The 57,480-nt window shown below is 73.0% G+C and carries 51 protein-coding genes (1 of these 51 only partly in view); 34 read left to right on the forward strand and 17 right to left on the reverse strand.

The window, feature by feature from the left end; all coding sequences use genetic code 11:
• Positions 1-76: 76 nt before the first annotated feature.
• Positions 77-754 carry a Crp/Fnr family transcriptional regulator gene (locus AB0I42_RS08045; RefSeq protein ID WP_212825719.1) on the reverse strand — a complete coding sequence of 226 codons (678 nt, stop codon included), beginning with the start codon at positions 752-754 and terminating at the stop codon, positions 77-79.
• Positions 755-940: 186 nt separating this feature from the next.
• Here AB0I42_RS08045 and AB0I42_RS08050 point away from each other — a divergent pair, with 186 nt between their 5' ends.
• From AB0I42_RS08050 to AB0I42_RS08075, 6 genes are all read left to right on the forward strand, one after another.
• On the forward strand, positions 941-1,606 hold the full coding sequence (locus tag AB0I42_RS08050; RefSeq protein WP_357535273.1) for an adenosylcobinamide amidohydrolase: 666 nt from the start codon (positions 941-943) through the stop codon (positions 1,604-1,606).
• A 60-nt stretch (positions 1,607-1,666) separates the two neighbouring features.
• Positions 1,667-2,872: a CapA family protein gene (locus tag AB0I42_RS08055; RefSeq protein ID WP_357535275.1), complete on the forward strand. Its 1,206-nt coding sequence runs from the start codon at positions 1,667-1,669 to the stop codon at positions 2,870-2,872.
• 126 nt (positions 2,873-2,998) lie between these two features.
• On the forward strand, positions 2,999-3,748 hold the full coding sequence (nth, locus tag AB0I42_RS08060; RefSeq protein ID WP_357535656.1) for an endonuclease III: 750 nt from the start codon (positions 2,999-3,001) through the stop codon (positions 3,746-3,748).
• Entirely contained in the window at positions 3,745-4,410 is a 666-nt protein-coding gene (locus AB0I42_RS08065; RefSeq protein WP_357535277.1) for a TlpA disulfide reductase family protein, read from the forward strand. The genes nth and AB0I42_RS08065 overlap by 4 nt, the downstream gene beginning before the upstream one ends.
• The gene (locus AB0I42_RS08070) at positions 4,407-5,102 is read left to right on the forward strand and encodes a CoA pyrophosphatase (protein WP_357535278.1); all 696 of its coding nucleotides are present in this window, start codon (positions 4,407-4,409) and stop codon (positions 5,100-5,102) included. The genes AB0I42_RS08065 and AB0I42_RS08070 overlap by 4 nt, the downstream gene beginning before the upstream one ends.
• Positions 5,103-5,171: 69 nt before the next feature.
• Entirely contained in the window at positions 5,172-6,350 is a 1,179-nt protein-coding gene (locus AB0I42_RS08075; protein ID WP_357535280.1) for a MarP family serine protease, read from the forward strand.
• Between the two features lie 23 nt (positions 6,351-6,373).
• Here AB0I42_RS08075 and mycP read toward each other — a convergent pair whose 3' ends face one another.
• Together mycP and eccCa are read right to left on the reverse strand one after the other, a co-directional pair.
• Positions 6,374-7,753 carry a type VII secretion-associated serine protease mycosin gene (gene mycP, locus AB0I42_RS08080; protein ID WP_357535282.1) on the reverse strand — a complete coding sequence of 460 codons (1,380 nt, stop codon included), beginning with the start codon at positions 7,751-7,753 and terminating at the stop codon, positions 6,374-6,376.
• A gap of 100 nt (positions 7,754-7,853) precedes the next feature.
• Entirely contained in the window at positions 7,854-11,801 is a 3,948-nt protein-coding gene (gene eccCa, locus AB0I42_RS08085) for a type VII secretion protein EccCa (RefSeq protein WP_357535284.1), read from the reverse strand.
• A 222-nt stretch (positions 11,802-12,023) separates the two neighbouring features.
• Here eccCa and eccD point away from each other — a divergent pair, with 222 nt between their 5' ends.
• Positions 12,024-13,484 (forward strand): type VII secretion integral membrane protein EccD, encoded by a 1,461-nt coding sequence (gene eccD / locus AB0I42_RS08090; RefSeq protein ID WP_357535286.1) that lies wholly within the window; start codon positions 12,024-12,026, stop codon positions 13,482-13,484.
• A gap of 101 nt (positions 13,485-13,585) precedes the next feature.
• Here the strand turns inward: eccD and AB0I42_RS08095 are convergent, their stop codons facing one another.
• Entirely contained in the window at positions 13,586-14,092 is a 507-nt protein-coding gene (locus AB0I42_RS08095) for an inorganic diphosphatase (protein WP_357535288.1), read from the reverse strand.
• Between the two features lie 858 nt (positions 14,093-14,950).
• Here AB0I42_RS08095 and dacB point away from each other — a divergent pair.
• From dacB to AB0I42_RS08115, 4 genes are all read left to right on the forward strand, one after another.
• Positions 14,951-16,438: a D-alanyl-D-alanine carboxypeptidase/D-alanyl-D-alanine-endopeptidase gene (gene dacB, locus AB0I42_RS08100; RefSeq protein ID WP_357535657.1), complete on the forward strand. Its 1,488-nt coding sequence runs from the start codon at positions 14,951-14,953 to the stop codon at positions 16,436-16,438.
• 69 nt (positions 16,439-16,507) lie between these two features.
• Positions 16,508-17,578, forward strand: a complete 1,071-nt coding sequence (locus AB0I42_RS08105; protein WP_357535290.1) for a zinc-dependent metalloprotease — start codon at positions 16,508-16,510, stop codon at positions 17,576-17,578.
• A 17-nt stretch (positions 17,579-17,595) separates the two neighbouring features.
• The gene (gene tilS, locus AB0I42_RS08110) at positions 17,596-18,630 is read left to right on the forward strand and encodes a tRNA lysidine(34) synthetase TilS (RefSeq protein ID WP_357535292.1); all 1,035 of its coding nucleotides are present in this window, start codon (positions 17,596-17,598) and stop codon (positions 18,628-18,630) included.
• A 10-nt stretch (positions 18,631-18,640) separates the two neighbouring features.
• Positions 18,641-20,269: a gamma-glutamyltransferase family protein gene (locus AB0I42_RS08115; protein ID WP_357535294.1), complete on the forward strand. Its 1,629-nt coding sequence runs from the start codon at positions 18,641-18,643 to the stop codon at positions 20,267-20,269.
• A gap of 64 nt (positions 20,270-20,333) precedes the next feature.
• Here AB0I42_RS08115 and AB0I42_RS08120 read toward each other — a convergent pair whose 3' ends face one another.
• The gene (locus AB0I42_RS08120; RefSeq protein ID WP_357535296.1) at positions 20,334-21,287 is read right to left on the reverse strand and encodes a helix-turn-helix domain-containing protein; all 954 of its coding nucleotides are present in this window, start codon (positions 21,285-21,287) and stop codon (positions 20,334-20,336) included.
• A gap of 154 nt (positions 21,288-21,441) precedes the next feature.
• Between AB0I42_RS08120 and AB0I42_RS08125 the strand changes: the two genes are divergently transcribed.
• From AB0I42_RS08125 to folE, 4 genes are all read left to right on the forward strand, one after another.
• Positions 21,442-21,576 (forward strand): hypothetical protein, encoded by a 135-nt coding sequence (locus AB0I42_RS08125; RefSeq protein ID WP_357535298.1) that lies wholly within the window; start codon positions 21,442-21,444, stop codon positions 21,574-21,576.
• A gap of 103 nt (positions 21,577-21,679) precedes the next feature.
• Complete coding sequence (gene hpt, locus AB0I42_RS08130; protein WP_212825745.1) at positions 21,680-22,255, forward strand: hypoxanthine phosphoribosyltransferase; 576 nt, start codon at positions 21,680-21,682, stop codon at positions 22,253-22,255.
• 444 nt (positions 22,256-22,699) lie between these two features.
• Positions 22,700-24,715, forward strand: coding sequence for an ATP-dependent zinc metalloprotease FtsH (ftsH, locus tag AB0I42_RS08135; protein WP_357535299.1), 2,016 nt, complete (start codon positions 22,700-22,702; stop codon positions 24,713-24,715).
• A gap of 104 nt (positions 24,716-24,819) precedes the next feature.
• Entirely contained in the window at positions 24,820-25,437 is a 618-nt protein-coding gene (gene folE, locus AB0I42_RS08140; RefSeq protein WP_357535659.1) for a GTP cyclohydrolase I FolE, read from the forward strand.
• A gap of 12 nt (positions 25,438-25,449) precedes the next feature.
• Here folE and AB0I42_RS08145 read toward each other — a convergent pair whose 3' ends face one another.
• Positions 25,450-26,106, reverse strand: a complete 657-nt coding sequence (locus tag AB0I42_RS08145; protein ID WP_357535300.1) for a hypothetical protein — start codon at positions 26,104-26,106, stop codon at positions 25,450-25,452.
• Entirely contained in the window at positions 26,103-28,682 is a 2,580-nt protein-coding gene (locus AB0I42_RS08150) for an FtsK/SpoIIIE domain-containing protein (protein ID WP_357535301.1), read from the reverse strand. The genes AB0I42_RS08145 and AB0I42_RS08150 overlap by 4 nt, the downstream gene beginning before the upstream one ends.
• Before the next feature lie 202 nt (positions 28,683-28,884).
• Here AB0I42_RS08150 and AB0I42_RS08155 point away from each other — a divergent pair, with 202 nt between their 5' ends.
• The gene (locus AB0I42_RS08155; protein WP_357535302.1) at positions 28,885-29,412 is read left to right on the forward strand and encodes a hypothetical protein; all 528 of its coding nucleotides are present in this window, start codon (positions 28,885-28,887) and stop codon (positions 29,410-29,412) included.
• Between the two features lie 2 nt (positions 29,413-29,414).
• Here AB0I42_RS08155 and AB0I42_RS08160 read toward each other — a convergent pair whose 3' ends face one another.
• From AB0I42_RS08160 to AB0I42_RS08190, 7 genes are read right to left on the reverse strand one after another with little or no spacing between them, the layout of a single operon-like run.
• Positions 29,415-30,020: a hypothetical protein gene (locus tag AB0I42_RS08160; RefSeq protein WP_357535304.1), complete on the reverse strand. Its 606-nt coding sequence runs from the start codon at positions 30,018-30,020 to the stop codon at positions 29,415-29,417.
• 13 nt (positions 30,021-30,033) lie between these two features.
• Entirely contained in the window at positions 30,034-31,161 is a 1,128-nt protein-coding gene (locus AB0I42_RS08165) for a M23 family metallopeptidase (RefSeq protein ID WP_357535306.1), read from the reverse strand.
• Complete coding sequence (locus tag AB0I42_RS08170) at positions 31,158-31,709, reverse strand: hypothetical protein (protein ID WP_357535308.1); 552 nt, start codon at positions 31,707-31,709, stop codon at positions 31,158-31,160. Before AB0I42_RS08170 ends, AB0I42_RS08165 begins: the two co-directional genes overlap by 4 nt.
• A gap of 4 nt (positions 31,710-31,713) precedes the next feature.
• Positions 31,714-33,633: an MFS transporter gene (locus tag AB0I42_RS08175; protein WP_357535310.1), complete on the reverse strand. Its 1,920-nt coding sequence runs from the start codon at positions 33,631-33,633 to the stop codon at positions 31,714-31,716.
• A gap of 1 nt (position 33,634) precedes the next feature.
• Positions 33,635-36,961, reverse strand: coding sequence for an ATP-binding protein (locus AB0I42_RS08180; protein WP_357535312.1), 3,327 nt, complete (start codon positions 36,959-36,961; stop codon positions 33,635-33,637).
• Positions 36,962-37,016: 55 nt separating this feature from the next.
• On the reverse strand, positions 37,017-37,379 hold the full coding sequence (locus AB0I42_RS08185; protein WP_212825763.1) for a hypothetical protein: 363 nt from the start codon (positions 37,377-37,379) through the stop codon (positions 37,017-37,019).
• Positions 37,380-37,394: 15 nt separating this feature from the next.
• Complete coding sequence (locus AB0I42_RS08190) at positions 37,395-37,709, reverse strand: hypothetical protein (RefSeq protein ID WP_357535314.1); 315 nt, start codon at positions 37,707-37,709, stop codon at positions 37,395-37,397.
• A 326-nt stretch (positions 37,710-38,035) separates the two neighbouring features.
• Between AB0I42_RS08190 and folP the strand changes: the two genes are divergently transcribed.
• The 6 genes from folP to AB0I42_RS08220 all read left to right on the forward strand — a co-directional run bounded on the left by folP (position 38,036) and on the right by AB0I42_RS08220 (position 42,448).
• Positions 38,036-38,998: a dihydropteroate synthase gene (folP, locus tag AB0I42_RS08195; RefSeq protein ID WP_357535316.1), complete on the forward strand. Its 963-nt coding sequence runs from the start codon at positions 38,036-38,038 to the stop codon at positions 38,996-38,998.
• Positions 38,995-39,363, forward strand: a complete 369-nt coding sequence (folB, locus tag AB0I42_RS08200; RefSeq protein ID WP_357535317.1) for a dihydroneopterin aldolase — start codon at positions 38,995-38,997, stop codon at positions 39,361-39,363. The genes folP and folB overlap by 4 nt, the downstream gene beginning before the upstream one ends.
• The gene (gene folK, locus AB0I42_RS08205) at positions 39,360-39,923 is read left to right on the forward strand and encodes a 2-amino-4-hydroxy-6-hydroxymethyldihydropteridine diphosphokinase (protein ID WP_357535319.1); all 564 of its coding nucleotides are present in this window, start codon (positions 39,360-39,362) and stop codon (positions 39,921-39,923) included. Before folB ends, folK begins: the two co-directional genes overlap by 4 nt.
• A gap of 47 nt (positions 39,924-39,970) precedes the next feature.
• Positions 39,971-40,441, forward strand: a complete 471-nt coding sequence (locus AB0I42_RS08210; protein ID WP_357535661.1) for a DUF3180 domain-containing protein — start codon at positions 39,971-39,973, stop codon at positions 40,439-40,441.
• A gap of 191 nt (positions 40,442-40,632) precedes the next feature.
• Positions 40,633-42,042 (forward strand): ABC transporter permease, encoded by a 1,410-nt coding sequence (locus tag AB0I42_RS08215; protein WP_357535321.1) that lies wholly within the window; start codon positions 40,633-40,635, stop codon positions 42,040-42,042.
• Positions 42,043-42,142: 100 nt separating this feature from the next.
• Positions 42,143-42,448 carry a hypothetical protein gene (locus AB0I42_RS08220; protein ID WP_357535323.1) on the forward strand — a complete coding sequence of 102 codons (306 nt, stop codon included), beginning with the start codon at positions 42,143-42,145 and terminating at the stop codon, positions 42,446-42,448.
• Between the two features lie 283 nt (positions 42,449-42,731).
• Here AB0I42_RS08220 and AB0I42_RS08225 read toward each other — a convergent pair whose 3' ends face one another.
• A complete protein-coding gene (locus tag AB0I42_RS08225; RefSeq protein ID WP_357535324.1) occupies positions 42,732-43,760 on the reverse strand; it encodes an ATP-binding cassette domain-containing protein in 1,029 nt (342 codons plus the stop codon).
• A gap of 2 nt (positions 43,761-43,762) precedes the next feature.
• Between AB0I42_RS08225 and AB0I42_RS08230 the strand changes: the two genes are divergently transcribed.
• The 4 genes from AB0I42_RS08230 (at position 43,763) to AB0I42_RS08245 (ending at position 47,785) form a co-directional block, all read left to right on the forward strand.
• Positions 43,763-44,485 carry an ABC transporter permease subunit gene (locus tag AB0I42_RS08230; protein WP_357535326.1) on the forward strand — a complete coding sequence of 241 codons (723 nt, stop codon included), beginning with the start codon at positions 43,763-43,765 and terminating at the stop codon, positions 44,483-44,485.
• Complete coding sequence (locus AB0I42_RS08235) at positions 44,482-45,204, forward strand: ABC transporter permease (RefSeq protein WP_357535328.1); 723 nt, start codon at positions 44,482-44,484, stop codon at positions 45,202-45,204. The genes AB0I42_RS08230 and AB0I42_RS08235 overlap by 4 nt, the downstream gene beginning before the upstream one ends.
• A 195-nt stretch (positions 45,205-45,399) precedes the next feature.
• Complete coding sequence (locus AB0I42_RS08240; protein WP_357535330.1) at positions 45,400-46,401, forward strand: glycine betaine ABC transporter substrate-binding protein; 1,002 nt, start codon at positions 45,400-45,402, stop codon at positions 46,399-46,401.
• Between the two features lie 151 nt (positions 46,402-46,552).
• Positions 46,553-47,785, forward strand: coding sequence for a hypothetical protein (locus AB0I42_RS08245; protein ID WP_357535331.1), 1,233 nt, complete (start codon positions 46,553-46,555; stop codon positions 47,783-47,785).
• Positions 47,786-47,788: 3 nt separating this feature from the next.
• Here the strand turns inward: AB0I42_RS08245 and AB0I42_RS08250 are convergent, their stop codons facing one another.
• Positions 47,789-48,946, reverse strand: coding sequence for an NADH-quinone oxidoreductase subunit D (locus AB0I42_RS08250; RefSeq protein ID WP_357535333.1), 1,158 nt, complete (start codon positions 48,944-48,946; stop codon positions 47,789-47,791).
• A 41-nt stretch (positions 48,947-48,987) separates the two neighbouring features.
• Complete coding sequence (locus AB0I42_RS08255; protein ID WP_357535662.1) at positions 48,988-49,947, reverse strand: SAM-dependent methyltransferase; 960 nt, start codon at positions 49,945-49,947, stop codon at positions 48,988-48,990.
• Between the two features lie 257 nt (positions 49,948-50,204).
• Here AB0I42_RS08255 and AB0I42_RS08260 point away from each other — a divergent pair, with 257 nt between their 5' ends.
• From AB0I42_RS08260 to lysS, 8 genes are all read left to right on the forward strand, one after another.
• Positions 50,205-51,200 (forward strand): DUF2520 domain-containing protein, encoded by a 996-nt coding sequence (locus AB0I42_RS08260; protein WP_357535335.1) that lies wholly within the window; start codon positions 50,205-50,207, stop codon positions 51,198-51,200.
• The gene (gene panC, locus AB0I42_RS08265; RefSeq protein WP_357535336.1) at positions 51,197-52,063 is read left to right on the forward strand and encodes a pantoate--beta-alanine ligase; all 867 of its coding nucleotides are present in this window, start codon (positions 51,197-51,199) and stop codon (positions 52,061-52,063) included. Before AB0I42_RS08260 ends, panC begins: the two co-directional genes overlap by 4 nt.
• A gap of 27 nt (positions 52,064-52,090) precedes the next feature.
• Positions 52,091-52,519, forward strand: coding sequence for an aspartate 1-decarboxylase (gene panD / locus AB0I42_RS08270; RefSeq protein ID WP_357535337.1), 429 nt, complete (start codon positions 52,091-52,093; stop codon positions 52,517-52,519).
• 91 nt (positions 52,520-52,610) lie between these two features.
• Positions 52,611-53,510, forward strand: coding sequence for a septum formation family protein (locus AB0I42_RS08275; RefSeq protein ID WP_357535339.1), 900 nt, complete (start codon positions 52,611-52,613; stop codon positions 53,508-53,510).
• Positions 53,511-53,586: 76 nt separating this feature from the next.
• On the forward strand, positions 53,587-55,254 hold the full coding sequence (locus AB0I42_RS08280; protein WP_357535341.1) for an L-aspartate oxidase: 1,668 nt from the start codon (positions 53,587-53,589) through the stop codon (positions 55,252-55,254).
• Complete coding sequence (nadC, locus tag AB0I42_RS08285; RefSeq protein WP_357535664.1) at positions 55,251-56,135, forward strand: carboxylating nicotinate-nucleotide diphosphorylase; 885 nt, start codon at positions 55,251-55,253, stop codon at positions 56,133-56,135. The genes AB0I42_RS08280 and nadC overlap by 4 nt, the downstream gene beginning before the upstream one ends.
• Positions 56,136-56,137: 2 nt before the next feature.
• Positions 56,138-56,896 (forward strand): type III pantothenate kinase, encoded by a 759-nt coding sequence (locus AB0I42_RS08290; protein WP_212825796.1) that lies wholly within the window; start codon positions 56,138-56,140, stop codon positions 56,894-56,896.
• Positions 56,897-56,991: 95 nt separating this feature from the next.
• Positions 56,992-57,480, forward strand: the start of a protein-coding gene (gene lysS / locus AB0I42_RS08295; protein WP_357535342.1) for a lysine--tRNA ligase. It continues 1,020 nt past the right edge of the window; the window shows 489 of its 1,509 coding nt (coding positions 1-489); the start codon lies at positions 56,992-56,994; its stop codon lies beyond the right edge, outside the window.

Here is a 57,480-nt window from a genome sequence, read left to right on the forward strand (position 1 = left end):
GGCCCCGGGCGCGGCCCCCCGCTGGCCCCGCGCGGGGGGGGCCCCCCCGGGCCCGCCCCCCGCCGACGCGGAGTTCTCAGACGCGGGCGCGACGGGCCAGGCGCTCCGGGTCGAGAATGATGATGCTCTTGCCGTCGAGGCGGAGCCAGCCGCGCGAGGCGAAGTCGGCCAGGGCCTTGTTGACCGTCTCGCGGGAGGCGCCGACGAGCTGGGCGATCTCCTCCTGGGTCAGGTCGTGGGTCACCCGCAGCACGCCGCCGTCCCGGGTGCCGAACCGGCCGGCCATCTGGAGCAGGTTCTTGGCGACCCGGCCGGGCACGTCGGTGAAGATCAGGTCGGCGAGGTTGTCGTTCGTCCGGCGCAGCCTGCGGGCGAGCACCCGCAGCAACTGCTCGGCGATCTCCGGCCGGTTGTTGAGCCACGGCCGCAGGGCCTGCTTGCGCAGCCGGACCAGCCTGGTGTCGGTGACGGCGGTGGCGGTCGCGGTGCGCGGGCCGGGATCGAAGAGCGACAGTTCGCCGACCATGTCGGACGGACCCATCACGGCGATCAGGTTCTGCCGGCCGTCGGCCGCCCGCCGACCCACCTTGATCTTGCCGCTGAGCACGATATACAGACTGTCGCCGGGCTCTCCCTCGTTGAACACGATCTCGCCCTTACGGGCCTCGATCGTCTCCATCTCCTTGGCGAGCGCCTCGGCCGCTTCCGGGTCGACGCCCTGGAAGATCCCGCTGCGGGCCAGTACCTCGTCCATCGCGCACCTCCGCCTGCGCGCACGTCGCGCGCAGTCAGTCTAGGCGGACGCCGCTCGGAAACCGGACGTGCGCCCCTTGAAATCTTGAGTCCGGAGCGTAACCCACCCGACCCCGGACGCCGCTACGATACATCCCCCTCGGCCAGGCACTATTGCCTCCGAGTCCGGCCGCCGTAGCATCGTCCGATGCCCTCCGCGCCCACCCTCGCCGCGAGATCCGAAGAAGGTTTGGACGTACCGCTGCTCGTCTGGCGGCTGTCCCGGCCCCGGCTCGCGATCAGTTCGGCGCCGCTCGGCGGCGGGATCGGCGTACGGGAGTGGGTGGTCAACGCGACCGTGCCGATCTCGTACCGGCGGGACGACCCCGATGTCCACCTGACCGGGCTCGCCGACCAGCTCGGCCTGCGCGGGCCCGGGGTCGGGCTGCTCACCGGCGTCGACGTCGCCCGGGTCGTCGACGCGACCGACACCGGCGTACGGGTCTGGGCGACCGTCGGCCTGGGCAGCCCGACCTGGGCCGCGGCCGCCGGCGAGGAGGCCCCGGCGCGGGTCGGAACCGTCAACATCGTCGCCTGGGTGCCGGCCAGGTTGAGTGAGGCGGCACTGGTGAACGCGGTCGCCACCGTCACCGAGGCGAAGTCGCAGGCGCTCTGGGAGATCGGCGTCGAGGCCACCGGCACCGCCACCGACGCGGTGACCGTGCTCTGCCCGTCCGACGGCCCGGCCGAACCCTACGGCGGTCCCCGGTCCCGCTGGGGTGCGCCGCTGGCCCGGGCGGCACACCACGCGGTACGCGCCGGCGGGCCTGATTCGCGGACCGAGGTGCCGTGGTCGGTGCGGCACGAACGCTGAACCACCTCATCCGTACGGCCGTCGTCGCACACCCCGTCCGCCGGGTAGGGTCTGCGCGTTATGTATAGCGCCCACCAGGAACCGCGCCGGCGTAGCCGGCTGGGACAGATCTTCTCGGAGAGCCCGATAGTCGCCTTCGGGGCTGTCCTGGTTGTCCTGGTCGGCATTGGTCTGAGTGGATTCGCGGCGTTCACCGCGACCCGCAGCGCGCCCGCGCCGTCGGTCTGGCAGGGGTCCGCCTCGGCCGGCGGTGACCCCTCCGGCGCACCCGCGCCCAGCGCCACCGAACCCGCCCCCAAAGTGATCAGCATGTCGGCGACCGGCGACATCGTCATGGGCAACGCGCCCAACCGGCTGCCGCCCAACGGTGGCCAGGGCTTCTTCGACCCGGTCAAGGAGGCGCTCGTCGCCGACCTGGTGATGGGCAATCTGGAAGAGCCGCTGACCGAGGACACCGGCACCACCAAGTGCGGTGCGGGCTCCTCCGGCTGTCACGCGTTCCGGGCCCCGCCGTCGTACGCCGCCCACCTGCGCGACGCCGGCTTCGACCTGCTCAACCTCGCCAACAACCACGGCTACGACTACGGCCAGGCCGGCTACGAGAACACGACCCGGGCCCTCGAAGAGCACGGGATGCAGCACACCGGCCGGGCCGGCCAGATCACGATCGCCGACGTCGACGGCGTGAAGGTCGCGGTCCTCGGCTTCACGCCGTACTCGTGGACCAACAACCTGGTCAACATCGAGAAGGCCACCGAGATCGTCGAGGAGGCGGCCGGCCAGGCCGACCTGGTCGTGGTGCAGGTGCACATGGGCGCCGAGGGGGCGGACCGGACCAGGGTCAAGCCGGGCACGGAGATGTTCCTCGGCGAGAACCGGGGCGACCCGATCAAGTTCTCCCACGCCGTCATCGACGCCGGCGCCGACCTCGTGGTGGGCCACGGGCCACACGTGATGCGGGCGCTGGAGTTCTACAAGGGGCGGCTGATCGCCTACAGCCTCGGCAACTTCGCCGGGGGTGGCGGCACCCTCAACGGCAGCGGGCGGCTCGGCTACGGCGCGGTGCTCAAGGTGTCGATGACCGCCGACGGCACCTGGTCCGACGGGCAGTTGATCTCGACCATCATGAACGGGTCCGGATTGCCGACCATGGACGACCGGAAGCGTGGCCTCGACCTGGTGCGCGGCCTGTGCGAGTCCGACTTCCCGACCACCGCGCCGACCCTCGACGGCGAAGGCCGGATCACCCCGCCGGCCGGTGGCTGACCTCGGGCGTCAGACGGGCGACGTACGCTGGCCAGCGTGAGCCTGACCAATGCCCGGCCGGTCCGTGGCGCCGAAGCCGCCCGGAAGGCCGAACCGACCCGCCGCACCCGGAAAGTCGAGACCGAACTGGCCCGTAAGCGGCGGGCCCGGCGGATGGCACGGGCCCTCACCGAGACACACCCCGACGCACACTGCGAACTCGACCACGGCGACGCGCTCCAGCTCGCGGTGGCCACGATCCTTTCCGCGCAGTGCACCGACAAGCGGGTCAACGAGGTCACCCCGAAGCTGTTCGCCCGCTACCCGACGGCCGCCGACTACGCCGCGGCGGACCGCGCCGAGCTGGAACAGCTGATCAAGCCGACCGGTTTCTTCCGCAACAAGACGACGTCGCTGATCAACCTGGGGCAGGCGCTCGTCGAGCGGTACGACGGCGAGGTGCCGGGCCGCCTCACCGACCTGGTCACCCTGCCCGGCATCGGCCGCAAGACCGCCAACGTCATCCTCGGCAACGCCTTCGACGTCCCCGGCATCACCGTCGACACCCACTTCCAGCGGCTGGTCCGGCGCTGGGAATGGACCGACGAGACCGACCCGGTCAAGATCGAACACGCGGTCGGCGCCCTGATCGAGAAGCGCGACTGGACCATGCTGTCGCATCGGGTGATCTTCCACGGCCGCCGGGTCTGCCACGCCCGCAAGCCGGCCTGTGGCGCCTGCACGCTCGCCAGCCTCTGCCCGGCGTACGGCACCGGCCCCACCGACCCGACCGCCGCCAAGCTCCTCAAGGGGCCCCGCGCCCGTGACCTCGCGGCCGCGGCCGGGGTCGACCCCGACCTGGTGCCGGCGCAGGCGGCGGCCGCCGACGCACCGTGAAGCGGCCGGCACGCGCGACGCCGGGTCGCCGATGGCTGGCCGGGCTGCTGGCACCGGTCGCCCTACTCGTGGCCGGCTGCACAGCCGGCGACCCCGACGTCTCCCCGGATCCGGCGCCCGCCCCGTTCGCGGCCTGCGCCGGGCTCGCCGCACCACCGGCCGCCGCCGGCCCCGGGGCGACCGGGCGGCCCGGCCCCGACGACTCACCCCGCACGCCGGACGTCCCGGCGGCCGACGTGCCACAGCTTCCGGAGATCGAGCTGCCCTGCTTCACCGGCGGCGAGCCGGTCGCGATGACCGGAATCCAGGGGCCCGCGGTGATCAACGTGTGGGCGTCCTGGTGCGGGCCGTGCCGCAAGGAACTGCCGGCCTTCCAGCGCCTCGCCGACCGTTCGGCCGGACAACTTCACGTCGTCGGCGTCGACGTACGCGACCGGCGGGCAGCCGCCGTCTCCATCGCCGAGACGTACGGCCTGACCTTTCCCAACCTGTTCGACCCGGACGAGGAACTGCTGCGCGGCCTGGCCCGCAACTTCGTGCCGATGACGCTCTTCCTCGACGACACGGGCACCGTGCGACACCTCGACATCTCCGGCGCGCTCGACGACGCCACCCTCACCGCCCTCGTCGAAGAGCACCTCGGTGTGGTGGTAGGCCCGTGACCAGGACACCGCCGGGCTGGACCGTCCCGCTGCTCGACCGGGTGCGGACCGCCCGCACCGAGGACTTCACCCGGTTGCCGACCCCGGCGACCGGCCGCCCCAGCGCGGTGCTCGTGCTGCTCGGCGAGGAGCCGGACCACGGGCCGGACGTCCTGCTGCTCCAGCGGGCGGCGTCGATGCGCAACCACGCCGGGCAGCCGGCGTTCCCCGGCGGTGCCGCCGACCCGGGCGACGGCGGGCCGGTCGGCACCGCGCTACGCGAGGCCGAGGAGGAGGTCGGGCTCGACCCGACCAGCGTCACCGTCCTGGCCGAACTGCCCCGGCTGTGGATTCCGGTCAGCAACTTCGTGGTCACCCCGGTCCTGGCCTGGTGGCACCGGCCCCATCGGGTGCACCCGCGGGAGCCGGCCGAGGTCGCCCACGTCGCCCGGCTGCCGGTGGCCGAACTGGTCGACCCCGCCAACCGGCTCACCGTACGGGTACCGAGCGGCTGGCAGGGGCCGGCGTTCCAGGTCCGCGGGATGCTCGTCTGGGGTTTCACCGCCGGAGTGCTCGCGGCGCTGCTCGAAATGGGTGGCTGGGAGCAGCCCTGGCCCCGGCACCGCGTCACGGAGCTGCCCCGGTCGGTGCTGCGGCCGGCCCCGCCCAAGACCGCCGAGCCCGACGACGAGTTGACCGGCCCGATCGGCTGAGCCACCCGGCCCCGGCGTGCCCCGTCGCACGTCGCGGCCCGGGTCGCCACACACCCGTACGCTGGACAGGTGTCCGCCGTTGATGTTGTCCTGATACTGCTCATGTTGTTGTTCGCGATCAGCGGCTACCGGCAGGGATTCGTCATCGGCGTGATGTCGTTCACCGGGTTCCTCGGCGGCGCACTGGTCGGACTACAGGTCGGCCCACTGCTCGCCCAGCGGTTCGAGGACGCCGCCATCCGGGTCGTGGTCGCACTCATCGCCATCTTCGGCCTGGCCATCCTCTTCCAGACCCTGGCCGGCTGGCTCGGCTCCCACATCCGGCACGCGATCACCAGCCGGGCCGGCCGGCGGATCGACGACGTCGGCGGGGCACTGGTGTCACTGGTCGCGGTGCTCGTCGTCGCCTGGCTGGTCGCGGTGCCGCTCGGCTCGTCGTCGCTGCCCTGGCTGGCCAGTTCGGTACGGCACAGCGCCCTGCTCGGTGCCGTCGACCGGGTGCTGCCGGCGCAGGCGCAGGCACTGTCGCAGGCACTGCGCGACACCGTCGACACCAACGGTTTCCCCGACGTCTTCGGCGGGCTGGCACCGACCCGGGCCCGCGAGGTGTCGCCGCCCGACCCGGCACTTGCCGGTTCGCAGGTGGTCGCGAACGCACAGCGGTCGGTGGTGAAGGTGCTCGGCAGCGCCCCCAGCTGCTCCCGGCGGATCGAAGGCTCCGGCTTCGTCTACGCCGAGGAGCGGGTGATGACCAACGCGCACGTCGTCGCCGGCACCCGTAGCGTCTCGGTCGAGCTGAACGACCGCCGCTACAACGGCCGGGTCGTGGTCTACGACCCGGAACGCGACCTGGCGGTGATCTACGTACCGGGCCTGTCCGCCCCGGTGATGCCGTTCGCGGACCGGCCGGCCCAGGTCGAGGCGGACGCGATCGTGCTCGGCTTTCCGCGCGGCGGCCCGTACGACGCCCAGTCGGCCCGGGTGCGCGACGTCGGCGACATCACCGGTCCGGACATCTACGACTCCGGCAACGTGACCCGCGAGATCTACACCATCCGGGCGCTGGTCCGCAGCGGCAACTCCGGCGGTCCGCTGATCGGGCCGGACGGCCAGGTGCTGGGCGTCATCTTCGCCGCGGTCGCCGACGACCCCAACACCGGATTCGCCGTCACGGCGGCCGAGTCCGGGCCGGTCGCGGCGGCCGGCGTCGAACGCTCCCGCTCGGTCGACACCGGAGCCTGCTCCTGACCGAAATCGACCGGCGGCGACGGTCAGAGCGGCGGCCCGGACACCGGGCCACCGGAAACCGGAGCAACCCGGCGTCGTGACCGCCGGTCCGGGAGCCACCCGAGGCGCCAGGCCAGCAGGGTCGCGACGCCCAGCAGCGCCACCACCGCGGCCGCGCCGCCGACGACTCCCGTCCGGTCGAGTTCGTCGGTGTCGCCGGTCGGGGTGGCCGCCCATCCGCCACCGGGTCCGGTGGCCCGCCCCCCGCCGAACCGGCCCGGCCCGCCGTAGCCGCTGCCGGTCGGCGGCCCGGTCTCGTAGCCGGGCGCCGGGCCGAAGCGGGCGGTTCCCGGCCGCTCGTTGTTGTCCAGCTGGTTGCGGCCGACCTCCGGCACCGTCTCGGTGAGTGCGGCGAGCGGGTCGACCAGACCGAACCCGAACCGGTCGTCGCGGCCCGGCGCGCCGAGGTCACGGGCCGTGCTGGTCAGCCGGTGCACGATGTCGCCCGCCGACATCGCCGGCCACTTGGCACGGACCAGCGCCGCTGTCGCGGCGACCAGCGGAGCCGCGAAACTCGTGCCCTGCACCTGCCAGAAACCGCCGGGCCGGGCGCCGAGCAGGCCGGTCGCCGGCGCGCTGAGCACCGTCTCCGGGCCGGTGATCGCGCCGGACCAGAGCCGGTCGGTGGCCCGGTCCAGGCCCGTCACCGCGATCACCCCGGGCTCCCGGGCCGGATACCAGACCTCGCCGGCCGTGGACGGCGCGACGTTGCCGGTGCACGCCACCACCACGACGTTGTGGGTGAACGCGTAGTCGATCGCGGCTTCGAGGGCCGGGCTGGCACTGCCACCGCCCAGCGACAGGTTGATCACCTGGGCGCCGTTGTCGACGGCCCACCGTACGCCCCGGGCCACGATGAGCGCGTCGTCGTAGCGGTTCTCCTCGTCGAGCACGCGTACCGGCAGGATCCTGGCCCGTGGGGCCAGGCCGGCGACGCCGTCGTTGTCGTCGTTACGGCCGGCGATCAGGGCCGCCACCGTGGTGCCGTGCCCGACCGGGTCGTGCTGCCCCGCGCCCGCGACCGGGGCGGCGTCGGCGTCACCGTCCCGCGCGACCAGGTCGATGCCGGGCAACACCTGACCCACCAGGTCCGGATGGGACCCGTCCACTCCGGAGTCGACGACCGCCACCGTGACGCCCTCACCGGTCGACAGCCGCCACACCTCGTCGGCGCGCAGCGCGTCGAGCTGCCACTGCTGCTCGCGCACCGGATCGATGCGGACCGGCAGCGCGACCGGCTGCCCCGCCCCCACCCCGGCCGGTGGCGCTGCCACCGGTACGGCGAGCAGGCTCAGGAGGCCGAGCAGCGCCGCCCCGGCGGTGCGCCGTACGGCATTGTGGTGGCAGCGCCTCAACCCGGTCACACCCTGGCTTTCACACCCGGGGTGCGACCACCCCGGCAGCGGATCGATGCACGGAGGCTACCCGGTCCGTGGCCGGTACGGGACGTGTGTGGCCAAGGAATCAGTCGGTTGCCAGATAGGCGAGCTGGATCAGACGTACCCCTTCCCGGCGGGTGACCAGGCGCCCCCGGCCGGGTGGCATCGGCGTGGCCCGGACATTTCCGATCAAGGAGCCCTCGTCCGGCTGCCCGGACAGCAGGAGTCCGGGTGACGACAACTCGCGCAACCGCTGCATGAGCGGCTCGTACGCGGCCCGCGCCGCCCCTCCGGTCCGCCGGGCCAGCACCAGGTGCAGGCCGATGTCACGGGCCTGCGGCAGGTATTCCTCCAGCGCGGCCAGCGGGTTGCTCGGCCCGGTCGCCACCAGGTCGTAGTCGTCCACCAGGACGAACAGTTCCGGTCCGGTCCACCATGACCGGTCGCGCAACTCCTCTTCGGTCACGTCCGGGCGGAGCATCCGGCGCCGCATGTAGCCCGCCGCCGAGCCGATGAGTTCGGCGGTGACCGCCGCCGCCGTCCCGTACCCGATCTGGTGCTCGGTACGGATGGCGCCGAGCAGGCTGCGCCGGTAGTCGACCAGGATCACCCGGGCCTGCTCGGGGGTGAACCGGCTGGTGATGGTCGTGGCCAGGGCGCGCAGGAACGACGACTTGCCGCTCTCGGCGTCGCCGAAGACCAGCAGGTGCGGCTCACCGGCGAAGTCGAGCGACACCGGCCGCAGGTCCGTCTCGGCGATCCCGATCGGCAGCCGCAACCCTTCGGTGCGGTCCAGGTCCAGTTCGGCGTACGGCAGTCGCGGCGGAAGCAGCCGGACCCGGGGAGCCGGCTCGCCCGGCCACGCGCCGGCCACCGCCCGGGGCAGCGCACCGGGGTCACCGCCGGACCCGGCCAGCTCCGGCCGGGCGGCCAGCAGGTGCAGGCCGTCCGTGGTGATCCCGCGCCCCGGCGACTCCTTCGGCACGTTCGCGGCCGCCCGGCGGGACACGAACGAGTCGGTGGGCTCGCCGAGCCGCAGCTCGACCCGGGAACCGAAGAGGTCCCGGATGGACGGCCGGAGGTCGATCCACCGGCCGGCGGCGGCGACCAGGTGCACCCCGTACGACAGGCCGCGGGTGGCGATGTCGGTCAGCGCCTCGTCCAGGTCCTCGAACTCGTTGCGGATGGTCAGCCACCCGTCGACCACCAGGAACACGTCGCCGTACGGGTCGGTCGAACCGCCCGTGGCCCGCACGCGGCGGTAGCCGGCCATGTCGACGCCCAACTCGGCCAGCAACCGTTCCCGTTGCGCGAGCAGGCCCACCACGTCACCGACCGTCCGGCGTACCGCGGTGGGGTCCAGCCGGCCCGCCACCCCGCCGACGTGCGGCAGGTCGCGCAGCGCGGCCAGCGTGCCGCCGCCGAAGTCGAGGCAGTAGACCTGCACCTGCGCCGGGGTGTGGGTGAGGGCCAGCCCGCTGACCAGGGTCCGCAGCAGCGTCGACCGGCCGCTGCGCGGGCCACCGACGACCGCCACGTGGCCGCCCGCCCCGTCCAGGGCCAGCCACAGCACGTCACGGCGCTGCTCGTACGGCTTGTCGATCAGGGCGACCGGCACCTGGAGCGCGCCGTGCAGGTCGGGGTTGGCGACCGTCAGCCCGCGCTCCGGGTCGACGCCGACCGGGCCGAGCAGCTCGTCCAGGGCCGGCGACAGCCCGAGCGGCGGCAGCCAGACCCGGTGTGCCGGCGGGCCCTGGCCGTCCAGTCGGGACACCAGGATGTCCAGCAGCGTCGCCCCGCCGGCATCCTCGGCCGCGGGCGGCGGGGCGGCGGCCGGTTCGGCGACGGGCACGAGATGCGTCGAGTAGCCGAGAACCCGTACCCCGGTGGACCCTTCGCCGGCCGGACCGGGCCGGCCGGGCGTACGGTGTACACCGGAGACGTACGCTGCCCGGAACCGCACCAGTGGTTCGGTGTTGCCGGACTTCAGGTAGCCGTGGCCGGGGGAGCGCGGCAGCTCGTACGCGTCCGGCACACCCAGCACCGCCCGCGACTCCAGCGCGGAGAACGTCCGCAGCCCGATCCGGTACGACAGATGGGTGTCCAGGCCGCGCAGCCGGCCCTCCTCGAGCCGTTGCGAGGCGAGCAGCAGGTGCACCCCGAGCGAGCGGCCGACCCGTCCGATCTGGACGAACAGGTCGATGAAGTCGGGCTTGGCGGACAGCAGTTCGGAGAACTCGTCGCAGACGATCAGCAGCGACGGCAGCGGGGCGAGCGCGGCGCCGGCGGCCCGGGCCTTCTCGTAGTCGCGCAGGCTGGCGTGGTTGCCGGCCCGGCGCAGCAGCTCCTGCCGCCGGATCAGCTCGCCGTTGATCGCGTCGACCATCCGGTCGACCAGCGGCAGCTCGTCGGCGAGGTTGGTGATCACCGCCGCGGTGTGCGGCAGCCGATCGAGCGAGGCGAATGTCGCGCCGCCCTTGAAGTCGACCAGGACGAAGTTGAGCAGTTCGGACGAGTGGGTGGTGGCCAGGGCCAGCACCAGCGTCCGCAACACCTCCGACTTGCCGGAACCGGTCGCGCCGATGAGCAGCCCGTGCGGCCCCATGCCGTCCTGCGCGGACTCCTTCAGGTCGAGTTCGACCGGCGAACCGTCGGCACCGATCCCGATCGGCACCCGCAACCGGTCCCGGTCGGCCCGGGGTGCCCAGCCCTGCCGTACGGCGAAGTGGTGCGGGTCGCCGATGCCGACCAGGTCGGTGAATCCGGGGTCGGCGGCGAGCGCCGCCTGGGTGCCTCCCGCCGAGGCGACCAGGCGCAGCGGCGCGAGCCGGCGGGCGACGGCCTCGGCCTCGACCGGATCCAGCCGGTCGGCGGTGCCGACCGTCGCCGGGCCGTCCATCGAGTCGGTGTCGAGCCGGCCGGCCCGGACCTGGAGCACCAGGGTGCTGCGGTCGAGCAGGCGGGGCGGCGGGCCGTCCAGGTCGAGGACGGTGACCGCGTGGACGCCGTCGCCGGCCAGGTGCGCCGCACCGGTCAGGTCGCCGCCGTCGAGTACGACGACCACGTGCGGCCCGCCGCCCGCCGGACCGTGCGGACCGAACCGCGGCCGGCTGGCGAGCACCTCGTCGAGCAGCCCCTCCAACTCCGTCGCCGCACTCGTGACCAGGCGGACCGGGCCGAGCGCGTCGGTCCGGGTCGGGTGCAGCGCGTGCGGCAGCCACTTCACCCACTCCCACGCCGCACGCCGTTCCGGCCCGGCACAGACCGCGACGATCAGGTCGTCGGGGGCGTGGAAGACGGCGAGCTGGACCAGCATCGCCCGGGCCAGCGCCCGAGCCTCGGTGCCGGCCGGCGCCTCGCCACCCGGCCGGGGCCGGCCGCGCAGGTGGATCCGGGCGAAACCGCGCAGCGAAAGAGCCACCGGCAGGTCGGGGACCACCGAGTACGCGTCGAGGAAACGGCGCAGCGCGCCCGCCGTCATCGGCTCCAGGTCCGGAAGCGGCCGGGTGACCGGCGGGACGAGCGGGGTGGCCAGCGTCTGCGGCCCGACCCCGATCCGGACCACGCCGAAGTCCGGGTCGGTGGGCCGCCGCTCCCACAACCGGTGACTGTCGATGGTGGACCACAGCCGGGCCGGGTCGGGGTGCCGGTAGAGCAGGCCGGCCCGCTGCCGGGCGGCGGTCGAGCGGACCCGGCGGCGCAGGCTCGCCAGGTGGCGCAGGTATTCGCGCCGGGCGGTCATCATCTCCGACTTCTTCGGCGAGCCCGTCGCACTGCCCCACGTGGTGGCGAGCATGGCCAGCGACGACACCCCGAACATGGCACCGACCAGGTAGGAGTAGGCCCCGCCGCCCCGGCCGAACATCATCGCCATGGCGACCGCCCCGCCGAGCATCGGCAGCACCATCAGCAACTGCTGCCACCGGCCGCCGGTCGCCGGCGGGATCTCCGGCGGCGGCTCCACGGGCAGTTCGCCGGCCGGGATCTCCGGCGCCGGACGCCGCGCCGGCCGGCGGAACGCGACGGTGCTCATCCCGGTCGCGGGCCGTCGGCCCGGCTCCCGGCACCGTCCACACCCGACCGATCCAAGGTGGACATGATCCCCCCGTCACACGGACACCAGGACCGGCCCATGGTAGGTAAAGTGCCGTCGTCCGCGCTGACCCCGCGGGCCGGGCCAGGCGCCGCCCGCGCATCCCCGGCGCCACGCTCCGCCGCGCCGCACTCCGTACGCCCGACGTCTGGAGGACCGCCGATGAGCACCGGGCTGGCCCGAGTCACCGTGAGCACCCCCCGACGCCGGGTCGACGTCGCCGTCCCCGATCGGCTGCCGCTCGCCGAACTCCTGCCCGAACTGCTGCGCCACGCCGGCGAGGGACTCGCCGACGACGGGGAGCGGCACGGCGGTTGGGTGCTGCGCCGCACCGACGGTGCGCCGCTCACCGCCGGTCAGGGCCTGCAACCCCAGGGGGTACGCGACGGCGAGGTGCTGCACCTCGTACCCGCCCGCGCCCAGTGGCCCGAACTCGAATACGACGACGTCGTGGAGGTCATCGCCGACGCGGCCCGGCGTGGCGGCGGCTGGTCGGCCCGGGCGACCCGGACGGCGACCGTCGCCGGTGCCGGCGTGCCGCTCGCGGTCGGGCTGCTCACCCTCGTCCTGGCCGGCCCCGGCTGGCCGGTCGGGGCGTACGCCGGGCTCGCCGCCGCCGTACTGCTCACGCTCGCCGGCACGGTCGCGTCACGCGCGTACGGCGACGCCGTCGGCGGCGCGGCGCTGGGCGGGTTCGCGATGCCGTACGGCTTCATCGGCGGCGCGCTGCTGGTCGCCTCCGGGGATCCGGTCGGCCTTCCCGGGCCGCTGCGCTGGCTCGGCGGCCCGGAGCTGCTCGCCGCGTCCGTCGCGCTCCTGGTGGTCGCGGTGCTGGGCCTGGCCGGGGTGGCCGCCGTCGAGCGGGTCTTCGCCGCCGGCGTACTCGTCGGGGCGCTGGGCACGGCCACCGCCACCGCCGGCCTCTTCCTGCCCGCCGCCGGCGCGGCGGCGATCCTCACCGTGCTGCTGGTGTGCGGCATCGGGGTGCTGCCGCTACTGGCCATCCGGCTGGGCCAGCTGCCGATGCCACCGGTCACGCTGCCGTCCGGCACCGACAGCGCCGACGGCGCCGACGGCTTCCCGGCCACGGACGCCGCCCCCGACCGGGCGGGCACCGGGCCCGACCGGACGGACGCTGCCCGCGAACGGCCCGACCGGCGGCTGGTCCACTCGGCCGTCGCCCGTACCGAGGAACTGCTCGCCGGAATGCTCGTCGGGCACGCGCTGCTCACCGTCGCGGCCGCGACGGTGCTGGTCACCGCCGGCTGGGCCGGGCGGTCGCTGGTGGCGGTCGCCGCGGCGGCGCTGCTGCTGCGGTCGCGGCTCTTCGCGACCCGGGCGCAGCGGACCGCCCTGGTCACCGCCGGGCTGGCCGGGTTCGGGGTGCTCGGGGCGGCGCTGGCGGCCGACGCGGATCCGGCCGTCGGGTTCGCGGTACTCGTCGGCGGGCTGCCACTGGCGCTGCTGACGGTGGTCGCCGGGGCCACGTACGCCCGGCGCCCGCCGTCGCCCTACCTGGGCCGGGCGGCCGACCTGCTCGACACGGCTACGGTGCTGTCGCTGGTGCCGGTCGCCTGCGCGGTGCTCGGCCTCTACACACGGGCCCGGGACCTGCTCGGCTGAGCGGCTGACGGGATCCGGACAGAACCCGCCCGGCGGGAAACAGGCCGGCGAGAAACGAACGCGTGGCCCGGCCGGACCACGCGTTCGACCAGCGCGAAAGCTCAGTGGATCTCTTCGCCCTTGGCCACGGCTTCCTCGTGCCGGCGGTACGACGCCCGGATCTCCGCCTCGGCCTCGATGCGGCCGACCCAGGTCGCGCCCTCCACCGACTTGCCGGGCTCCAGGTCCTTGTAGACCTCGAAGAAGTGCTGGATCTCCAGCCGGTCGAACTCGCCGAGGTGGTGGATGTCGCGCAGGTGCTCCTGTCGCGGGTCCTCGAACGGCACGCACAGGACCTTGTCGTCGCCGCCTTTTTCGTCCGTCATCCGGAACATGCCGATGGTGCGGCACCGGATGAGGCACCCTGGGAACGTCGGCTCGGGCACCAGCACAAGGGCGTCCAGCGGGTCGCCGTCCTCGCCCAGGGTTCCCTCGATGAACCCGTAGTCGGCGGGGTACTGCGTCGAGGTGAAGAGTGTGCGGTCCAGCCGGATCCGGCCGGTCGCGTGGTCAACTTCGTATTTGTTGCGGTGACCCTTCGGGATCTCAACCGTCACGTCGAAATCCATCTTCACGCTCCCTCGTTGCCCACGCTGGCTAACGGACCAGGCGGCGCCAACCGGACGGATGTTGCCCCATCCGTCTCGGTCCGGGCACCGTCAGGTGTTCGGACGCAAGTAGTGTCGCGTAGTCAAGTTACGGATCTGGAGGAGGGGCCGGTGGGGAGGCAAGATTCACACTCTGGCCCGGTGGACGGGCCGCCGAACCCCAACGAGGGTTTCGACGGGCAGACCACCGGTGGACGCCCCCGACCTGCGGCCCACCCGGCTCCCGGACGATACCCCGGCGGACCGCCACCGGCTCCGCACGGCGCCGGTACGTCGCGCGGGCGGGCCGGGGTGCCCCCGCCGACCGGCCGGGCCAGCGTGCCGGTCCACCCGACGCAGGGCTGGTCGATCCCGATGGACGGGGTGTCCGGCGCCGCGCCGCACTCCCCGCCCGGGTCGCCACCCGCCGATCATGGTCCGCGCCCGGAACCCCGTACCTGGTCGATCCCACTCGATCAGGTGACCCCGCCACCGCCCGACCGGCCGGAGCAGCCGCGTCCGACCGGCCGGGTCAACATGCCGACCTGGTCGATCCCACTCGACCAGGCGACGCCACCGCAGGCCCGGCCGCCGGCCACCCCACCGGTGCCGCCCACACATCGCCCCGCCCCGGCCCGCCCGGCCGGCGGCGCACCCGACAACTGGGCGATCCCGCTCGACCAGGTACCCGGCCCGCCGGGTGCCGGCCAGCGACCGCCGGGTCGCCCCGGCCAGCCGGAGCCGGCCGCCGGGCAGCAGCCACCACCCGCGCCGCGTCCGGCCGCCGGGCCACCGCCCGCCGAGCCGCCCGTCCCCGCCCGTCGCCGGCGGCGGGGTCCGCTGGTCGCCGTGCTCGCCTCGGTGCTGGTCCTGGTCGCAGCGGCGGCCGGACTGGCCGTCGTACGGCCCGGACCGGTCGCCGGCTGGCTCGGCGGCGCCGACGGCGGGACGCCGACCGCCGACCCACCGGATCCCTTGCCGTCGCCGGTGCTCGACGGGGTGACCGCGAACGCGCCGATGCCGACCAGGGCCGGCGTGCAGGCCGCCATAGACCCGCTGGTCAACCCGCAGCAACTGGGCGGCCGGGTCAACATCTCGGTGCTCGACATCGCCACCGGCGAGGTGCTCTACGAGCGCGGACCCGACGCGCTGACCGTTCCGGCATCGACCACCAAACTGGTCACCGGCCTGACCGTGCTCGCCGCGCGTGGCCCGGGCTACCGGATCCCGACCCGGGCCGTGGCCGGCGCCCAGCCCGGCGAGGTCGTGCTGATCGGCGGCGGCGACCCCACCCTGGCCATGAACGCCACCGGCAGCTACCCGGGCGCGGCCCGCCTCGACCAGTTGGCCGGGCAGGTCAAGGCGGCGCTCGGCGGGGCCGTCCCGACCCGGGTCACCGTCGACTCCTCGCTCTACTCCGGCCCGATCTACGAGCCGGGCTGGGATTCCGACATCCCGACCGGCGGCTGCGGCGGCCCGATCATGGCGTTGATGACCGACGCCGCCCGCGCCAACCCGAAGAACGCCACCGGCTGCACCCGGCGGCTGAACAACCCGGACATCGCCGCCGGGCAGGCCTTCGCCAAGGCGCTCGGGATGCCGGCCGCCGCCGTCCAGGGCGTCACCCGGGGCACCGCGCCGACCGGCCCCGGCACACCGTCGGCCGACGCCAGCGGCGGTTCGGTGGTCAGCACCGCGCCGACGGCGACCGCCACCGGACCCGGTCCCGAGGGCGCCATGACCGCGCCCGGCACCGAACTCGGTCAGGTCCAGTCACCGCCGATGTACCGCCTGGTCGAGTTCATGCTCAGCGACAGCGAGAACCTGATCGCCGAGGCGTTGGCCCGGCAGGTGGCGCTCGCCCGCCAGCAGCCCGCCTCGTTCGCCGGAGGTGCGGCCGCGGTCGACGCCGTACTCGTCGAACTCGGGCTGCCCGAGGCGGAGAGCGGACTCGCCGACGGCAGCGGCCTGTCGCGGACCAACCGCCTCACCCCGTCCCTCCTCACCGACCTGATCATGCTCGCCGCCGGTGGCACCCGCCCGGAACTGGTCGGCATCTTCGGCGGCCTGCCCGTCGCCGGCTGGTCCGGAACCCTGAGCCACCGGTTCCGCAGCCCGGCCGCCGGCGGCGCCGCCGGAGCCGGCGTCGTACGCGCCAAGACCGGCACCCTCTCCGGGGTGAACGCGATCTCCGGCGTGGTCACGACCGCCGAGGGCCGGCTGCTGGCGTTCGCGATCCTGGCCGACCAGGTGCCCACCGACTCCAGCGTGGCGCAACCGGCCCTCGACCGGATCGCCGGCGCCCTGGCCTCCTGCGGCTGCCGCTGACAGCGGCCCGCGCCGCCGGCCCGGCTCCGAGCCGGGCCGGGGGTGTTCCGGCGCGGGTACGGTGGTTGCATGGCGCAGTTCGTGGACTGGGATCTTGCCGCTGCCACCGCGGGAGCACTGGGCAAGTCGGGACCGAGAGTCTCCTACGAGGAGGCCACCGAGGTCGTCGCCGACCTGCGGCGGCTGACCGACGAGGCCGCCGGGCACGTGGCGGAGTACACCGGGCTTCGGTCGCTGGTGGCCCACCCGCCGGTGCGGATCGTCGACCGGCGCGACTGGGCGGCGGTCAACATCGCCGGCCTCAGCGAGGTGATCACCCCGCTGGTCAACCGGCTGTCCGGCGACAAGCAGCCCGGCGCGCTGACCGACGCGGTCGGTTCCCGGCTCACCGGAGTACAGGCCGGTACGGTGCTCGCCTACCTGTCCGGCCGGGTGCTCGGGCAGTATGAGGTCTTCTCCGCCGATCCGGGCCAGCTCCTGCTCGTCGCGCCGAACATCGTCGAGGTGGAGCGCAAGCTCCAGGCCGACCCCCGCGACTTCCGTCTCTGGGTCTGCCTGCACGAGGTGACCCACCGCACCCAGTTCACCGCGGTGCCGTGGATGCGCGGGCACTTCTTCGGCGAGGTGCAGGCGTTCGTCGACGCCTCCCAGGCCGGTGGCGACAACCTCCTCGACCGGGTCCGGCGCGGCGTGGCCACCCTGTCCGACACCGTACGCAACCCGGACAGCCGGGCCAGCGTGCTGGACATCGTGCAGACGCCGGGGCAGCGGGCCGTGCTCGACCGGCTCACCGCGCTGATGACGCTGCTCGAGGGGCACGCGGAGTTCGTGATGGACGGGGTCGGCCCCGAGGTCATCCCGAGCGTCGGCCAGATCCGGGCGAAGTTCAACCGGCGCCGCGAGGCCGGCAATCCGATCGAGAAGGCGATCCGCAAGCTCCTCGGCATCGACGTCAAGATGCGTCAGTACGCCGAGGGCCGCAAGTTCGTGCACGGCGTCGTAGACCGGGTCGGGATGGCCGGCTTCAACAAGATCTTCAGCTCCCCGCTCACCCTGCCCCGGCTGGACGAACTCGGCGACCCGGGCGCGTGGGTGGCCCGCGTACACGGCCCGGTCGGGCCGGTCTCCGCCGCCGGCTGACCCGCCGCCAACCGACCGTGGCCGTCCTCGCCGCGCCGGTCGCCGCGGTCCGGCTCGCGGTCCGACGGGCACTCGACCAGGTCGGGTCCGCCCCGATTCCGGACCCGCCGGCCGCGACCGACCCGGTGCCCGGCACCCGGCGGGCCCGGGTGCTGGTCGCCTGCTCCGGTGGGGCCGACTCGCTGGCCCTGGCCGCGGCGGCGGTGTTCGTCGGCCCGCGACAGGGCGTCGACGTGGGGCTGGTGACCGTCGACCACGGCCTGCAGGCCGGTTCGGCGCGGCGGGCCCGGGCCGTAGCGGACTGGGCCGATCGGGCCGGGTTCGCGCCGGTCGAGGTCGCCACGGTCGAGGTCGCCGGCCGCCCCGGCGGGCCCGAGGCGGCCGCCCGGGACGCCCGCTACGAGGCACTCGTATCCGCCGCCCACCGGCACCGGGCCGGCACCGTACTGCTCGGGCACACCCGCGACGACCAGGCCGAGACCGTGCTGCTCGCCCTTGCCCGCGGGGCCGGACCGCGCGGGCTGGCCGGCATGCCGGCGGTCCGCGTCCTCGACGGCATCGCGCTGTGCCGGCCGCTGCTCGACGTCACCCGGGCGCAGACCCGCGCCGCGTGCGCCGCGCTCGACCTGGCTCCGTGGGACGACCCGCACAACACCGATCCGTCGTACGCCCGGGCCCGGGTCCGGTCCGACCTGCTGCCGGCGCTGGTCGAGGCGCTCGGCCCCGGCGTGGTGGGCAACCTGGCCCGCACCGCGGCGCTGGTCGCGGCCGACACCGCCGCGCTCGACGCGCTCGCCGCCGACCACCTGACGGCGGCCCGCGACCCGTCCGGCGGGCTGCGGGTCGCCGTGCTCGCCGCGCTGCCGGCCGCGCTGCGCGGCCGGGTCCTGCACGCCTGGGCCCGCGAGCTGGGCGCTGCCCCGGCCGCCCTGTCCCACCGGCACGTCGAGGCGCTCGACGCCCTCGTCACCGCCTGGCACGGACAGGGGCCGACCTTCCTGCCCGGCGGCATCCGGGTGGCCCGCCATGGCGGGCACCTCGGCGCCGGGTGAGACTGGCCGGATGCCGCACCCCAGACAACCCGTGTACGCCCCGCACGGCATCGTCGCCACCAGCCAGCCGCTGGCCGCGGCGGCCGGTACGGCGGTCCTGCGCCGCGGCGGCAACGCCGTCGACGCCGCACTGGCCACCGCGATCGCGCTGACCGTGGTGCAGCCCGGCTCCAACGACATCGGCGGCGACCTGTTCGCCATCGTGTGGGACGGACGGCGGCTGCACGGCCTCAACGCCTCGGGCCGGTCGCCGGCGGCGCTGACCCGCGCGGCGGTGCTCGCCGCGACCGGCGGCCGTGGGGCCGAGCCGAGCGCGGGGCACGGTGGTGCCCAGTCCGCCGCCCCCGGGCTGCCGGCCCGGGGCTGGCTGCCGGTGACCGTACCCGGGGCCCCGGCCGGCTGGCGGGACCTGCACGACCGGTTCGGCTCGCTGCCGTTCGCCGACCTCTTCGACGACGCCGTCCGGTACGCCGAACACGGCTTCCCGGTGTCGCCCGGGGTCGCCGCCGGCTGGGCCCGGTCGGTGCGTACCCACGCGGAGCTGGCCGGGCCGGAGTTCGCCGAGTGGGGCCGGGTCTTCACGGTCGGCGGGCGGGCACCCCGGGCCGGCGAGCGGTGGCGCAACCCGGCGGCGGCCGGGACACTGCGCCGGATCGCGGCCAGCGGTGCCGCCGACTTCTACCGGGGCGAGATCGCGACCGCGCTGGCCCGGTACGCCGCCGCGACCGGTGGCCTGGTGACCGCCGACGACCTGGCCGGGCACCGGTCCACCTGGGTCGACCCGGTGTCGGTGGCCTACCGCGGGCACGAGGTGTGGGAGCTGCCGCCGAACGGGCAGGGGGTGGCGGCGCTGATGGCGCTGGCCATCCTGGACGGGGTCGACCTGGCCGGGATGCCGGCCGCCGAGCGGCTGCACTGGCAGATCGAGGCGACGAAGCTCGGCTTCGCCGACGCCCACGCGTACGTCGCCGACCCGGAGCGGGTCCCCGTCCCGACGGCCGGACTGCTCGACCCCGCGTACGTCGCCGCACGGCGGGCGCTGGTCGGCGAGCGGGCCGGCACGCCGGGACCCGGCGACCCGGCCCGGGGTGGCACCGTCTACCTGTGCGCCGCCGACCGGGACGGGCTGATGGTGAGCCTCATCCAGTCCAACTACCTCGGCTTCGGGTCGTACGTCGTGGTGCCCGGCCTGGGCTTCGGTCTGCAGAACCGGGGTGCCGGGTTCAGCCTCGACCCGGACCATCCCAACGTCGTCGCGCCCGGCAAGCGGCCGTACCACACGATCATTCCCGGCTTCCTGACCCGCGGCGGCGAGCCGGTGGGGCCGTTCGGGGTGATGGGCGGCCACATGCAGCCACAGGGACACGTACAGGTCATCTCGTCGACGCTGGACGGCGGGCTCGACCCGCAGGCCGCCCTGGACGCGCCGCGCTGGTACTGGCACGCCGGCCGGTCGCTGCTCGTCGAGCCCGGACTCGACGGCGACGTGGTCGCCGACCTGCGCGGCCGGGGCCACGAGATCACCGTCGAGCCCGAGCCGTCGACCTTCGGCTACGGCCAGGCGATCTGGCGGCTGCCGGACGGCGGGTACGTCGCCGGTTCCGAACCGCGCGCCGACGGGCTGGCCGTGGGGTACTGATCCCGCGGCCGGCTCGGACCCGCTCGTGTTCCGGGCGGCTTGGACCGCTCGCGTTCCGGGTCGCTCAGACCCGCTCGCGGAAGGTGGCCCGGTAGGCGTGCGGGGTGGCGCCGACCCGGCGCCCGAAGTGGTGCCGCATCGCTGCCGCGTCACCGAAACCGGCCCGGACCGCGATCGCCTCGACGCTCAGCGCGGTCTCCTCCAGCAGGCGCCGGGCGAGCAGCACCCGCTGGTTGGTCAGCCAGTCGTGCGGCGTGGTGCCGGTCTCGGCCCGGAACCGGCGGGCGAACGTGCGGGGTGCCATGTGGGCGCGTCCGGCCAACTCCTCGACGGTGGTGGTCTTGTCGAGGTTGCCCATCAGCCAGCCGAGCACCGGTTCGAGGGTGGGCGCGTCCGGCGTACGCGGGATCGGCGCCTCGATGAACTGCGCCTGCCCCCCGTCGCGGTGCGGCGGTACGACCATCCGCCGGGCGAGCTTGGTGGCCAGCGCCGAGCCGTGTTCCTGCCGGACCAGGTGCAGGCAGGCGTCGATCCCGGCAGCCGTGCCGGCGCTGGTCAGCAGGTTGCCGTCCTGGACGTAGAGGGAGTTGCAGCGGACCCGGGCCAGCGGGTAGCGGTCGGCGAGCAGGTCGGCGTAGCGCCAGTGGGTGGTGCACTCCCGCCCGTCGAGCAGCCCGGCCTCGCCGAGCACGAAGGCGCCGGAGCAGACGCTGAGGACGTACGCCCCACGGTCCGCGGCCCGACGGAGCGCGTCGAGGGCCGCCGGCGGGATGGGGCTTCCCTCGGCGTGCGCCGGTACGGCCACGAGGTCGGCGTCCTCGACCGGGGTCAGGTCGGCGTCCGGCACGATGCTGAATCCGGAGCGGCTGCGGACCGGCCGGCCGTCGACGGTGCACACGTCGAACCGGTAGCCGGGGAACCCGTCGGCGGTGCGGTCGGTGCCGAAGACCTCGCAGAGCACGCCCAGTTCGAAGGCGGCGACCGGATCGAGGGCGAGCACGGCGACGGTACGGAGCATGCCGCCGAGCCTACGCCGAAGGTGGCAGGAAATCGAGGTTCAATGGCATCTCTGCCACTGGGCGGGCCGTCGACGGCGGCGGAGACTTCTACGTGACGTCCGGTGCGCACCGGCGGCGAAGCTCTCCAAGCCGACTCGAAAGGCTGACGCCGCCATGGAATTCTTCGTTCTTCTCGCTTTTGTCGGGCTGCTCGCGCTCGCCTCGGTCATCGGTGTGACCAGTGACACTCGCGATTCCGCCGACTGGAAACCCACCGACGAGGGCCGGCGCTGGCAGGCCAGCGCCTGACCCGTGACGGTGCGTGATCCGCCGCCCGCCGTACGTGGGGCAGCCAGCCGAAAAGCGCCTGCCCCGCTGACAGGCCGCAACCCGCGTACGGCAGGCTTAGGTCATGTCTGACGGCTCCTGGTACGACGCCGACATCGACCACGTGATCATCTCGGAAGCCCAGATCCGCGAGAAGACGGCGGAACTGGCCAAGCAGGTCTCCGTCGACTACGCCTCGGTCGAGGACGGTCTGCTGCTCGTCTGCGTGCTCAAGGGCGCGGTCATGTTCATGGCCGACTTCGCCCGGGCGCTCGGCCGCCACGGTCCCTCCACCGAGATGGAGTTCATGGCCGTCTCCTCCTACGGCCAGGGCACCACCTCGTCCGGGGTCGTACGCATCCTCAAGGACCTCGACCGCGACATCGCCGGCCGGCACGTCGTGGTCGTCGAGGACATCGTCGACTCCGGCCTCACCCTGTCGTGGCTGCTGAAATACCTGGAGTCCCGGTCGGCGGCCAGCGTCGAGGTGGTCGCCCTCTTCCGCAAGCCCGACGCGGTCAAGGTCTCGGTGCCGGTGAAGTACGTCGGCTTCGACATCCCGACCGAGTTCGTCGTCGGGTACGGCCTCGACTTCGGCGAGCGCTACCGCGAACTGCCGTACGTCGGGGTCCTCAAGCCCGAGGTCTACGCCCGGGCCTGACCACGTCGGCGTGTACAGGCCACTCTCAGGAACCGTCGTTACCGTGGACGGCGCCGGGAGCAGGCCGGCCCGGTTCCGAACCCAGCCCGGGGCGGTCCGGGGCGGCTGTCGCGGGGCCGCGAGCCCACACGCACACCCGGGACGGTGTCGCTGTGCGTAGACCGCCCCGAAACACTCGCGCCTCGCGCTCACGGTGTACCTTCGAATGACCGTGGCGCAGCAGATCAGTGTCGCGGGCAATCCGGCCATCCTGGCCGGTCGGACGGATCCCGGACGGACGGATCCCGGCCGACCAGCCGGTCCGGTCGGATCAGGGCCGGCCACCCAGGTCGGGTCGAAACCGGCTCCCGAGCCGGTCGAGAGGTCGCCACCGGCGGCTCCTGGCTAACCAGACGGCCAAGACGTCGATCAGGAGGGTCCGGGCGTTTCGGCGCTCGAAACAGTATGGAACGTACGCGTTTCTTCCGCCGCCCGGTGGTCTGGATCATCCTGGTGATCATCGGTGCGATCGCACTCAGTTCTTTCTTCACTGGCGGTCCGAGCTACCACAAGGTCGACACCTCGGTGATGCTCGAGCAGCTCAACAAGGGTGGCATCGAGAAGGCCGTCCTACAGGACAAGGAGCAGACGCTCCGGCTCGACCTCGCCGACCAGGCGCGGTTCGGCGACACCGACACCGACAAGATCGAGGCCCAGTTCCCGTACCAGGTGGGCGACGAGGTCTGGAACAGCGTGCTCGAGGCGAAGGCGGCCAACCGGATCACCGGCCCCGCCGACACCGAGGTGTCGCAGGACAACGTCTTCCTCACCCTGCTGGTCAACCTGCTGCCGATCGCGGTGCTGGTCATCCTGCTCCTGCTGTTCATGTCGCAGATGCAGGGCGGCGGCTCCCGGGTGCTCAACTTCGGCAAGTCCAAGGCGAAGATGATCACCAAGGACACGCCGAAGACGACGTTCGCCGACGTCGCCGGCTCCGAGGAGGCCGTGGAGGAACTCCACGAGATCAAGGACTTCCTCCAGAACCCGGCGAAGTACCAGGCGCTCGGCGCCAAGATCCCGAAGGGCGTCCTGCTCTTCGGCCCGCCCGGTACGGGTAAGACCCTGCTCGCCCGCGCGGTCGCCGGCGAGGCCGGCGTGCCCTTCTACTCGATCTCCGGTTCCGACTTCGTCGAGATGTTCGTCGGCGTCGGCGCCAGCCGGGTCCGCGACCTCTTCGAGCAGGCGAAGGCCAACGCCCCCGCCATCGTGTTCGTCGACGAGATCGACGCCGTCGGCCGGCACCGGGGTGCCGGTATGGGCGGTGGCCACGACGAGCGCGAGCAGACCCTCAACCAGCTCCTCGTCGAGATGGACGGCTTCGACACCAAGGGCGGCGTCATCCTGATCGCCGCCACCAACCGGCCCGACATCCTCGACCCCGCCCTGCTGCGGCCGGGTCGCTTCGACCGGCAGATCCCGGTCGACACCCCCGACATGGAGGGCCGCAAGGCCATCCTGCGGGTACACGCCAAGGGCAAGCCGTTCACCCCCGACGTCGACCTCGACGCGGTCGCCCGGCGTACCCCCGGCTTCAGCGGCGCCGACCTGGCGAACGTGATCAACGAAGCGGCCCTGCTGACCGCCCGCCAGGACAAGCGGGCGATCTCCAACGATTCGCTGGAGGAGTCGATCGACCGGGTGGTCGCCGGCCCGCAGCGGCGCACCCGGGTCATGGGCGACAACGAGAAGAAGATCACCGCCTACCACGAGGGCGGCCACGCGCTGGTCGCCTGGGCGCTGCCGCACGCCGCACCGGTGCACAAGGTGACGATCCTGTCCCGGGGCCGGTCGCTGGGACACACCCTGGTGCTGCCCACCGAGGACAAGTACACCCAGACCAGGGCCGAGATGATCGACACCCTGGCGTACGCGCTCGGCGGCCGGGCCGCCGAGGAACTGGTCTTCCACGAGCCGACCACCGGTGCCGGCAACGACATCGAGAAGGCCACCGCGCTCGCCCGTGCCATGATCACCCAGTACGGCATGAGCTCCAAGCTCGGTGCCATCAAGTACGGCACCAGCGGCGACGAGCCCTTCCTCGGCCGCAACATGGGCCACGAGCGGGACTACTCCGACGCGGTCGCCGCCGAGATCGACGGCGAGATGCGGGCGCTGATCGAACTCGCCCACGACGAGGCCTGGGAGATCCTGGTCGAATACCGGGACGTGCTCGACAACATCGTGCTGGAGTTGATGGAGAAGGAAACCATCTCCCAGACCGACATGGCCCGCATCTGCGCCCGGGTGGTCAAGCGGCCGCCGATGGCGCCGTACAACAACTTCGGCAAGCGCCAGCCGTCGACCGAGCCGCCGGTCCTCACGCCCGGCGAGAAGAACACGCTGAAGAAGCAGGCCGAGGCGGACGGGGCACAGGCCACCACCGTCGGCGGGCCCGCCGCGAACTCGGACGGCACACACTGAGCGCCGGCACGGGCTCCCGCCCCGACCCGGTCGAGGCGTTCCCGTCGCCCAACGGCCAGTCGGTCTCCTCGACCGAACCCGACGGCGACGACGCCCTCGACTACCTGGCCGCCCGGCTGGTCAACGGCAAGCTCACCGGCGTACCCGTCGAGCAGGCCGTCGACCTCGACCGGATCCAGCGCGCCGTACGCGAGATCCTCGTCGCGGTCGGGGAGGACCCCGACCGCGACGGGCTGCGGAACACCCCGGCCCGGGTCGCCCGGGCGTACGCCGAACTGTTCGCCGGCCTGCGCGTCGACCCCGCCCAGGTGCTCACCACCACCTTCGAGGCCAACCACGAGGAACTCGTGCTGGTCCGCGACATCGACGTGATGAGCCTGTGCGAGCACCACCTGCTGCCGTTCCACGGCGTGGCGCACATCGGCTACGTGCCCGGCACCCACGGCCGGATCACCGGTCTGTCCAAGCTCGCCCGGCTGGTGGAGGTCTACGCCCGCCGCCCCCAGGTGCAGGAACGGCTCACCTCGCAGATCGCGGATCTGCTGATGGCCAAGCTCGACCCGCGCGGCGTGATCGTCGTACTCGAGTGCGAGCACATGTGCATGGCCATGCGTGGCATCCAGAAGGCCGGGGCCAAGACCATCACCTCGGCCGTACGCGGCCTGCACCAGCGCAGCGCCAAATCCCGCGCCGAGGCGATGTCGCTCATCATCAACTCGTAGCGGGCGGCGGCCCTATCCGTTGATCCGGTCGGCAACCGACCACAGGCACAGCACCAGCATCGGGGCACCACACACCAGAGCCCCGACCAGAGCGGTGCGTTCGACCCGGGCACCGGGTGCCGGCCGGAAGACGAAACCGACGACCAGCCAGCCGAGGGCGAACGCCGCCACCGGCAGCCCGGCCCCGCACAGCAGCACGGCGAGGTCCGGCGACCGCTCCCCGGACACCAGGTAGAGGGCCACCTCGATGACCAGGACCACGAGAGCGAACGGGCCGTACACGAGCAGGTTGCGCAGCCACGGAGCGCCCGCGCCGCGCGGCGGGTCGGGCAGCGTACCCGCCGCCGCGGCGTCCGCCACATCCACGATCGACCGGCTTCGCCGCAGTGCCGCCACGACCGCCCCCGGGCCGCCACCCATCCCCGCCGCCTCCGCCGCCACCTCGGCCGGCTCCGGCACCAGATCACGGTCCCGGACCCCCAGCTCACGCAGACGCGACTGTTGCGGCACGAGTCGGGCCCGTACCCCGGTCAGCTCGTCGCGGGCGGCCTGGACCGCCTGCGCCTGCTCGCTCGCGGCCTGGGCCGCGGCCCGGCGTACCGCGTCCAGCCGCTGCGCGGCCGCCAGATAGTCACGCCACGCGTCCGCGGTCGGCTCCGGCCCGGTCATGCGTCCCGCTCCGGACCGGTGAACGGCACGATCACCGCCGTACGGTCGGTGTGCCGGTCGTGGAGCAACGCCCGGTTGGGCCGAGGCTGCCAGTCGACCGGGCGACCGACCAGCGCCGACACCTCGGTGCCGGGCACGTTGAGGAAGAGCAGGCCGGCCACGTCGTCGCGGGCCGCGGTGCCGCCCAACTCCTCGGCGAACCGGCGCGTCCCACGCCACCACGACAGCAGATGGACCCCGCGGCCGGGACCGTGCCGCAGCAGCTCCCGAAGCCGCTCCGCCGGCAGCGAGTCCGTACCCACCGTGTCCATGCCGAAGACCACCAGATAGCCGGGACGATCCAGGCCCAGCGCCCCGGTCAGGCCCGCCACGTCGACACTCTCGACCTCCTGCCGCCCGGCCAACTCCGCCACCAACCCGTTCGCGGCCGAATCGCCGTCACCCACCAACGAGGCCACGACGAACCGCACCGTACCCGGCGCGTGCTGCACAGCCAGACTGCGGGCCGCCGCCGCCAGCACGTCCGCGCCGGCCGGGTCCGGGCCGAGCACCGCCAGATGCCGGCCCGGCGAGGCGTCGAGCGGAAAGGACGCGGTCGACAACTGGACATCGACCGTCCGGCCCACCAGCGCCGCCGGCCGCGCCGACCGGCCCGCCAGCGCCGCCAGGTAGGTCGGATCGTCGTCGAGACGCTGCTCCGCGTACCCGGCGAACACCGGCGGCGGTGTCGCCTCCGGCGGCCGGGCCTCCCACAACCGGTGCCGCAGCGCCGACAGCGCCGCCCGGTCGGCGTGCGGATCCGGAAACCGGACGATGCGCTCGTGCCCCCGGGTCGCGCCCCGCGGCCCACCCAACCCACCTGCGGTGTTGACGACCGCCGTACCCAGCGGCAGGCCGGCGGCCGCGTCGTTGGCGGGCTCCAGGACCTCACCGCCGCCGGGCAGGGCGACCCGTACCGGGAACTGTCCGAAGATCGCGTCACGCTTGGCGTACAGCGCCTCGACCCCCAGCACTGTCTGGCTCGCGAGCACCAGGTGGATGCCGTACGACCGGCCCTTGCGGGCCAGCGACTCCAGCAGGTCCACCGCCTCGCCCGCCAGCCGGTCGCCGCCGGCCAACAGCACCTGGAACTCGTCCACCACACACACCAGCCGCGGCAGCCGCTGACGCTCGCGCAACTCGGCGAAGCGGGTCACCCCGGCCCGCTTGTACGCCACCGAACGTCGGGTCATCTCCGCGTCGAGGTCGCGGAGCACCGCGAGCCCGTACTCCCGGTCGGACTCGACACCGACCGCCCGTGCCTGCGGCAACCACGTCTGATCCCGGTCGGTCGGCACGAACTCGGCGAAGGAGACGCCTTCCTTGAAGTCGAGCAGGTAGAGCGTCAACTCCGCCGGACCGTACCGGGCACAGAGTCCATAGAGGACGTTGACGAGGAACGCCGTCTTGCCGGAGCCCGACCGCCCGCCGACCATCCAGTGCGGCGTCAGGTCGTTGAACTGGAGCAACACCGGACGATCGCCGTCCTGGCCCACCGTCGTCGCCAGCCCCGCCGACGACTCCTCGGTCCACGACCCGTCGGCATCGTCGGGCAGCAGGTCACGCAGCGACAGCCGCGACCGGGCGTCGAACCGGTCGGCCAACTCCTGACACACCCGGTCGAACAGGTGGGCCGGCGGGTCCTCGTCGAGGAAGACCGGAGAATTCAGCCCGGTCGACGGCAGATGCGGTGCCGGACTGCCGAACGACCCACCCGGCGGATCACTGATCAGCGCGTACGGATTCCGCAACGTGACCATCGTGGTCCGCGGCAACGGCGCCTGAGTGGTCTCCGCGGTCAACGGCGGTGGCGGCCAGCCGGCCACGATCAGGTGCAACCCGGCCGCCGGACCGTGCTGCGCCAGGGCGGCGATCCGGGCCAGATCACCACCCTCGGTCAGCTCCGGCAGCGACGCGATCACCACCAGCAACGTACGATCCCGGCGGTTGTGCCGGGCCGCGGCGGGACGGGCCGGCCGTACCCACTGCTCGGCCTCGGCCAACACCGCCCGCAGCCCGGTGCGGTCGGAGACCGGCGGCGGCATCAGACCGGCATCGGCAAGCGGGGCGAACGGCGCGAAGACCGTACCCATCCCGGCCGCGTCGACCGCGCGGACCAGCAGCGAACCGGCCGGCGCGGCCGCGAGCAGCCGCAGCAACACGGCCCGGATCAGACCCGAGACCCGCGCGTCCCGGGCATCGGCGTCGATGGTCAGATGACCGGTGCCGAGGAGCGGGACGATCGCCGGGAATCGGGCATCGTCCAACGGCTGCGCCGTACCGATCCGGACGAACTCCGGCAGCCCCGGCCCACCGAGCGGCGTCTCCGCCGACTGCGCCTCCAACGGCCCGCCGAGCCAACCCGGCGCCAGCAAGGCCGCCGCGGCCCGCAGCCGCTCGGCCAGATCATGCTGCTCCCGCCGGTCGGCCGGAGCCGGTCGGGTGGCGTCGAGGGCGCCACCGGCCGCCGCCACCACCGCCGCGGCCTGCCGGTGCAACGCGGCAGCCCGGCTCGCCCGCCCCTTCAAGCTGGCCACCCCGTCCGCCTTTCGTCGTGGCCGGCACGTCCGTCGAAAGACGACCGTATCCCAAGAACCGCACCGCCTTTCACGGACGCGCAGGCAGTGCGGCCAGGGTCGACGGGGTGACTACGCATAGTTAACGATCGAGCCGTTGTGGTTACGGAGATGGAGGTTCGTGCCCGTTGGGTCGGGGCGCCAGGGCCGATAACCTCGGTACGTGGAATCAGCGATGCCTCCGGTGCAGCCCGGTCAGCGGTCCGCGTACGGGCCCGGCGGTTCGATGCCCCGGGTACGGCGGCTCCGGCTGGTGCTGTCGGTGTTGGGCGGGATGATCGCGTTGCTCTGCGTCGGTGGGGCGGGGGTGGTGTACGTCGCGTACGACACCGTGACCCAGCCGGACCGCAGCGCCCCGGACGTCGTTGTCTCCAGCTACCTACGCGCGGTGTTCGTCGAACGTGACGAGGTCAAAGCGGCCATCTTCACCTGCCCAGAGGCTGCCCGGCTGGCTCCGCTGTTGCTGCTTCGTGCGGACCTGTTGAGCCGTGAGCAGGAGTTCGGCACTCAGTTCAACGTCTCGTGGGGAAGCCTGGGAACGGCCATGCGCGATGAGTTTGCCGAGGTCACGCTGGAGCTGAAGATTTCCGCCGTGGTCGATGGCTTCGAGCAGAGCGACCTTCAGGACTGGCGTTTTGAGCTGGCAGAGTCCGACAGTTGGCGGGTGTGTGCCGCGACAGAGAATGCCTAGTGTCACTCGATCCAGAGAAGATGGACCGGCACTTCGAGTGTCTTGGGTGGCTGACCCGTCCAGGCCCAGCGGTACCAGTCCATCTCGGTGGCGACCCGTACGCAGATGTCCCCGTCGCTGCTCGTGTGCATGTCGGTGACCGCGCGCAGATCGCGCCGCTCCACCCCGTCGGAGACCTCGACCACCCGCCGACCGACCAGCGCGTCGGCATCCACCACCGGTACCGGATCGCGGCGGGCCGGCGCGTCGAGCGAGACCAGCCGCGAGAGCACGTCGGTGCGCGACGGGCGGTCGGAACTCGCCGGTCCGACCATCTCCAGCCACACCCGTTCGGCGGGTACCAACGGCGCGAACACCTCGATCTGCTCCGTCTCGGCGCGGTACCAGTCCTGTTCGACGATGACCGGCACGTAGCTACGACTGCCCTGCACGACCGTCTCGTCGGCGCGGAGGTCCGTGCGCCAGCCGAGGCCGGGCAGCCCGACGACGACCCGCCGTCCGCGTAGGTCGTTCCGGCCAGCGGCCGGGGCGGGAACGATCGGCCGCGGTGGCCGCGGCGCCCAGTCGGGCTGGTCTGCGAACGGGTCCGGGATCGGCTCTCCACCCATCAGCGTCCCCGGATCATGTACCGGCCCCCAGGGGGGCGCCCACGTCCCGCATGAATCGCACCGGGTCGACCGCGCCGCGGCTGCTCCGGTCGCCGTTGATGTGCACCTCGAAGTGCAGGTGCGGACCGGAGGAGCGGCCGCTGGTGCCGACCAGTCCGATGACCTGACCGGCCGCGACCTTCTCGCCGACGGCGACGTGCGGCCGGCTGACCATGTGGCAGTACCGGGTGACGATGTTGCCGGCATGGAGCATGTCGACGTACCAGCCGCACCCCGCGGTGGACGGGGAGCCGTCCGAGTCGCAGGACCAGGGTGGTGCGCTGTCGGCGTCACACCGGGAGACCAGCACCCGCCCGGCGGCGGCGGCGCGGATCGGCGTACCGCGGCCGGAACCGAGGTCGACCCCGTGGTGGCTCGGCCGGGCCGCGGTCCGGAATGCGGAGACGATGCCCTCGCCGACCGGCGCGGTCCAGCCGGACGCGGCGACCTCACCGTCCGTCGCGCAGCGCAGATCGGAGACCGCACCGGCCGCCCGCGCCGCACCGTCGGCCAGGATGTTGACGATCTGCGTGGCGAGCGGTTCGTGCTTCGCGTACGCGTCGGGGAAGGCACTGACCTGTACCTTCTGGGCCGCCTCGGTGAGCGGCATCTGCTGCCAGCCTTTGACGGTGAGCAGTTTCTGGTAGAACTTGCGGGACGCGTAGACCGGATCCTGGAGCTGGGCCGGCGTGCCCCAGCCCTGGCTGGGCCGCTGCTGGAATAACCCCACCGAGTCGTGGTCGTTGTCGGCGCCCAGGTGGGGCAGGTTCGACAGCGCCGACTCCTGCATCGCGGTCGCCACCGCCACGACCCAGCCCTTGGGCGGCACGGACATTTCCGCACCCACGTTGATGATGACGGCCGCGTTGCGGATCTGCGCCTCACCGTACGGGTCGATCCGGGGCAGGTCGCCGTTGGCGTCGACCGGGCCACTCTCGCCACAGCCGAAGCTGGACAGCAGGAGGGAGTCGTCCTCCGTCGCCGGGTCGGTGAGGAAGAGTGCGGTCACCCCGCCGGCGCAGCAGAGCGCCACCAGCACGGTGGTGATTCCGAGGGCCAGCACTCCGCGCCATCGCCGGCGTCGGCTGCCGCCCGTGGTCATGCCCGCTCCCAGTCGACACCGTCGACCAGCCAGCGGTCCGCCGAGGTGACCATCCGCAGCCGTAGCCGACCGGAGTCGACCGGGACCGTCGCGTCGGCGAGCCCTTCGGCGTACGGGGTCAGGGCGGGATCGCCGGTCACCCGGCTGGCGGGCACGACCGCCGGGTCCACCCCGCTCAGTTTGTCGGCGAGCGCGGCCGTCGAGTGCGGGAGCAGCGCCGCGTGCCAGTCCTCGGCCGAGACGTCCTGATGGTTCACCCAGGCCGCGGCGAAGGCGCGGGCGACGGTTTCCGGCGCGGGTGTGCCCGGCCGGGCCTTGATCGACGGTTGCGGTGGTGGCGACACCACCCCGTCGTCACCGGTACCCGGGTCGATGGTGACCAGGGGACGCACCGGTGCCCCTCGGGGCACCTCGTCACCGGTCCCGTCCGGTCCGGACACCAGCCGGGCCAGTGCCACGATGCCGAAGATCGCTATGCCGAGCGCGACGGCGACCCACACCCGGGACCGGAAGACGCCGACGACGAGGCGTTCCAGCGCGCGTCTCAACCGGTCACCTCGCCTCGGTACGCACCCGCGGCGCCGGCTCGGGCGTCGTGCGGTCGCTGGAGCCCGGACGGTAGATGGCGAAGGAGGGAGCACTCTCCGGGACGTCCGGTTCGGTCCACTGCGCGGGGCGCCGTGGCCGGACCGGTGGCCGTGACGGTTCGGGGGAAGTGGTGGCCGCCGGTTCCGCCACCGACGACGGTGCCTTCTCCCCGGAGCGTTCCCGGCCCTCGGAGGAATGCGCCGGATCCTCCAGCCGCGCCTCCGGGCGCAGGTTGGACTGTTCGACGACAACCTGCCGACGTTTGCCGGACTGCGGTTCCGCGGAGCCACCCGGTTCGGCGCTGTTGAGTTTCGCGGCCTCGCGCATGTCCTTGAAGAACTGGCGGTGCCACGAGCCGGCCGAGGTGACCGCGGCGGTGGCGTCCTTGCCGCCGAGTTGGGTGATCCGCCGGTACGGCCGGAGCAACAGCCACCCGACCACGCCGCAGAGCCAGACCAGCACCACCTGTAGCCAGCCCGGCAGGGTCGGGGTGCTCATCACCAGATCGACCGCCAGGAGGTAGACGGCCGCACCGGTACCGAAGATCGCGATGTTGAAGATGGCGGCCACGACGGCGTTTCCGAGTCGCCGGATGCCGGCGCTGGCCGGGCGCATCAACCCGACCGTGCCGAGGATCGGTGCGGCGACGACCGCCCACCGGAAGATCAGGAATCCGAGCAGTACCAGCAGCGACGCGGTGAGATCGAACATTGCGAACAGGAGCGCGGCGAGCACGGCGATGAAGCCCGCCCCCACCCGGTCCATGTCCCGGGTGCCCTGGAGGTACTCGTAGGCCTCCGGATCCTCGGCCCGGATCTGCTCGGCGACCTTCATCCACTGCCGGCCCTTTGCTGCGATGGTCGCGTCGCGGTCCGCCGGATTCGTCCGAAGCCGTTCGGCTTCCTGCCACGACAGCGACTTGGCATCGTAGAGCGCGCGCCCGTACTTCCGGGCCGTCTCGGTGTCCGCGGAGCCGAGCACGCCGCGCAGCCAGTTCCGGTAGAGCATCGTCTCGGTGGACGTGTCACTGGCCCGTACCGCGGGTGGTCGTTTGTCGATGCAAGCGTCGGGATTGGGGACGGCGCATTTGTCCGGTGGCACGTCTCTGGCCGCTGGGCCGACCGCATCGTGTACGACGCCCAGGCCGCTCACCAGGGCCCGGTCCGCGATGTTGGCCGATGCCACCGGCCACGCCGCCACGGCGGTCACCGCCACCATCACGAACACCGCCCATCCGGCGGTCGTCATGGCGTTGCTCATGTCGGACTGCCGGGAGCGCCAGATGAGGTAGAGCCCCACCACGCACAGCGTGACGATGCCGAAGACGCTGAACACCTTCTGGTAGATCGCCTTCGTGGCCTGCTCGACCAGCGGATCGGCCCAGCCCCACATCGACTGGGGGCTCCAGGCCCGTTCCCGTAGCGCGTTCGAGGCACCGATGATGGCGGTGGCGATCATGAACTCGCCGTTGGCGATCGTCGTGGTGACCCGGTATTCCGGGTGTAGCAGTGTCGAGGCGCAGCCGCCCTCGATGTCGTACGTGGTGTAGCTGTAGCCGGCGTAGCCGTAGTCGCTGTAGAGGCCCTGCGGGCCGGGAAGCTTCGAGGAATCGGGCCGCCCGGCGAACCAGCCGGCCAGTCCGGAGTCGGGAGTGCCCGGAGTCGGGGCGGTCAGGCACTGGGCGCGGGCCTCGGTGACGTCCTGGAGGCGGTCGACGCAGGCCCGGAAATCGGCCTGCCACTGCTCGGTGGTGCAGAGTTCGGCCGGGGCCCGGGCCGGCAGCGGGGCGGCTTGCGCCGGGCTTGCCCCCAGCGCCGGCCACGACACGGTCGCCACCGCACCGACGAGTACGGCGAGGAGCATGGCCATGGCCCGCCTGGCCATGTCAGGACTCCAGATCCGGCAGTTCGGAGGTGAGGGCTGTGGGTGTCGGTGTCATCGCGGCCGGTGTGGTGTCGAGGTGGTCGAGCAGACCCTCGACGTACGACACGTCCACGCGTACCTTCTGCACGCGACCGTCCACATCACGCATGACGAACTCCCGGAAGCCGAGCCGAGAAGCCGATGACGCATCCACGTTGGACAGGGAAGCCAGGGTCGCCTCGTAGCCGTCGTTGACCGGCACCCGGAGCAGCCGCAGCGCCTCCGAGGCGATCTCTTCGTCCTCGGCGATGCGGCCGACGAAGACGGTGGAGACGAGGTTCTGTACGTCGAGCCCGAGGATGTCGCGCGGGTTCTGCGACGCGACCAGGGCGGACAGGTTCCACTTGCGGGAGTCGCGGGCCAGCCGGACCAGGAACGAGCGTCCGGAGCGCCACCCCTCCATGAAGTGTGCCTCGTCGAGGCCGACCAGTTTGCGGGACGACATGGAGCCGCCGTAGCAGCGCCGTACGGCGAGCCGGTGCGCGGTGTGCAGCATCGGCAGGGCGAGGGCTTCCTCGGCCGACCAGTACTCGCGTTCGATCTTGAGGTCGGGCAGCCGCAGACCGGCCATGGTGATGACGGTCAGGGTGGCGTCGGCGCCCAGTAGCCCCTCCGGCGGGCGGCCGAAGAAGAGCAGGGCCAGCGGCATCTCGGCGGTGTCGAGGAGCAGGTTGGCGAGTTCGCGCCCCTCGTGGTCGTCGAGGCCGGCCAGGCAGGCGACCACGTCGTCGAGCGTCGAGGTCTCCTCGGCCGGTACCTGCCGTACGGCGTGCCGCAGCAGGGTCGCCGTGGACGCCTCCCGGGCGACCTGCGGCGGCACGAGCATCATGCAGATGTCCTGGACCAACATGCGGCGTTCGGCGCGGGCGTTGGAGACGGCGATGTCGAACTCGCGGTCGCCCGCCGCACCGGTCGGGAACTCCGACCGCAGCGGAGTCGGGATCAACGCGTACGGGGCGAGGGTGCCCTGCTCGGAGCCGGTCAGGTTGAGCACCCGCGAGTACGGCCGCAGCTCGGGCATCGCGCACAGCCGGGCGAGCGGTCCGGACGGGTCGAGCAGCGTCACCTGCACGCCCCGCCGGGCGGCGAGGTAGCCCAGCGCGCCGAGCAGGGTGGACTTGCCGCCGCCGGGTTCGGCGACGAAGACGGCCAGCCCGGAGCGTTCGCGGACCTCCATCGGGAAGTGCAGGTCGAGGAAGACCGGCCGGCGGCAGGTGCCGGCGGTCCGGCCGATCAGGTCACCGCGCCGGTCGCCGACGGTGGACGCGGCCTGTGGCAGCGCGGCGGCGAGCAGTTTCACCGGCATCCGGCGGACGTAACCGGTGTTGGCGATCGGCTCGCCGGGGATGAACTCCCGGGCCAACCAGTCCTGGCTCTTCGGATGCTGGAGCGCGATCCGCAGTTCGCGGGAGTAGAGCTGGATGAGCCGACGGGCCCGTTCGAGGCACTCCTCGCGGGTCTTTCCGCCGACCGCGATCCGGTGCCAGCCGTGCGCGCGGGCCGATTCCACCGGCAGCCCGGTGGTCATCTCGTCGCCGATCACCAGCGCCCGCTTGGCGAGCCGTTCCAGCTCCGGGGGCGCGTCGATGCCGTGCTCGGCGTAGTCGAGCTGCTGGGAGCGGATCATCCGGAGCCGGTGTTCGAGGTTCCGGAACGAGTCGTTGGAGCCCAGGATGTCGAATCGGGACGACAGCTCCATCGGCCACGGCAGCCGTTCGTGGAAGTGCAGCCACGGCTCGTGGCGTTCGGGGATCTCCAGCGGCTCCATCCGGCCGACGGCGAGTACGGCGACGTGCCGCTCCTCGCCGGTCATCCGGTTGACCAGCTTGACCGTGGAGCCGTACGGGGTGCGGTAGCGCTCGATCTGCTCGGTCAGGGCGAGCAGGTCGCCGCGTTCCCACCGGCCGTTGGTGACCGGTGACAGCACGCCGGGCGGCGCCATGCACAGTGCCACCGAGCGGTAGAGCAGCCACTCGAGCTCCTGCGACGTCACCCGGCGGCCGCGCATACCGAACGCGGCGAGCACCTCGTCGAACTGTTCGACCGTACGGCCGAGCTTGCGGCGTTCGCCCTCGCCGACGCCACGGCCGAAGGCCCGCAGTACCCGTTCGGCGAGCGAGTTGCCGATCGTACGGCGGGCGAAGGTCACCCCGAGGTAGGTCTGCCCCTCGGCGTGGTTGACCGACAGCAGGTGCCGCTGGGCGGCGACGAGGTGGTCGGACCACGACGCGGCCCCGGGTACGTCGGGCAGCGGGTTGGCCGTGTAGGTGTCGATCGTCCGGGCCCACTCGTCGGCGGGGAACGGCCGGGTGGTCCGGCGCAGATGCAGCCGGAACCCGGCGAGCCCGGCGTACTGCTCGGAGATCGCCGAAAGGAGGGCCTCCCGTTCGGCGTCCGGCCGGAAGGCCCACCGCACTTCGGGCAGCCAGTACCACGCGGTGACGGTGTTGGGGGCGAACGTCAGGTGGCCGGCGATCTCGGAGATGGCCAGCTCGATCGACGGGTCGCGGTCGCTGAACTTGACCTTGGGGGGTTTGACCCGGACCGGTTTCGCGGCGGGCTGCTTCCGGGGCCGGCCGCGCTTGTCGGTCGCCGGTTTGTCGGCGCGGCGCCGGCTCGGGACCACGTCCTCGTCGGGTGGGACGGAGGCCGGCAGGGCGGACGGCTCCACCGGAACCGGCTGCTGGGCGGGGCTCGTGAGCAGCTGGTCGATGGATGTGACCGGCTCGTCCGGAGCAACCGCGGCCGGTGGGGCGACCGGTGCTGTGACGTGGCGCGGTTCGGCGTCCGGCGGTACGACGACCGGAGCGGATGGCGTCGCCGGCGCCGGCGCCAGCTCGTGCCGTACCGGTTCGGGCCGGCGGTGGGCGGTGGGGCCCGGGTCCGGCTCCCAGGCCGGCGGCCGCTCGCGGCCGCCGGGCAGCTCCGGTCGGGGCCGGCGTGCCGGCGTCTCTGGCGAGGCGACCGGTCGGTTGGCCGCGGCGGCGGGTGGATCGACCCGTGGCGGCGATCCGGCGAAGAGGTCGAGGAACGGGGAGTCGATGTCGGCGTGCTCGGCCGACGTCGGGCGGCGCCCCGCCGGCGGTGCGGCCGGACGACCGCGGGGCGGTTGCGGCGCCTGGAAGACGGCGACCGCCCCGTGTCCGGGGCTCGCCACCAGCTCGCCGTCGGTGCCCGTCTCCTCGGCAAGATCAGGCTCGTGGTAGTCGCGTGACCGCGTACCGTCACGACGGTTGCCGGTCGGGCGGCCGGCCGAGCGGGATGGGCCCGGCGGAGTGGAACGGGTCATGCTCTCGCCCCACCCAGGTCGCCGGCGGGTGGCGGATTCCGCCGGATGTGTTCGCTCATACCAGTTCCTCCCGAACCCGGATGCGGGTGGCGATCAACCGGGGGTCGCGCCGTTCGACGGCCGGTTCGCGGGTGCGCCGCCAGTCGGTCAGTGCCGTCCGGATGACCATGCGTGCGGGCCGGTCGGGATCGACGTAGCGGAAGATGAACGAGGTCGTCACGATCGCCAGCGCGATTTCCCAGGCGGGGAACAGTTCGACGTTGAGCGTGAACATCCAGTGGATGAACATGTACAGCGGGACGAGCAGCATGAATAGGCCGTACTGGGCGTACGGGAGGTGTACCGGCAGCGTGTAGCCCGGCGGACCGAGGTAGACCAGTCGGGCCCGGTAGATGTCGTCGTCGGTGCGCAGCCGCATCTCGTGCCCCGCGCCCTATTCGAACATCAGATTGATCAGGTAATCCCCGACGAAGAACAGTGTGGCGGCGCCGGCGATGAAGGCGAGGCCGACGATCGCGATCGCCGAGCTGGTGAGCACCTTCGAGATCTCGCCCTTGCTGGCCCGGCCGATGAAGATCACGCCGAGTACGGCGAGCAGGATCGGGGCCACCTTGCTGGCCAGGAAGGTGACGACGCCCTCGGTGTTGAAGTCGGAGGGGGCCGGTTCGGCGGCGAGTATGGGGGCGAGCGCGTCGACCACCTGCGTGGCGCTCGTCCACGCCGCGTCGACCAGCTCTGTGGCGATCATCGGAAACCTCCCCGGTGCCCGGCCGGCGGAGCCGAGGCACTGCAGTTGTCAAGCCTTGCGAAGTGCCGAGTCGAGCATGGTCATGCTGACTCTGCGTCTCACCGCCACCGCGAATGGTGGTGATTTCTGGGCGTTTTGTGCAACTTTGGCCCATCCCCTCGCGCTTGGACGTCTGAATGATGCGCAATTCCAAAGCGTACGGTGCGCCCTGCTTAGGAACAAGCTACGAAGAGTGTGGCTGGTGGTGCTGGCGTGGCGCGAGGAATCGTACACCTGTTCTAAGAGGTGGTGGCAAGGGCTTCTCCGGCCCTGGGTACCGTCTAGCCGTGCCTGATCTGCTGCGCGCCGACCATCCGGTGGTGATGGGGGTACTCAACGTCACGCCGGACTCGTTCTCCGACGGCGGGCGGTACACCGATCTGGACGCCGCCGTACGACACGGGGTCGAGATGCGCGAGCAGGGTGCCGACCTGGTCGACATCGGCGGCGAGTCGACCCGTCCGGGTGCCGACCGGGTCGACGCCAGGACGGAGATCGCCCGCATCCTGCCGGTCGTCCGCGCGCTCGCCGACCTCGGCGTACCGATGAGCGTCGACACCACCCGGGCCAGCGTGGCGGACGCCGCCCTCGAGGCCGGCGCGACGGTCGTCAACGACGTGTCCGGCGGGCTGGCCGACCCCGCGATGGCCGGGGTGGTGGCCGCCGCCGGCTGTCCCTGGGTGCTGATGCACTGGCGCGGCCACTCGAAGCGGATGCGTGATCTCGCCAGCTACTCCGACGTCGTCCGCGACGTACGGGCCGAACTCGCCCGACGGATCGAGGCGGCGCTCGCCGCCGGCGTCGCCGCCGACCGCATCGTCATCGACCCCGGACTCGGCTTCGCCAAGGGCCCGCAGGACAACTGGCGGCTCACCATGGGCCTGCCGGAGCTGCTGTCGTTGGGGTATCCGCTGCTGTTCGCCGCCAGCCGCAAGTCGTACCTGGGACAATTGCTCGCCGGGCCGGACGGGACGCCACGGCCGACCGGTGGCCGTACGGCCGCCACCGTCGCCACCAGCGTGCTCGCGGTCGCGGCGGGAGCATGGGGGGTACGGGTGCACGACGTACGCGAGACCGTCGACGCCCTCGCGGTGTGGCGGGCCAGCGGGCGTCCCCGGCTGGCCCCCGCCCCGACCGCCGCGGCCGCGGACCCAGCACCGACCGTGGACCCGGCCCCGACCGCGGACCCCGGGACCGGCCCCGGGCAAGGCGCCCGGAGCACCGACGTCGAAGGAGGGCCGTCGCGATGACCGACCGGATCTCGCTGACCGGGCTGCGCGCCCACGGCCGGCACGGGGTCTTCGACTTCGAACGCGAGCAGGGCCAGGACTTCGTCGTCGATGTCGTGCTCGACGTCGACCTGCGGCCCGCGGCCGGCTCCGACGACGTCGGCGACACCGTCCACTACGGCGAACTCGCCGAACGTCTGGTCGCGGTGGTCACCGGCGAGCCGGTCAACCTGATCGAGACGCTGGCCGACCGGCTGGTGGCGGTGTGCCTGTCCGACGTACGGGTCAACTCGGCGACGGTCACGGTGCACAAGCCGCAGGCGCCGATCCCGCACGACTTCGCCGACGTCGCGGTCACCCTGACCCGGACCAGGCCGGGCACATGACCGGGCAGCGGAGCGCGGGCACCGGGAAACCCGGGACCCGGGCGGTGCTGTCGCTGGGCAGCAACCTCGGTGACCGGATCAGCCGGCTACGGGCGGCGGTGACGTCGTTCGACGACGTGCTGCTGGTCGCGTCCGGGGTCTACGAGACGCCGCCGTGGGGCGACGCCGACCAGCCGGCGTACCTGAACGCGGCGATCCTGGTCGAGGACGCGGAGGCCACGCCGCGGGAGTGGCTGGAACGGGCCCGGGCCGCCGAGGCGGCGGCCGGCCGGCAGCGGGACCCGGCCCGCCGCTTCGGGCCGCGCACCCTCGACGTAGACGTGATCGTGGTCTGGGACGCCGACGGCGAGCCGGTGCTCAGCGACGACCCGGAGCTGACCCTGCCGCACCCCCGGGCGCACCTGCGGGCCTTCGTGCTCCGGCCGTGGATCGACATCGACCCGTACGGGCGGCTGCCCGGCCACGGATGGCTGACCGACCTGCTCAACGCGGAGCCGCTGGCGAGCGAGGTCACGGACCTCAGCCCGCGACCGGATCTGCCACTAGAGTCGGTTTCGTGAGCGAACCGGACTCTTCCCGGCGTCGGCCGGCGCCCGAGCAGCCACGTCTGGGCCCGACCCGACCGGCCACGCTGGTCGTCGCCGGGCTGGCCGCGGCGGCGCTGGCCTGGCTCGTCATCAGCAATGTCTACTACCGGGCGTTCCCGGACCTGCCCTGGCTACCGACGGTGACGATCCTCGGTTTGGCCGTGCTGGAGGGCTACGCGGCCGTGAACACCCGGGCCCGGATCGATCGCCGGCCGGGGCGGGAGCCGGTGGAACCGCTGACGGTGGCGCGCTTCGTCGTGCTCGCCAAGGCGTCCTCGCTGGCCGCCTCGATATTCGCCGGCTTCTACGGCGGGATCGCCGCCTGGCTGCTGATCGAGCCGACGAAGGCGGCGTCCGACGACCTGCCCGCCGCCGTCGGCGGACTGGTCGCGTCGCTCGCGCTGGTCGGTGCCGCGCTGTGGCTGGAGCGGTCCTGCCGGGTGCCGGAGCGGCCCGACGAGGAGCAGCAGGCGGACGAGTCGCGGGAATGATCGGGAAAACCCCGGGCAGCGACAACAGATACGGGGGGTGACGCCCAGGCGGCCACGCGGGTACGGTGCGTCCGACTGGTTCGACCCCGCCGACGTCGTCGGATCGGGCCGGTCATCCGACCGACTCGGCGTCCCGACGGCAACGAAGGGCCAGGTAGTGGTCGGCTGAATGACCACAGGAGGCCCGTGAGATGTCGTACGACGAGTCGAGGTTGCCCCGACGTGACCCGTCGGGCACCGATCCGCTGTTCGGCTCGCGGAACGACTCGGCCCTCGACCCCGGACGCGACCCCGACCCCGATCCGCTTCCGGGGCGCCGCGCCCCTGGCGGCCCGGCTGCGACCAGCCCCGGCGGCGTCGCCACGACCGCGGCCGCCGGGTCCAGCACCGGCCCGGACGGGGCCGGCGATCGCCGTACGGCCGATCCGGGCACGACCGCGACGCAGCGCACCGTGCCGCCGGCCGTTCTCGAGGACGTCTTCGACGACCCGGCGCACGGCGAGCCCGGCCGTGACCGGATGGCGATCCACGTGGCGTGGGAGATCGTTCTGCTGCTCGGCGTGCTGGCGGTGGCGTTTCTGCTGTACCGGGAGAACCCCGACGCCCTACGCGTCGACGCGCTCGACTCGCTGCTGGTCTTCGCGGCCGCGCTCGGCCTGCTCACCCTCGCCACCGGCCTGACCCTGCGCGCCGGCACGCCGAATCTCGCCCTGGGACCGGTCGCGATCGCCGCGGCGCTGCACTTCGCGGAGCAGAGCGACCGGGGGGTCCTCGACACGGTCGCGGTCGCCGCGCTCGCCGCCGCCGCCCTCGGCGCGGTGATCGCCGTCGTGGTCGTCGGGTTCCACGTACCCGCGTGGGCCGCCACGCTCGGTGCCGCGCTCGCGGTCATGGTCTTCATCGGGCAGCGGTCGGCGCCCGTGACGGTGCAGAGCACGTACGACCCGACCGGGCAGGCACTGTACTTCTTCGGCGGGTTCGCCGCCCTCGCCCTGCTCGGTGGCCTGCTCGGCAGCATCCGGGCGATCCGCCGGACGGTCGGGCGGTTCCGGCCGGTCGCCGACCCGGCGCGCCGCCGGGGAGCACTGGCCGGTGCGCTCGCCGCGGCGGTACTCGTCTCGTCGATGCTGTTCGCCGTGGTGGCCGGGGTCCTCCTCGCCGGCGGCACGACCGGCCCGGTCGTGCCGACCCCGGGACTGGAGTGGACCGGGCTGGCGCTGGGCGCCACCCTGCTGGGCGGGACCAGCGTGTTCGGCCGGCGCGGCGGGATCTTCGGCAGCCTGCTGACCGTCGTGCTCGTCACGCTGTTCATCACGTACGCTGCGGAACGTGGTTGGGACGTCTCGCTGTACGCGGTGGCTGCCGCGACGATCGTGGCCGGGTTGGTGGTCAGCCGGCTGGTCGAGACGTTCGGGCGGCCGAGGTCGGCCACCGTACGTGACGAGGACTGGCTGAACGAGCCGGCGATCACCCGTACCTCGGGCTGGTCGGAGCTGCGGTCGCAGGATCCGGATTCGTGGTCGAGCGGGTTGCCGCCGCAGCCCGCCGACCGGCGGCTGGACTCGTGGGGCAGCGGCCGCTGGGGTTCGGAGGACCGCTGATCCGGCGTGTTCGGGGGCGCCGACACCCGGGCACCGGCCGTGCCGGCGGGACGATCAACGGTTACGCTCGGCCCATGAGCGAGCGAAGCGGGTGCGGGGCATGACCGAGTCGTCCGGCGGCGTGTCCGGCCCCGAGTTCGCCGAGCTGGACGCCCTGCCGACCGAGGAACTGCGCGAGCGGGCCTTCGCCACGGCGCGGGAAAACCGGGACGTGGCCTTCTTCTGGTCGGTCCTGCGGCACCTTCCGCACGCCGACGACGCCGCGGAGCTGGACGGTTCGCCGAACTCGGTGGGTCCGACGATCGACGACGCGGTCGCGCTGTGGCGTGAGTTCACCGGGCACGGCTACGCCGAGTCGGAGCCGTTGCTGCGCGCCGCCTTCATCGACTACCTGCTCAAGCACTGACCCGAACCGGCTGGTGGGTCGGACAACTCCGCCGGTTTCCGGACAGTCGGTTTCGCCGATGGACCTGTTGGGAAATACCGGGCACATGGCTTGCAGGGGTCGTTATCGGACCGCTCCGGGGCGCCCGGGCGGTCCGACGCCGGTGCGAGCCCCCGCCAGCGGTCGTACACCAACGGGCCGTCGGCGTCGCGGGTCTCGGCGGCTACCGCAGACCTGATTCGGCACCACCCCCCGGTGCGCGGCCGGGCTTGTCCCCCCGGGTCCGGCCGCGCACTCCCCGGCGCTACCGTGCGGGGTCGGCCGGGTAGTCGATGCTGAGGATGCGATGCCGGCTCAGCAGGCCGACCGGCTCCGTCCCCTCGACGACCCGGCAGTGGTCGGCGTTCGTGGTCAGCATCCTGGCGAGCGCGTCGTAGAGCGACGAACCGAGTTCCACCGTGGGCAGTTCGTCGATGTCATCCACAGTGGATAGCGGATCGAGCAGGTCCCGGGACACCGGGGTGACGGCCAGCCGGCGGATACCCCGGTCGGTGCCGACGAACTCGCGTACGAAGGCCGAGGCCGGTTCGCCGAGCAGCTTCGCCGGTGAGGCGTACTGCTCCAGCCGGCCACCCTGGGACAGCACCGCGATCCGGTCACCGAGCCGGACCGCCTCGTCGAGGTCGTGGGTGACCAGGACGATCGTCTTGCGTACCTCGGCCTGGAGGCGCAGGAACTCCTCCTGCAACCGGGTACGCACGATCGGGTCCACGGCCGAGAACGGTTCGTCCATCAGCAGCACGACCGGGTCGGCGGCCAGGGCACGCGCCACGCCGACCCGCTGTCGCTGTCCGCCGGAGAGTTCGTGCGGGTAGCGCCCGGCGAACTTGCCCGGGTCGAGGCCGACCAGTTCGAGGAGTTCGTCGGCCCGCTTGCGGATCCGGTCCTTCGGCCAGCCGAGCAGCCGCGGCACGGTACCGACGTTGGTGCGGATCGTCTGGTGCGGGAAGAGCCCGACGTTCTGGATGACGTATCCGATCCGGCGGCGCAGGGTCACCGGGTCGGCGCTGGTCACGTCCTCACCACCGAGCAGGATCCGGCCGCCGGACGGCTCGATCAGCCGGTTGATCATTCGCAGGACGGTCGACTTGCCGCAGCCGGACGGGCCGATGAGGACCATCAGTTCGCCCGCCTCGACCTCCAGGCTCAGCTCCGAGACCGCCACCGTCCCATCGGGATACTGCTTGCGGATCCGGTCGAGCGCGATCGGCGCGGCGCCGGACGGCACGGTCGCTGCGGGCGCGGCGGAGCCCGCCTCCGGGGTAACGTCCACGTATGTCCTTCCGCGGATTGTCCAGCCTCACCGTGCTGGCCGGCGAGCGATTCGCCTACGAGGGCCCGGGCAATCCCTGGTTCTCCTGGCGGTACGTTCGGGACAACTCGGAGACCATCCTCGCCGCACTGCGCGAGCACGCGACCCTGACCGCGCAGGCGGTCGTCATCGCGGCGGTGGTGGCACTGCCGCTGGCGGTGGTCGCGTACTGGTTCCGGCCCCTCACCGGGCCGATTCTCGCACTGTCCGGCGTCCTCTACACGATTCCCTCGCTGGCGCTGCTCGCCTTCGTCGCCCCGTACGTCGGCACGACCAATCCGGCCTCGGTGCTGATCGCCCTCGTGCTGTACGCCCTGCTGTTGATGGTGCGCAACACCCTGGCCGGACTGAACCAGGTGCCGGAGGAGGCCCGGGACGCCGCGCTCGGAATGGGCTACGGCAGGCTCGGGCGACTGCTGCGGATCGATCTGCCGCTCGCGCTGCCGGGCATCATCACCGGCGTACGGCTCGCGACCGTCTCGACCGTGGCGCTGGTCACCGTCGGTTCCCTGATCGGGTTCGGCGGCCTCGGCGACCTGATCCTGGGCGGGTTCCGCAACAACTTCTACAAGGCGGAGATCCTGACCGGCACCATCCTGTGCGTGGGCCTCGCACTCGTGCTCGACCTGCTGCTGGCCGGGATCGGTCGGCTGCTCACCCCGTGGGCCCGCGGGAGCGTGCGATGAACCCGATCGAGCAGGCGATCGTCTGGCTCAACGACCCGCTCAACTGGACCAATCCCGGCGGGGTCCTGGACCGGCTCGGCGAGCACCTCTACATCTCGGCGGCGGCGGTCGCGCTCGGCTGCCTGATCGCCTGGCCGGTCGGGCTCTGGCTGGGGCACACCGGCCGGGGCGGCGGCGCCGTGGTGCTCATCTCCAACCTGACCCTGTCGATTCCGACGATCGCCCTGCTGACCATCCTGCCGCTGACCTTCCTGGGCTTCGGCAAGCCGCCCGTGATCATCGCGCTGGCGGTCTTCGCGATCCCGCCGCTGCTCGCCAACGCCTACACCGGCGTGCGCCAGGTCGACCCGGAGACCCGGGAGGCGGCCCGCGGAATGGGGCTGTCCGGTGGGCAGGTGCTGCGCCGGGTCGAGCTGCCGCTCGCGGTGCCCTACCTGGCCGCCGGGTTCCGTACCGCCGCGGTGCAGGTGATCGCCACGGCCGCGCTCGCCTCGTTCGTCAACGGGGGCGGGCTCGGGCAGATCATCAGTGCCGGGTTCGGGCTGGGCATGTCGGTCGGCGGTGGGCAGATCCTCGCCGGCGGTCTGCTCGTCGCGGTGCTCGCCGTACTGGTGGAGGGGGTGCTCGCCGTCGTCGAGCGGGCGGTGACGCCGCGGCCGTTGCGGCGTACCCGGGGACGGGCGGCGCGGCGGCAGGCGGCACCGGTCGGCAAGGCCTGACCGGATAGGCAGAACCGGTCACCACGCGTAACTTCTCAACGCCACGTGACGATCTGATGACAACATCGCCCTCGAGTTGTCGCATCCGACGCTCATTGGGTTGGGTGAAAAGTAACGGGCGGCGACATCGACGAATCCGCCCGTCGGACACGCGGCCGGCCATCGTGGTCGCGCCGGGACACGGAAGGCGGGCTGATGCGCGCAGGTTCACGGTTGGCGTTGGGTGCGGTGGGAATGCTTGCCGCCGCGGGCTTCCTCGCCGGTTGCGGCGATGCCGGTTCCTCCGGCACCGAGGCCCCCGACACCGGTGCCTCGGGGGCCGGGTGCGCCCCGGTCGCCGGCACCCAACTCGTCGTCCTCGAAGACGACAAGAAGCTGCAGAACACCGACAACATCATTCCGGCGGTCAACGCCGAGGCGGCGACCCCCGAGCTGATCGCGGCGCTCGACAAGGTCTCCGACGCGCTCGACACCACCAAGCTCATCGCGCTCAACAAGGCGGTCGACGTCGACCGCAAGACGCCCAAGGTGGCGGCCGAGGAGTTCGCGACCGCCAACAACCTCACGACCGGTGTCACCGCCGGTCCGGGCGGCGCCATCACCGTCGGTGCCGCCAACTTCAGCGAGAACCAGACCCTCGGTGAGCTGTACCGCATCGTGCTCACGGCGGCCGGCTACGACGTCACCGTGCAGCAGATCGGCAACCGGGAACTCTACGAGCCGGCGCTGGAGAAGGGCGAGATCCAGGTCGTTCCGGAATACGCCGCCACCATGGCCGACTTCCTCAACGGCAAGGTCAACGGCGCGAACGCGCCGGCCGTCTCGTCGCCCGACCTCGACCAGACCGTGACCGGGCTGAAGACCGTCGGCGAGCCGGTCGGCATCACGTTCGGCAAGCCGTCGCAGGCGCAGAACCAGAACGCCTTCGCCGTGACCAAGGAGTTCGCCGACCAGTACGGCGTCACCACGCTGTCCGACCTGGCCAGCAAGTGCTCGGGTTCGGCGACGGTGCTGGCCGGCCCGCCGGAGTGCCCGCAGCGGCCGAAGTGCCAGGCCGGTCTGATCGAGGTCTACGACTTCCGGGCCGGTTCGTTCAGCTCGCTCGACGCCGGCGGACCGCAGACGAAGTCGGCGTTGACCAGCGGCACCGTGAGTGTCGGGCTGGTCTTCTCGTCGGACGGCGCGCTCGCCGGCTGACCCGTACCGTGGTGAACGGGCCGGCGTCCGGACGGACGCCGGCCCGTTCCGTGCCCGGCCCCGACCGGAGGCCACCGGTCCGGGCGGTCGGCGCCGATGCCGTGGCCGCTCCGGTTCCACGTCGAAGGTTCGGTCGGTAGGCTGCACAGCCATGCCCGCCGAGGAGGCACCCGCGAAGTTGGCCGTACGGCCCCTGCTGCCCATTCTGTTCTGGGTAGGGGTCGGGCTCGCGCCGCTCGCGGCGCTGCTGATCCTGCTGGCCCGGGGCGAGGGTGTGTTGCGGATCGCGGCCGTGCTCGCCGTCCTCGGCACGGTGCTGATCGGGCTCTCGGTGACCCTCGGCCGGGACGTCGGCGTCGGTCGCGCCGGTCTGGAGGACCGGCTGCTCGACGAGATCGACGTCCTGCGTGAGGAGTTGCGCACCGACATCTCGACCGCCGCGCGCGGCGCGCACCGCGTCTCCGGTGAGCAGCTCCAGCGCCTCCACGACGAGGTGCAGTCCCTGCGCGGACAGCTCGAGGCGATACGGTCCGGTCCGGGGTGGGCCGAACCCGCGCCGGCCGCCCCCGGCCGCGGCGGCGCGCACCAGGGCGTCGCCACGTCGCCGTACGCCGGCACCGCGGCCGTCGGTGCGCCGCCGGCCGTCGGAGCGGCCCCGCCCCCGGCCGGTGGGCGGGCGTCGGTCCCCGGCAGCGCCCCGATGTCGCGGGGGGTGGTCCGGCACACCGAAACCGTCCACGTCACGACCCGGCACACGATCGTCGACGAGGACGGTCCGGACTACGGCCAGGAGCGGTCCGGTGGCCTGCACGGCCGTCCCTACCGGCCCGAGGTTCCCGAACCCCCGGATCCCGGACCGCCCGCCCCGGACCGCTGGGATTCGGAGCCGCGCGCCGTGGAGGCGGCCCCGACCGGGTACGCCCACCGCTCCGCGAACCGGTGGGCCAGCCTGCGCAGCGACGAACACGGCAGCGAACTACGGGTCGGTGAACGGCGGGCGGCCGCCCACGCCGACGGGTCCGGCGCGCAACTGCACGTCGAGGACCGGTGGGCGACCGTACGGCGGGAGGAGCCGCGAACCGGGGGGCGCCGCCGGGCCGAACCGGACGACGAGTGGCCGGTCGGGTCCCGGGCCGCGCCGGTCCGTGATCCGGGCCGGGCCGACCAGGGGCGGGCCGACCGGGGGCGGGCCGAGCAGGAGCCGGGCTGGCGGGACCGCGAACCCGACGGGCCGGGCTGGCGGGACCGGGAGCCGGACAGGGAAGCCGGAGCCGGGCGCCGTGGCGAGCAGCCGTCGCGGCGCGGGCGTCGCCGCCGGGACGACGATGACGAACTGTCGTCCGGGTACGACATCAGCCGGCACACCGACGACCGCTGGCGCTGACGGCTACTTGTCGACGTCGCCGACGACGAAGAACATCGATCCGAGGATCGCCACCAGGTCGGGAATCAGGCAGCCGGGCAGCAGCGCGGATAGGGCCTGCACGTTGGCGTACGACGCGGTGCGCAGCTTCAGCCGCCACGGCGTCTTCTCGCCCCGCGACACCAGGTAGTAGCCGTTGACGCCGAGCGGGTTCTCGGTCCAGGCGTACGTGTGCCCCTCCGGGGCCTTCACCACCTTGGGCAGCCGGACGTTGACCGGGCCGGTGATCCGGTCGACCTCTTCGAGGCAGCGTTCCGCGAGGTCGAGGGAGACGTACGCCTGGTCGAGCAGGACCTCGAACCGGGCGTGACAGTCGCCGGTGTCGCGGGTGACGACGGGGACGGTCAGCGACCCGTACGCCAGGTAGGGATCGTCGCGACGCAGGTCGAAGTCGAGCCCGCTGGCCCGGGCGACCGGCCCGGACGCGCCGTAGGCGGCCGCCTGCGCGGCGGTGAGCACGCCGACCCCGACGGTGCGGGCTAGGAAGATCTCGTTGCGCCGGATCAGGTTGTCGAGGTCGGGCAGCCGGCCGCGGACCTGCCCGATCGCCGCGCGGGCGCGCCGGGTCCAGCCGGCCGGGACCTCTTCCTTCAGGCCGCCGACCCGGTTGAACATGTAGTGCATCCGGCCGCCGGATACCTCTTCCAGCACCGCCTGGAGGGTCTCCCGCTCCCGGAAGGCGTAGAACATCGGGGTGAGCGCGCCGATCTCCAGCGGGTAGGAGCCGAGGAACATCAGGTGGTTGAGCACCCGGTTGAGTTCGGCGAGCGCGGTGCGCAGCCACACGGCCCGCTCCGGCACCTCGATCCCCATCAGCCGCTCGACGGCGAGCGCCACGCCGAGTTCGCTGGAGAACGCCGACAGCCAGTCGTGCCGGTTGGCGAGGACCATGATCTGGCGGTAGTCGCGTACCTCGAACAGCTTCTCGGCGCCCCGGTGCATGTAGCCGACGACCGGCTCGCAGGAGACCACCCGCTCGCCGTCGACGACGAGTTTGAGCCGCAGCACCCCGTGCGTCGACGGATGCTGCGGGCCGATGTTGAGCACCATGTCGGCGGTGTCCAGGCCGGCGCCGGTGCCGACGGTCACCTCGCGTAGCGCACCGGTGGTCATGCCCGTCATCGTGCCATGGCGACGGGGTGGGACGGGACCGCCCGGGCCGGTCATTCGAGGACGATCGGGTCGATGCCGACCGGCTGGAGCAGCCACCAGTGTCCCCCGAGTCCGGTCGGCGCCAGCAGTTCGGCGGCGGCGGAGGCGGCGGCGAGGGCGCGGACGTACCCCGTCGGGTCGGTCGAGGCAAGGGTCAGCGGCGGCCGGCCGCCGTCGACCCCGAGGGCGCGCAGCGCGGTCCGCTGGGCGAGCAGTTGGTACGGCAGACCGGCCACCGCCGAGCCGGCCGCGGCGACGGAGTCGACGGCGACGTGGGCGGTGACGTCGCACGAGCCGTCGGGTACGGGGAGCACCTGGCGGCCGTGGCGGAAACCGGTGAGGGTGCCGGTCGCCGGCCGGTCGGCCCGTACGTGCCCGTAGTCGACGGCGAGGGCCAGCCCGCGGTCGAGCGTGCCGACCGCTTCCGCCCAGGCCAGGTCCCGGGACAGTCCGATCTCCGCCGGCCCGGCGCCGGGCCACCAGGAGGTCAGCCACTCGGCGTCGGCGGGGTCGAGCGGCGTACCGGTCGATTCCGCGCCGGTTTCGGGGTCGACCAGGGCGTAGCGGGGCGGCGAGCCGGTCCCGCGGTCGGCGACGTCGAGCGGTACGTTGTCGAGCCACTCGGTCGCCAGCAGCAGGCCGGTCACCCGGGCCGGGAGCCGGTCCCGCCACCCGATGGTGGCGGGCAGGTCGGCCGGGCGGGGGGCGAGTTCGACCGCGGTCAGCCGGAGCCGCTCGCGAAGCCCGGCGGGGGCGAGGCCGGCGAGGGCGGTGAGGAGTTCACCCCGACCGGCCCCGACGTCGACCACGTGCAACGGGTCCGGCCGGCCCAGGACCCGGTCGGTCCGGTCGAGCAGGCGCAGTACGGCGCCGGTGAAGGCGGGCGACGCGTGGACGCTGGTGCGGAAGTGGCCGGCCGGCCCCGGTCCTGTCACGAAGAATCCGTCCGGCCCGTACAGGGCTGCGGACATGGCCTCCCGCCAGCGGATCGAGGGCACTTGCACACCTTCCGTCGATGACCGGGCCACCCTAGCGGTGGGCGCCGGTCGGCACCCGCCCGGCGCCCAGGTAATCAGACAAAAGGTGCACCGGTCGATCGATCGGCGTTGCCGCGCCGGGGCACCCGCCAGGGCGGTGAAGGTTTTCACACATGCTTGTCCCCGGTCTGTAACAACGACGCATACTTGCGATCGACCGGTACCACATTTTCGAGGACTGGATCATCGCTATGAGCGCACCATCGCGCCCGCGGCCGACCGCTTCCACCCGCCGTGCCGACACCGGCGGACCCGCCGGGGCCGGGTCGGGCCGTACGGGCCGGCCAACCACCGTGACCACCCGCCCGCTGACCATCGGCATCGTCGGTGCCGGCCGCGTCGGCGCGGTGCTCGGAGCCGCACTCGCCCGCGCGGGCCATCGGATCGTCGCCGCGTCCGGGGTCTCCGCCGCCACCCGGGCACGCCTCGGCCAACTCCTGCCGGACACCGCCGACCTGCCCGCCGACGGGGTCGCCCGCGCCGCCACCGACCTGCTGATCGTCGCCGTACCGGACGACCGCATCGGTGCCGTCGTCGCCGGGCTCGCCGACACCGGCGTACTGCGTCCCGGTCAGGTCGTCGCCCACACGTCCGGCGCACACGGGCTCGACGTCCTGGCGCCGGTCACCGCCGCCGGTGCCCACCCACTCGCGCTGCACCCGGCCATGACCTTCACCGGCACCGCCGCCGACCTGGCGACCCTGCCCGGGATCTCGTACGGCGTGACCACGCCCGACGCCCTGCGACCGTTCGCCGCCCGGCTGGTCGCCGACCTCGGTGGTACGCCGGAGTGGGTGGCCGAGGCCGACCGCGCCCTCTACCACGCGGCGCTCGTACACGGGGCGAACCACCTGGTCACGCTCGTCAACGAGGCGCTGGACCGGCTGCGGGACGCCGGGGTGGCCCGGCCGGAGAAGGTGCTCGGACCGCTGCTGCGGGCATCGCTCGACAACACGCTGCGGCTCGGCGACGCGGCCCTGACCGGTCCGGTGTCGAGGGGCGACGCCGGCACGGTCGCCCGGCACCTGGCCACGCTGGCCGTCTCGGCACCCGACTCGGTGCCGGGTTACCTCGCGCTCGCCCGCCGTACGGCGGACCGGGCGATCGCGGCCGGACGGTTGCGTCCCGCCGACGCGGAACCGCTGCTCGGCGTACTCGCCGACCGGCGTCAGGAGGTGGACGCATGACCGTCGTCGTATCGGACCGGGAGGCGCTGGCCCCGGCCCGGAAGTCGCTGCCGGGCAGCGTGGCCGTGGTGATGACGATGGGCGCGCTGCACGCCGGGCACGAGACCCTGCTGCGGGCCGCCGCCGAGCGGGCCGACCACGTGCTGGTGACCGTCTTCGTCAACCCGCTCCAGTTCGGGCCGAACGAGGACTTCGACCGCTATCCGCGCACCCTGGAGGCGGATCTGGAGATCTGCCGGGCGGCGGGGGTGGCCGTGGTGTTCGCCCCGACCCGCGACGAGATCTATCCGGGCGGCGAACCGACGGTCCGCGTCGACCCGGGCGCGCTCGGCGGGCAGTTGGAGGGGCAGAGCCGGCCGGGGTTCTTCGACGGCGTGCTCACCGTCGTGCTCAAGCTGATCCAGTTGACCCGGCCCGACTTCGCGTTCTTCGGCGAGAAGGACTACCAGCAGCTGACCCTGGTCCGCCGGATGGCGCGCGACCTCGACCTCGGGGTCGAGATCGTCGGCGTGCCGACCGTACGGGAGCCGGACGGGCTGGCGCTTTCGAGCCGTAACCGCTACCTGTCCGGTCCGCAGCGTCGGGCGGCGGTGCGGCTGTCGGCGGCGCTGCGCGCCGGGGCTGCCGCCGCGGCGGACGGGCTGGGTGGCGCCGCCGCGCTGTCCACCGCCCGGACCGCCTTCGAGCCGGGTACGGCCGTCGGTGACGACGCCCCGAAGCTGGACTATCTCGTGCTCACCGATCCGGACCTGGGGCCCGCCCCGGTCACCGGCCCGGCCCGGCTGCTGGTGGCGGCCTGGGTCGGCCAGACCCGGCTGATCGACAACGCGGCGATCGAGCTGGCCCCGCCGGCCACCCACTGAACCCTGTCGAGTCGAGGAGTCGTCCCGATGTACCGCACCATGCTCAAGTCCAAGATCCACCGAGCCACCGTCACCCAGGCCGACCTGCACTACGTCGGCTCGGTGACCGTCGACGAGGACCTGCTGGACGCCGCCGACCTGCTTGCCGGCGAGCAGGTCACGATCGTCGACATCACCAACGGGGCCCGGCTGGAGACGTACACGATCCCGGGGCCGCGCGGCACCGGGGTGATCGGCATCAACGGCGCCGCGGCGCGGCTGGTGCAGCCCGGTGACCTGGTGATCCTGATCTCGTACGCCCAACTCGACGACGCGACGGCCCGCTCCTACCGGCCGCGGATCGTGCACGTGGACGCCGACAACCGGATCATCGAGTCGGGTGCCGATCCGGCGGGCACCGCGCCCGGGATGGTCGGCGACCCGGTCCGGGGGGATCAGGTCGCGGCGGCCGTCTGAGCGGTTGCCGGGATGTCCCGTTCAGGGGACTGACGTATGCTCGGCGATCCGAGCCGCGTACGCCTTGGGGAGGGTCGCGATGCGCCGTTGGTTGACCGCTGTCGCTGTCGCCGGCACAGCCACGCTGCTGCTGACGGGGTGCGGCAATCCGGCCGGGGTCGACGGCGACCTGGCCAACGGTTGGGCGGCGTTCCCGGAACCGAAGACGTTCACGCCCGCGGCCGACGTCTGCCACAGCGCCGACTTCGCCGAGACCGCCTACCTGTCGTCGTACAACCCGGTCGACTGCTCGGCCTCGCACCGGGTCGAGACGATCTTCGTCGGGACCCTGACCGGGGCGGCCGCCGAGGCGAAGAACCCGCCCACCGTCTCCTCGACGGACATCAAGCCGGCCTACACCGAGTGCGACGCCAAGGCGAAGGAGTTCGTCGGCGCCGACTGGCGCACCGGCCGGCTCTGGCTCGGCGTGGCGGTGCCGTCGCCGCAGGCGTGGGGCGGCGGGGCGCGCTGGTTCCGGTGCGACCTGACCGAGGAGTCGACGGTCGAGAACGACGGCGACAGCGAGACGGTGAGCCGCACGGCGAGCCTGCGTGACGCGCTGAAGGCCACCTCGCCGCTGAACCTCGGCTGCTACGCGGTCAAGCTGAACAGCAGCGAGCGGGTCGACACGATGGACCCGGTCGAGTGCACCAAGGAGCACAACAGCGAGTTCGTCGGGGTCTGGACCGCACCGGACGGCAACTACCCCAGCAAGGACACCGACTGGAACAAGTTCTACTCGGAGTGCCGCACGCTGGTCGGCCGGTACGTCGGCGTACCCCTGGACAACAACCTGCGCTACCGCACCGGCGTGATCGCGCTGCCCAACGGCCAGTCCGAGTGGCAGGCGGGCAACCGCGGCGTGCGCTGCTACCTGTGGATGGCCGACAAGAAGTTCACCCGGTCGCTGAAGGGCACCGGCAACAACGGGCTGCCGATCCAGTACCAGTGACCCGTCCGGGGCGGCGGGGACCACTCCGGTGGCCCCCGCCCGCCGCCCGCCGAGCGGGGCGCGGTTGACTGTCCGGATGGACGTGCCGACACCTGGTCTGCCCGCACTGCCCCGCGCTCTGGCGGCACCGGCCCCGGGCTGGGTGGAGAACACCGACGTGGTGGTCGTCGGGTCGGGGATCGCCGGCCTGACCGCCGCGCTGCACCTGCGCGAGGCGGGGCTGCACGTCACGGTCGTAACCAAGGTCAACATCGACGACGGCTCGACCCGGTGGGCGCAGGGCGGCATCGCCGCCGTACTCGACCCGCTGGACTCGCCGGCCGCGCACGCCTCCGACACCGAGATCGCCGGCGTCGGCCTGTGCGACCCGGCCGCGGTGCGGGTGCTGGTCGAGGAGGGACCGAGCCGGGTCCGCGAGCTGATCCGGATGGGCGCGGAGTTCGACCGGCATCCCGACGGCTCGCTGATGCTGACCCGCGAGGGCGGCCACCGCGCCAACCGGATCGTGCACGCCGGGGGTGACGCGACCGGGGCGGAGGTCCAGCGGGCGCTGCACGCCGCGGTCGGTCGTGACCCGTGGATCCGGCTGGTCGAGCACGCCCTCGTCCTCGACCTGCTGCGGGCGGCGGACGGGCGGGCCTGCGGCATCACCCTGCACGTCCTCGGCGAGGGTAGCGAGGACGGCGTCGGCGCGATTCTCGCCCGGGCGGTGGTGCTGGCGACCGGGGGACTGGGCCAGGTCTTCGCGGCCACCACCAATCCCGTGGTGTCGACCGGTGACGGTGTCGCGCTCGCCCTACGGGCCGGCGCGGCAGTGACCGATGTGGAGTTCGTCCAGTTCCACCCGACCTCGCTGGTGATCACCGATGCCGGCGGGGCGCCCCGGGCACAGCAGCCGCTGGTTTCCGAGGCGCTGCGGGGCGAGGGCGCCCACCTGGTCGACGCGGCCGGCCGGCGGTTCATGGTCGGCCGGCACGAACTGGCCGAGCTGGCACCACGCGACGTGGTGGCCAAGGGCATCCACCGGGTCATGCTGGCCGACGGCACCGACCATGTCTTCCTCGACGCCCGGCACCTCGGCCGCGAGTTCCTGGAGCACCGGTTCCCGACGATCGTCGCCTCGTGCCGGGCCGCCGGGGTGGACCCGGTCACCGACCTGATCCCGGTCGCACCGGCCGCGCACTACGCCTCCGGCGGGGTCCGGACCGACCTGTACGGCCGTACCTCGATCCCGGGGCTGTACGCCTGCGGCGAGGTCGCCTGCACCGGCGTACACGGCGCCAACCGGCTGGCCAGCAACTCGCTGCTGGAAGGGCTGGTCTTCTCCCGGCGGATCGCCGAGGACATCCGGCGCGACCTGCCGGCGCAGGCCGATCCGGTGCCGGCCGATCCGGCCGCGCGGGAAGCCGGCTGGGTGGTCGACCCGCAGATCCGGCTTCCGTTGCAGCGGGCCATGACCCGTGGCGCGGGCGTGCTGCGGTCCGCCGACACCCTCGCCGGCACCGCGGCCGACCTGGTCCGGCTCGGTGCCGGTCGGAGCACGCCGCGTACGGCGAGCTGGGAGGCGACCAACCTGCTCACCATCGCGTCCGTGCTGGTCGGCGCGGCCTACCGGCGTCGCGAGACCCGGGGCTGCCACTGGCGCGACGACCATGTCGCCGCCAGCGACGAGTGGCTGGGCCACCTGGTCGCGTCGATCGGACCCGACGGCGCCGTCGGACACACCTGGGAGGCATCGTGCTGAAACCGTCCACCGTCGAGGCGTTGCGGGCCGACGGGCTCGACCCGGTGCTCGTCGAGCGGATCGTCCGGACCGCCCTCGAAGAGGACCTGGGCCCGGAGGGACTCGACGTCACCAGTGTCGCGACGATCGCGGACGACCAGTTCGACACCGCCGACGTGGTGGCCCGGGCCGGCGGGGTGGTCGCCGGGCTGGCCGTGGCGGCGGCGGTGTTCGACCTGGCGACCAGCCGGACGGTGCAGGTGTCGCCCCAGGTGTCCGACGGGACCCGGGTGGCGCGTGGGGACGTGCTGGCGACGGTGTCCGGACCGACCCGTTCGCTGCTGACCGCCGAGCGGACCGCGCTCAACCTGCTCAGCCGGATGTCCGGGGTGGCGACCCACACCCGGGCCTGGGCCGACGCCCTCGACGGCAGCAAGGCGATGGTGCTCGACACCCGCAAGACCACCCCGGGCCTGCGGGTGCTGGAGAAGTACGCGGTGCGCGCCGGTGGCGGCACCAACAAGCGCATGGGCCTGTACGACGTCGCGATGATCAAGGACAACCACAAGCTCGCCGCCGGCGGGATCACCGCGGCCTACCGGCGGGTCCGGGAGATGTTCCCGCGGGTGCCGGTGCAGGTGGAGGTGACCACGGTCGACGAGGCGGTCGAGGCGGTCGACGCCGGGGCGGACTTCCTGCTCTGCGACAACATGACCCCGATGCTGCTGCGCGAGGTGGTGGCAGCGGTCGGTGACCGGGCCGAGTTGGAGGCCACCGGCGGGCTGACCCTCGACGTCGCACCGGAGTACGCCGCCACCGGCGTCGACTACCTGTCGGTGGGGGCGCTCACCCACTCGTCACCTATCTTGGACATCGCCCTCGATCTGCGGCTCCGGAGCTGACCATGCTGCTCTGCATCGACATCGGTAACACCAACACCGTCCTGGCCACCTTCGACGGTGACAAGCTCGTGCACTCCTGGCGGATCAAGACCGATGCCAGGTCGACCGCCGACGAGCTGGGCCTGATGTTCCGGGGCCTGCTGGCCGGCGACGCGGTCGAGATCACCGGCGTGGCGGCCTGCTCGACGGTGCCGGCCGCGCTGCGCTCGCTGCGGACGATGCTGGCCCGCTACTACGGCGGGATCCCGAGTGTGGTGGTCGAGCCGGGGATCCGCACCGGCGTGCAGCTGGCGATCGACAATCCCAAGGAGGTGGGCGCGGACCGGGTGGTCAACACCCTGGCGGCACACGCCCTCTTCGGCGGACCGTCGATCGTGGTCGACTTCGGCACGACCACCAACTTCGACGTGATCAGCGCGCGGGGGGAGTTCCTCGGCGGGGCGTTCGCACCGGGCATCGAGATCTCGCTGGACGCCCTCGCGGCCCGGGCCGCCCAGTTGCGCAAGGTCGAGCCGACCAGCCCCCGTTCCGTGATCGGCAAGAACACCGTCGAGTGCCTCCAGGCCGGGATGTACTTCGGGTTCGCCGGCCAGGTCGACCGGATCGTCGAGCGGATGGCCGAGGAGTTGGGGGAGTTGCGCGCGGTGATCGCGACCGGTGGGCTCGCCCCGGTGGTGATCGACGAGTGCCGCACGATCACCCACCACGAACCCATGATCACTCTCATCGGGCTGCGGATGGTCTTCGAACGCAACGTGTGACCCGCTCTGCCGGCCATAACCCGGTAACCGCCGCCGGACGCCTTGAGTACGCTCGGGGCCGAAACCATGCCCAGGACTACCCGAGGACGCATTTCGTGACCGAGCAGAACCCCGCCCCCGTCGAGCCCGACGACGACCTTCCGGAGCAGATGCGGGTCCGCCGGGCCAAGCGGGACCGGATGCTGGCCGAGGGGATCGAGCCGTACCCGGTGGGGTTCGCGCGGACCGCGACACTTGCGGAGATCCGGGCACGTTACGCCGATCTGCCGACCGACACGGCCACCGGTGACAAGGTGTCCGTGGCCGGGCGGGTCATCTTCATCCGCAACACCGGGAAGCTGGCGTTCGCCACGTTGCGTGAGGGTGACGGCACGGAGCTGCAGGCGATGTTCTCCCTCGACCGGGTCGGTGCCGACCGGTTGGAGGACTGGAAGCGGCTGATCGACCTCGGCGACCACGTCGGGGTTACCGGCGAGGTCATCACCAGCCGGCGCGGCGAACTGTCGGTGCTCGCCGACTCGTGGGCGGTCACCGCAAAGGCGCTCCGCCCGCTCCCGGTCGCGCACAAGCCGCTGAGCGAGGAG

Source organism: Polymorphospora sp. NPDC050346, from assembly GCF_040655695.1.
In the GTDB taxonomy this organism is placed as follows: domain Bacteria; phylum Actinomycetota; class Actinomycetes; order Mycobacteriales; family Micromonosporaceae; genus Polymorphospora; species Polymorphospora lycopeni.

Bases quoted from the DNA above. Each gene is read 5' to 3' on its own strand.
- AB0I42_RS08125 (WP_357535298.1), top strand. From the start codon at position 21,442: ATGGAATTCTTCGTTCTTCTCGCTTTTGTCGGGCTGCTCGCGCTCGCC.
- AB0I42_RS08235 (WP_357535328.1), top strand. From the start codon at position 44,482: ATGAACCCGATCGAGCAGGCGATCGTCTGGCTCAACGACCCGCTCAAC.
- AB0I42_RS08120 (WP_357535296.1), bottom strand. From the start codon at position 21,287: ATGCTCCGTACCGTCGCCGTGCTCGCCCTCGATCCGGTCGCCGCCTTC.
- panC (WP_357535336.1), top strand. From the start codon at position 51,197: ATGACCGTCGTCGTATCGGACCGGGAGGCGCTGGCCCCGGCCCGGAAG.
- AB0I42_RS08230 (WP_357535326.1), top strand. From the start codon at position 43,763: ATGTCCTTCCGCGGATTGTCCAGCCTCACCGTGCTGGCCGGCGAGCGA.
- AB0I42_RS08290 (WP_212825796.1), top strand. From the start codon at position 56,138: ATGCTGCTCTGCATCGACATCGGTAACACCAACACCGTCCTGGCCACC.
- AB0I42_RS08215 (WP_357535321.1), top strand. From the start codon at position 40,633: ATGTCGTACGACGAGTCGAGGTTGCCCCGACGTGACCCGTCGGGCACC.
- AB0I42_RS08055 (WP_357535275.1), top strand. From the start codon at position 1,667: ATGTATAGCGCCCACCAGGAACCGCGCCGGCGTAGCCGGCTGGGACAG.
- eccCa (WP_357535284.1), bottom strand. From the start codon at position 11,801: ATGAGCACCGTCGCGTTCCGCCGGCCGGCGCGGCGTCCGGCGCCGGAG.
- AB0I42_RS08105 (WP_357535290.1), top strand. From the start codon at position 16,508: ATGGCGCAGTTCGTGGACTGGGATCTTGCCGCTGCCACCGCGGGAGCA.
- folB (WP_357535317.1), top strand. From the start codon at position 38,995: ATGACCGACCGGATCTCGCTGACCGGGCTGCGCGCCCACGGCCGGCAC.
- AB0I42_RS08095 (WP_357535288.1), bottom strand. From the start codon at position 14,092: ATGGATTTCGACGTGACGGTTGAGATCCCGAAGGGTCACCGCAACAAA.
- AB0I42_RS08115 (WP_357535294.1), top strand. From the start codon at position 18,641: ATGCCGCACCCCAGACAACCCGTGTACGCCCCGCACGGCATCGTCGCC.
- AB0I42_RS08160 (WP_357535304.1), bottom strand. From the start codon at position 30,020: ATGGGTGGAGAGCCGATCCCGGACCCGTTCGCAGACCAGCCCGACTGG.
- hpt (WP_212825745.1), top strand. From the start codon at position 21,680: ATGTCTGACGGCTCCTGGTACGACGCCGACATCGACCACGTGATCATC.
- AB0I42_RS08180 (WP_357535312.1), bottom strand. From the start codon at position 36,961: ATGACCCGTTCCACTCCGCCGGGCCCATCCCGCTCGGCCGGCCGCCCG.
- AB0I42_RS08185 (WP_212825763.1), bottom strand. From the start codon at position 37,379: ATGCGGCTGCGCACCGACGACGACATCTACCGGGCCCGACTGGTCTAC.
- AB0I42_RS08165 (WP_357535306.1), bottom strand. From the start codon at position 31,161: ATGACCACGGGCGGCAGCCGACGCCGGCGATGGCGCGGAGTGCTGGCC.
- AB0I42_RS08220 (WP_357535323.1), top strand. From the start codon at position 42,143: ATGACCGAGTCGTCCGGCGGCGTGTCCGGCCCCGAGTTCGCCGAGCTG.
- AB0I42_RS08190 (WP_357535314.1), bottom strand. From the start codon at position 37,709: ATGATCGCCACAGAGCTGGTCGACGCGGCGTGGACGAGCGCCACGCAG.
- AB0I42_RS08240 (WP_357535330.1), top strand. From the start codon at position 45,400: ATGCGCGCAGGTTCACGGTTGGCGTTGGGTGCGGTGGGAATGCTTGCC.
- AB0I42_RS08280 (WP_357535341.1), top strand. From the start codon at position 53,587: ATGGACGTGCCGACACCTGGTCTGCCCGCACTGCCCCGCGCTCTGGCG.
- AB0I42_RS08255 (WP_357535662.1), bottom strand. From the start codon at position 49,947: ATGTCCGCAGCCCTGTACGGGCCGGACGGATTCTTCGTGACAGGACCG.
- AB0I42_RS08250 (WP_357535333.1), bottom strand. From the start codon at position 48,946: ATGACGGGCATGACCACCGGTGCGCTACGCGAGGTGACCGTCGGCACC.
- AB0I42_RS08045 (WP_212825719.1), bottom strand. From the start codon at position 754: ATGGACGAGGTACTGGCCCGCAGCGGGATCTTCCAGGGCGTCGACCCG.
- AB0I42_RS08145 (WP_357535300.1), bottom strand. From the start codon at position 26,106: ATGACCGGGCCGGAGCCGACCGCGGACGCGTGGCGTGACTATCTGGCG.
- AB0I42_RS08050 (WP_357535273.1), top strand. From the start codon at position 941: ATGCCCTCCGCGCCCACCCTCGCCGCGAGATCCGAAGAAGGTTTGGAC.
- AB0I42_RS08175 (WP_357535310.1), bottom strand. From the start codon at position 33,633: ATGGCCAGGCGGGCCATGGCCATGCTCCTCGCCGTACTCGTCGGTGCG.
- ftsH (WP_357535299.1), top strand. From the start codon at position 22,700: ATGGAACGTACGCGTTTCTTCCGCCGCCCGGTGGTCTGGATCATCCTG.
- panD (WP_357535337.1), top strand. From the start codon at position 52,091: ATGTACCGCACCATGCTCAAGTCCAAGATCCACCGAGCCACCGTCACC.
- AB0I42_RS08260 (WP_357535335.1), top strand. From the start codon at position 50,205: ATGAGCGCACCATCGCGCCCGCGGCCGACCGCTTCCACCCGCCGTGCC.
- eccD (WP_357535286.1), top strand. From the start codon at position 12,024: ATGAGCACCGGGCTGGCCCGAGTCACCGTGAGCACCCCCCGACGCCGG.
- folK (WP_357535319.1), top strand. From the start codon at position 39,360: ATGACCGGGCAGCGGAGCGCGGGCACCGGGAAACCCGGGACCCGGGCG.
- AB0I42_RS08245 (WP_357535331.1), top strand. From the start codon at position 46,553: ATGCCCGCCGAGGAGGCACCCGCGAAGTTGGCCGTACGGCCCCTGCTG.